At 43.7% G+C, this 57,671-nt stretch carries 41 protein-coding genes (1 of these 41 running past the window's edge); 21 read left to right on the top strand and 20 right to left on the bottom strand.

From position 1 onward, the window contains the following. The 3 genes in view from F597_RS0108575 to F597_RS0108565 are tightly spaced (at most 52 nt apart) and all read right to left on the bottom strand, a layout consistent with a single transcriptional unit that may run on beyond the window. Nucleotides 1-202, bottom strand: the 5' end (the start) of a protein-coding gene (locus F597_RS0108575) for a hypothetical protein (RefSeq protein ID WP_157279062.1). The gene continues 668 nt to the left of window position 1, outside the view; only the first 202 of its 870 coding nucleotides appear in the window; its start codon is at nt 200-202; the stop codon falls past the left edge of the window. A 52-nt stretch (nt 203-254) separates the two neighbouring features. Beyond that, nucleotides 255-1,385 (bottom strand): TIGR04133 family radical SAM/SPASM protein, encoded by a 1,131-nt coding sequence (locus F597_RS0108570; RefSeq protein WP_019539320.1) that lies wholly within the window; start codon nt 1,383-1,385, stop codon nt 255-257. Nucleotides 1,386-1,403: 18 nt separating this feature from the next. After that, the gene (locus tag F597_RS0108565) at nt 1,404-1,913 is read right to left on the bottom strand and encodes a radical SAM-associated putative lipoprotein (protein WP_019539319.1); all 510 of its coding nucleotides are present in this window, start codon (nt 1,911-1,913) and stop codon (nt 1,404-1,406) included. Between the two features lie 400 nt (nt 1,914-2,313). On the opposite strand from F597_RS0108565, the gene F597_RS0108560 reads away from it, so the two are divergent. Continuing rightward, entirely contained in the window at nt 2,314-4,713 is a 2,400-nt protein-coding gene (locus F597_RS0108560) for a TonB-dependent receptor (RefSeq protein WP_026327285.1), read from the top strand. A 63-nt stretch (nt 4,714-4,776) separates the two neighbouring features. Here F597_RS0108560 and F597_RS0108555 read toward each other — a convergent pair whose 3' ends face one another. Together F597_RS0108555 and F597_RS0108550 are read right to left on the bottom strand one after the other, a co-directional pair. Further along, a complete protein-coding gene (locus F597_RS0108555) occupies nt 4,777-6,201 on the bottom strand; it encodes a basic amino acid/polyamine antiporter (RefSeq protein WP_019539317.1) in 1,425 nt (474 codons plus the stop codon). 1 nt (nt 6,202) lies between these two features. Beyond that, nucleotides 6,203-6,880: a DUF554 domain-containing protein gene (locus F597_RS0108550; protein WP_019539316.1), complete on the bottom strand. Its 678-nt coding sequence runs from the start codon at nt 6,878-6,880 to the stop codon at nt 6,203-6,205. A 149-nt stretch (nt 6,881-7,029) separates the two neighbouring features. On the opposite strand from F597_RS0108550, the gene F597_RS0108545 reads away from it, so the two are divergent. From F597_RS0108545 to acs, 10 genes are all read left to right on the top strand, one after another. Next, nucleotides 7,030-7,482: a DUF4494 domain-containing protein gene (locus tag F597_RS0108545; RefSeq protein WP_019539315.1), complete on the top strand. Its 453-nt coding sequence runs from the start codon at nt 7,030-7,032 to the stop codon at nt 7,480-7,482. Beyond that, nucleotides 7,479-8,141, top strand: coding sequence for a YggS family pyridoxal phosphate-dependent enzyme (locus F597_RS0108540; RefSeq protein WP_019539314.1), 663 nt, complete (start codon nt 7,479-7,481; stop codon nt 8,139-8,141). The genes F597_RS0108545 and F597_RS0108540 overlap by 4 nt, the downstream gene beginning before the upstream one ends. A gap of 109 nt (nt 8,142-8,250) precedes the next feature. Continuing rightward, nucleotides 8,251-9,225 (top strand): dihydroorotate dehydrogenase-like protein, encoded by a 975-nt coding sequence (locus F597_RS0108535; protein ID WP_019539313.1) that lies wholly within the window; start codon nt 8,251-8,253, stop codon nt 9,223-9,225. Between the two features lie 9 nt (nt 9,226-9,234). Continuing rightward, nucleotides 9,235-10,179 (top strand): hydrogen peroxide-inducible genes activator, encoded by a 945-nt coding sequence (locus tag F597_RS0108530; protein WP_019539312.1) that lies wholly within the window; start codon nt 9,235-9,237, stop codon nt 10,177-10,179. 108 nt (nt 10,180-10,287) lie between these two features. Next, nucleotides 10,288-10,674: a hypothetical protein gene (locus F597_RS22340; protein WP_139224203.1), complete on the top strand. Its 387-nt coding sequence runs from the start codon at nt 10,288-10,290 to the stop codon at nt 10,672-10,674. Nucleotides 10,675-11,019: 345 nt separating this feature from the next. Next, nucleotides 11,020-13,446, top strand: coding sequence for a TonB-dependent receptor (locus tag F597_RS0108520; protein ID WP_019539310.1), 2,427 nt, complete (start codon nt 11,020-11,022; stop codon nt 13,444-13,446). A gap of 197 nt (nt 13,447-13,643) precedes the next feature. Beyond that, nucleotides 13,644-14,180, top strand: coding sequence for an HD domain-containing protein (locus F597_RS0108515; protein ID WP_026327284.1), 537 nt, complete (start codon nt 13,644-13,646; stop codon nt 14,178-14,180). Nucleotides 14,181-14,399: 219 nt separating this feature from the next. After that, nucleotides 14,400-15,005 carry a nucleotide exchange factor GrpE gene (locus F597_RS0108510; RefSeq protein WP_019539308.1) on the top strand — a complete coding sequence of 202 codons (606 nt, stop codon included), beginning with the start codon at nt 14,400-14,402 and terminating at the stop codon, nt 15,003-15,005. A 1-nt stretch (nt 15,006) separates the two neighbouring features. Next, nucleotides 15,007-16,164 carry a molecular chaperone DnaJ gene (gene dnaJ / locus F597_RS0108505; RefSeq protein ID WP_019539307.1) on the top strand — a complete coding sequence of 386 codons (1,158 nt, stop codon included), beginning with the start codon at nt 15,007-15,009 and terminating at the stop codon, nt 16,162-16,164. 198 nt (nt 16,165-16,362) lie between these two features. Continuing rightward, nucleotides 16,363-18,270 carry an acetate--CoA ligase gene (gene acs, locus F597_RS0108500; RefSeq protein ID WP_019539306.1) on the top strand — a complete coding sequence of 636 codons (1,908 nt, stop codon included), beginning with the start codon at nt 16,363-16,365 and terminating at the stop codon, nt 18,268-18,270. On the opposite strand, the gene F597_RS0108495 is transcribed toward acs, so the two are convergent. After that, the gene (locus F597_RS0108495) at nt 18,251-19,885 is read right to left on the bottom strand and encodes a sialidase family protein (RefSeq protein WP_019539305.1); all 1,635 of its coding nucleotides are present in this window, start codon (nt 19,883-19,885) and stop codon (nt 18,251-18,253) included. The two genes, acs and F597_RS0108495, sit on opposite strands and share 20 nt — an antisense overlap. 821 nt (nt 19,886-20,706) lie before the next feature. Between F597_RS0108495 and F597_RS0108490 the strand changes: the two genes are divergently transcribed. The 9 genes from F597_RS0108490 (at nt 20,707) to F597_RS0108450 (ending at nt 33,525) form a co-directional block, all read left to right on the top strand. After that, complete coding sequence (locus F597_RS0108490) at nt 20,707-20,931, top strand: carboxypeptidase-like regulatory domain-containing protein (protein ID WP_019539304.1); 225 nt, start codon at nt 20,707-20,709, stop codon at nt 20,929-20,931. A gap of 19 nt (nt 20,932-20,950) precedes the next feature. After that, entirely contained in the window at nt 20,951-22,270 is a 1,320-nt protein-coding gene (locus tag F597_RS0108485; RefSeq protein WP_026327282.1) for an IPT/TIG domain-containing protein, read from the top strand. A gap of 26 nt (nt 22,271-22,296) precedes the next feature. Beyond that, on the top strand, nt 22,297-25,443 hold the full coding sequence (locus tag F597_RS0108480) for a SusC/RagA family TonB-linked outer membrane protein (RefSeq protein WP_044060169.1): 3,147 nt from the start codon (nt 22,297-22,299) through the stop codon (nt 25,441-25,443). Nucleotides 25,444-25,456: 13 nt separating this feature from the next. Continuing rightward, complete coding sequence (locus F597_RS0108475; RefSeq protein ID WP_026327280.1) at nt 25,457-27,439, top strand: RagB/SusD family nutrient uptake outer membrane protein; 1,983 nt, start codon at nt 25,457-25,459, stop codon at nt 27,437-27,439. A gap of 23 nt (nt 27,440-27,462) precedes the next feature. Continuing rightward, nucleotides 27,463-28,395 carry a BT_3987 domain-containing protein gene (locus F597_RS0108470; protein WP_019539300.1) on the top strand — a complete coding sequence of 311 codons (933 nt, stop codon included), beginning with the start codon at nt 27,463-27,465 and terminating at the stop codon, nt 28,393-28,395. 33 nt (nt 28,396-28,428) lie between these two features. Next, complete coding sequence (locus F597_RS20425) at nt 28,429-29,751, top strand: Ig-like domain-containing protein (protein ID WP_020700412.1); 1,323 nt, start codon at nt 28,429-28,431, stop codon at nt 29,749-29,751. 88 nt (nt 29,752-29,839) lie between these two features. Continuing rightward, on the top strand, nt 29,840-31,180 hold the full coding sequence (locus F597_RS0108460; protein WP_019539299.1) for a Gfo/Idh/MocA family protein: 1,341 nt from the start codon (nt 29,840-29,842) through the stop codon (nt 31,178-31,180). Nucleotides 31,181-31,185: 5 nt separating this feature from the next. Continuing rightward, entirely contained in the window at nt 31,186-31,905 is a 720-nt protein-coding gene (locus tag F597_RS0108455) for a 3-keto-disaccharide hydrolase (RefSeq protein ID WP_245542012.1), read from the top strand. A 429-nt stretch (nt 31,906-32,334) separates the two neighbouring features. Further along, nucleotides 32,335-33,525: an ATP-binding protein gene (locus tag F597_RS0108450; RefSeq protein WP_245542011.1), complete on the top strand. Its 1,191-nt coding sequence runs from the start codon at nt 32,335-32,337 to the stop codon at nt 33,523-33,525. A gap of 130 nt (nt 33,526-33,655) precedes the next feature. Here the strand turns inward: F597_RS0108450 and F597_RS20420 are convergent, their stop codons facing one another. The 8 genes from F597_RS20420 to F597_RS0108410 all read right to left on the bottom strand — a co-directional run bounded on the left by F597_RS20420 (nt 33,656) and on the right by F597_RS0108410 (nt 44,060). Beyond that, on the bottom strand, nt 33,656-34,489 hold the full coding sequence (locus F597_RS20420; protein WP_019539296.1) for a DUF4377 domain-containing protein: 834 nt from the start codon (nt 34,487-34,489) through the stop codon (nt 33,656-33,658). Nucleotides 34,490-34,611: 122 nt separating this feature from the next. Next, the gene (locus tag F597_RS0108440) at nt 34,612-36,015 is read right to left on the bottom strand and encodes a sugar porter family MFS transporter (RefSeq protein WP_019539295.1); all 1,404 of its coding nucleotides are present in this window, start codon (nt 36,013-36,015) and stop codon (nt 34,612-34,614) included. Nucleotides 36,016-36,090: 75 nt separating this feature from the next. Next, nucleotides 36,091-37,203, bottom strand: a complete 1,113-nt coding sequence (locus F597_RS0108435) for a DUF4434 domain-containing protein (RefSeq protein ID WP_019539294.1) — start codon at nt 37,201-37,203, stop codon at nt 36,091-36,093. 18 nt (nt 37,204-37,221) lie between these two features. Further along, nucleotides 37,222-38,301, bottom strand: a complete 1,080-nt coding sequence (locus tag F597_RS0108430; RefSeq protein ID WP_026327279.1) for an SGNH/GDSL hydrolase family protein — start codon at nt 38,299-38,301, stop codon at nt 37,222-37,224. Between the two features lie 36 nt (nt 38,302-38,337). Continuing rightward, nucleotides 38,338-39,384, bottom strand: a complete 1,047-nt coding sequence (locus F597_RS0108425; protein WP_026327278.1) for a DUF4434 domain-containing protein — start codon at nt 39,382-39,384, stop codon at nt 38,338-38,340. Nucleotides 39,385-39,457: 73 nt separating this feature from the next. Further along, on the bottom strand, nt 39,458-41,338 hold the full coding sequence (locus F597_RS0108420; protein WP_052319812.1) for an FAD-dependent oxidoreductase: 1,881 nt from the start codon (nt 41,336-41,338) through the stop codon (nt 39,458-39,460). A gap of 38 nt (nt 41,339-41,376) precedes the next feature. Further along, nucleotides 41,377-43,092, bottom strand: a complete 1,716-nt coding sequence (locus tag F597_RS0108415; protein ID WP_019539290.1) for an FAD-dependent oxidoreductase — start codon at nt 43,090-43,092, stop codon at nt 41,377-41,379. Nucleotides 43,093-43,205: 113 nt separating this feature from the next. Beyond that, complete coding sequence (locus tag F597_RS0108410) at nt 43,206-44,060, bottom strand: sugar phosphate isomerase/epimerase family protein (protein ID WP_019539289.1); 855 nt, start codon at nt 44,058-44,060, stop codon at nt 43,206-43,208. Nucleotides 44,061-44,169: 109 nt separating this feature from the next. On the opposite strand from F597_RS0108410, the gene F597_RS0108405 reads away from it, so the two are divergent. Continuing rightward, entirely contained in the window at nt 44,170-45,411 is a 1,242-nt protein-coding gene (locus F597_RS0108405; RefSeq protein WP_019539288.1) for an ATP-binding protein, read from the top strand. A 132-nt stretch (nt 45,412-45,543) separates the two neighbouring features. Here the strand turns inward: F597_RS0108405 and F597_RS0108400 are convergent, their stop codons facing one another. The 6 genes from F597_RS0108400 to F597_RS0108375 form a co-directional block, all read right to left on the bottom strand. Continuing rightward, on the bottom strand, nt 45,544-47,058 hold the full coding sequence (locus F597_RS0108400) for a Gfo/Idh/MocA family protein (RefSeq protein ID WP_026327275.1): 1,515 nt from the start codon (nt 47,056-47,058) through the stop codon (nt 45,544-45,546). Between the two features lie 7 nt (nt 47,059-47,065). After that, the gene (locus F597_RS0108395; RefSeq protein WP_019539286.1) at nt 47,066-48,727 is read right to left on the bottom strand and encodes a RagB/SusD family nutrient uptake outer membrane protein; all 1,662 of its coding nucleotides are present in this window, start codon (nt 48,725-48,727) and stop codon (nt 47,066-47,068) included. 23 nt (nt 48,728-48,750) lie between these two features. Further along, a complete protein-coding gene (locus tag F597_RS0108390) occupies nt 48,751-51,924 on the bottom strand; it encodes a SusC/RagA family TonB-linked outer membrane protein (RefSeq protein WP_019539285.1) in 3,174 nt (1,057 codons plus the stop codon). 99 nt (nt 51,925-52,023) lie between these two features. After that, nucleotides 52,024-53,787, bottom strand: a complete 1,764-nt coding sequence (locus tag F597_RS0108385; RefSeq protein ID WP_026327274.1) for a RagB/SusD family nutrient uptake outer membrane protein — start codon at nt 53,785-53,787, stop codon at nt 52,024-52,026. 11 nt (nt 53,788-53,798) lie between these two features. Further along, nucleotides 53,799-56,882, bottom strand: coding sequence for a SusC/RagA family TonB-linked outer membrane protein (locus tag F597_RS0108380; RefSeq protein ID WP_019539283.1), 3,084 nt, complete (start codon nt 56,880-56,882; stop codon nt 53,799-53,801). Between the two features lie 78 nt (nt 56,883-56,960). Then, nucleotides 56,961-57,671, bottom strand: a 711-nt coding sequence (locus F597_RS0108375; RefSeq protein ID WP_019539282.1) for an AGE family epimerase/isomerase, incomplete at its 5' end; no start/stop codon positions are given.

Here is a 57,671-nt window from a genome sequence, read left to right as displayed (position 1 = left end):
GACTATCCGATAGATCGGATTCTCTATATTCATCTTTGGGCATAATGGCGATATTGGCAGAAATCATTTTGTCTCCCTTTTTCTCCAAAAAAGCAGGAGCATGAGCCGACGGCGAATTAAAATATCGCGGATTGTGGATGCGGCACGAAGAAGTATACATCATAATCGCGCCTAAGCAGATAAAAAGAAATAGCTTGTTCATGTGAAAAAATGTATTGTCGCAGCTAAAAGATTTGTTTGTTCTGTTGTGTAATTTAAAAGACGGCTGTTTTGTTTATTAAGTTCTTGTTATTGACTAACCTTTTTTGCGTACACGGGTTGATGCCCATCATCTCCAGATGGCATTGTAACAGTTCTCCGGTTTTTTCGTCCCGAAGATGGAGACCGTTCCCCTGGCAATACTTATACGATTTACAGGACGCACATTTCCCTGTTTTTGTCCATGAGCGGTCGCGCATAATCTGGTAGCGGGTGTTCCAGACAGTCCAGAAATCATCCCGGTAGATATTACCCTGCACATAATCGCCCCTGAGGCTCGGACAGGCACTGATATCGCCATTGGCAAGCACTGATGCAATATGAATACCCGCCTGACAGAAGAAAGGAGTATCGCGCACCTCCATCTCATAATCAGACAGATATCCTTCGCAACCGTAGGATAGGCTAATTTTTCCTTGCCGACGAGTGTCACGAATAAAATTCATCATTTGTAAAAACTCTCCGCTAGAGAGTTTTAGGAGGGGATTGTCTTTGGCGCGCCCTTTCGGAAAAACAGTGAAAAGCCGCCAGTGGGTGACGTCCAGGGAAATGAGCAAATCACGGAGTTTTGGCAGGTCAGTTATGTTTCTTTTGTTGACACAAGTTACCACATCATACACCAGGCCGGGTGTTGATGCAACTCCTGATATGGCATTGAGGGCACGTAGCCAGGAGCCTTTCTTCCCTCTGAACCAGTCGTGCAATTCTTCTGTGTAACCATCAAGACTGACTGTCACAGAGCGTAATCCTGAGTCAAGGAGAGACTGTAATCTTTTTTCATTCAATCCCCAACCGTTGGTCACGAATCCCCATGGATAACCCATATCGTACATTGCCTGCCCGCACTCTGCCATATCCCTGCGTACCAATGGTTCGCCACCTGTAAGTACAACCATGGTTTTATGCGGATTTACATGTGGACGGATATCCTCAAGAACTTTCAGAAAATCTTCCTTTGGCATATCGGGTACGGCTGCCTGTCTGGTACAATCGCTTCCGCAATGTATGCAATCGAAATTACAACGTAAAGTGCACTCCCAGAAAAGGTATGATAGTTTATGCAGTTTGGTTTGCGTAGCCTTATGCTGCTGGTAAAGAGAAAGAATGAATTTCTTTTTCGGATCCATACAACTTTGTTTGAGTTTTTATTCTTCTTCTCCTTCTATTTCTTTGTATTCTGCAGAACGTATTCCGTACATAGGTACCGGGCCGGGTTCTCTATTAAGCGAAAAATCAGCTTTACCTTCAAATTTACCGTTATACCAATTTTTATCTCTTTTTTTAATTTGCTTTAGTTCATGTGCTTTTATCTGTATAGTATCGGACTGGTATTTCCCATCCCCGATATCCGAAGTGTAAACTGTGATATCTTCCGGGCCGAAAGCGACTTCCGTGAATTCCAATTCGTAATTTCCGTCTGCATCGGTTCTTACAGTATCATTCCCGTAAGGTGCCATACGGGATTTGCGAATGACAGCCATATCCTCAATTGGTTGCATGTTATGTGCGTCATTGATATTTCCCCTGACTATGAAGTCTGCGGTGGGTGTGCCATACTCCGCAGGAGATATGATATCGCAGGAGGTGTAAAGCCCTAAAGCAGTTAAGATCCAGGCGATAACTTTTCCATAGGTTTTTAAGACAAATCTTCTCATAGGTTATTATTGAGATCCATACAAAGTTATACTTATATAGTAGTATAGATGAAAAAAAGAGGAAAACGTTGCATCAAAAGACCTGTTTTTTTACAAATATCCTTTTTGAAGAAAAAAATCACTAATTGTGGTGATTGACTGGTATGCCATTTTGCCGTTCCTTTGTCCCCGAACATTTCCGTTAAGCTAAAATAACGGTTGAACGAGAGCAATGTCTATCTTGCTTGGGACATGCCGGGCAATAGTTATTTATCAAAATAAGCAAAGGACAAGTTTGCCTGAACTTTGCCATAGCGGGGAATTGAAAATCGAGGAGTGAAGGCGACTCAAATATCTACTTTTGTGAATATTTTGAATATCAAAGGTTCCATATACCGAAATAAAACAATAAAATAATCATATGAAAAAGTTATTTTTACTAATATTTATTTTGTGTAGTACTCTTTTTGTGTTTGCAGATGATAATGATCGGGCTAAGGAGACTAATCCCAATGATACACTAAAAGTATACTACCTTAATGAGGTAGTGGTAAGCAGTTCCGTAAAAGAGACCAATGAATTGAGGAATCTGCCTACGGCTGTATCGGTGGTATCTCCCCAGCAATTGCAGGATGCCCGTATTGAGTCGTTGCCCGGGCTGAGTGCTTTTATTCCTAACTTTTTTATCCCTTCCTACGGAGCGAAGGTCTCTACGCCAATCTATATCCGTGGTGTAGGTGCCCGCCTCGGGGCACAGACGGTAAGCCTCTATGTGGATAATGTGCCCAGTTTCAATCCGTCAGCATTCGATTTTGAATTTCAGGATATCCAGCGGATTGAGGTGCTTCGGGGGGCACAGGGTACCCTTTACGGACGAAACGCTATCGGCGGTATTGTGAATATGTACACCCTTTCCCCTCTCTCTTTTCAGGGTACTAAAGTGATGGTGAGCGGCGGTAATTATGGGCAGTTCTCGGTAAAAGCATCGGACTACAGAAAGCTTTCCGACCATTTCGGCCTTTCCGTAGCCGGTTATTACAAACGTGACGACGGTTATTTTATGAATAGTCATACCGGAAAAAAAGTAGATGCTTCTGAAAATGCAGGAGGAAGAGTCAAACTGGAGTGGCAGGTTACCCCTTCGTTGAAAGCGCTGCTTTTCGGGAACTACGACTATGTCTCCGGCGGAGCTTTTCCCTATATGCATGTGGACTCTACAGGCGCCAGTTTCAATGAGCCGTCGTCGTATGATCGTCACCTGATGACTAACGGGTTGTCGCTTGATTATACAGGAAACGGTTATAGTATTCACTCCACTACCGGTTTTCAATACCTGAAGGATGATATGAAAATGGATCAGGATTATTCTCCTAAATCGGTATTTTCTATTAACCAGAAACAGCAGCAACATTCCCTAAGCCAGGAAGTGACTGTGAAATCGGATACGCAGGGAAACTACCGCTGGGTAGCAGGCGTTTTCGGATTTGTAGATAATCGGGAGATCGATACGCCGGTAGCACTTAAGGAGGATGCAGTGGCAGCGATGCAGGGCCAACTGGATGCTTTTACAGCCAATGCTCCATTGACCATTTCTTATGCGCATGACCGGATCGATCTACCGGGTATCTATACCAAACCATCACGGGGAGCCGCACTCTTTCACCAATCGACTTTACATAACCTCTTCGGCCTGGAGGGACTGTCTGCGACTGCAGGTGTCCGGTTCGACTATGAGCATACCGGTATTGATTTTTCTACCGAGAGTGATGGAGGCGATGTGAATCTCAACTTCCAGATTCCCAACCGGCCGATGCCTCCGATGTTTGTTGAAGGTGATACATTGTTGGAAGGTAGTTATAGTAAAGATTTCTGGGAAATACTTCCCAAGTTCGCGTTGAAGTATCAGTTTTCACCCACTTCACAGGTGTATCTTTCTGCATCAAAAGGGTATAAATCCGGAGGTTATAATGAGCAATCATTCTCTAAGATATTGCAAAATGCTTTGCAGGCATCGCTTATGGGGAGACTCGCGGAGATGATGCCTCCCAATATGCCCGGAGGCCCTCCTGCAGATTCTGATGACGATATACCGAAGCCGACGCTCGAGGAGCAACTCTCCTATGATGCGGAAACCAGCTGGACTTATGAGTTGGGCGGACGTTATGAGATGCTGGACAGAAGACTTTCACTGACTTATGCCCTTTTTTATACACATGTCGATAACTTGCAACTTACTAAATTAGAGGATCAAGGCACGTCGGGTCGTACTATCAACAACGCAGGAAAATCGGAAAGTAAAGGTTTTGAGTTGAGCTTGAAATATGTACCGGTTGATAACGTTGCACTCTATGCTGAATATGGTTTTGCAGATGCACGTTTTGTAGGCTCTGACGCAGATGAACAGGGAGATGATGATAATTCGGAAGTGAACTATTCCGGTAACCATATCCCTTTTGCTCCCCGGCATACGTTAGGTCTGGGAGCCAGCTATGTACACCATCTTCCCTATGGTTCATTCATCGACCGCTTAGTGGGAAACATACAGTATCAGGGGGTAGGGAAGATCTACTGGACAGAATCGAATCAAGACCATAAAGGAGCAGCACTATATCAGCCTTTTTACGGGATCACGAATGCCAGTATTTCGGCAGAGAAAGGGGCTTTCGGTTTAGAATGCTGGGTGGAGAATCTTTTCAATACGAAATATAACTCATTCCTCTTCGAGGCATCCGATATGACAACTGAACAGGTAAATGTATTTGTGCAGCGTGGATATCCCACCCGCTTCGGGGCTACGTTGCGTTATACCTTTAACAGGTAATTCCGTAATCAATTAAATGTACAGAGAGGAGGTTGCCCAAGGCGGTCTCCTTTTTTAGTCCCATTAAAGATCGATCTTCCCGGTCAGGATTTGTACGACAATCAGCAGTGTACCGGCAAGTAACAGGATAATGACCGCCCATTCCCACTGTTTGGGCTGTTCTTTTTTTTCTTTTTTAGCCTTGATAAAAAGCAGAGAACCAATGCCGTAGAAGAGTACCGAAAGGAACAGGTATTTGATTCCTACTGCATAGATCACATAGGTAGAATAGAATGTGCCTAGCAGGGCAATGATCAGGTTCCGCACTGTTTTTTCTTCTTTTCTGTAATGGATTGCAGTCTTTACAGCATAGAGTGATGAGAGGAGGTAGGGTATCAGGACGAGGGTGGTGGCAATGGTGATAGCGGCAAGGTAGGTCTCGTTTAGTCTGGGCGACAGGATGGCAAGGAGAAAGACCTGCGTGAAGCACTGTGTGAGCAACAGTGCATTGACCGGTGTGCCTTTGCTGTTCACTTTGGCAAGGCGGCGGGGCATCACACCGTCGCGGGCGGCAGCATACATGGTCTCCACCGAGAGTAATATCCACGACAGGCTGGCTCCCAATACCGAAACCATAATGCCTAACTTTATAATGATACCGCCGGGTGCGCCTATGATGGTCCGCTCGAGTACCAGGGCGAGGGGAGTCTCCGACGAAGCCAGCTCTCCGGCGGGAATAGAGGACATCGCTATCAGTGTGATAAGCATATATATACCCAGGACAAACAAAGTAGAGATGATCGTTGCTGTACGTACGGTTTTCTGCTTCTTTGCCCTGCCCGACAGGACAGAGGCGGCTTCTATCCCTACAAAACACCAAAGGACGACTGCCATTGCATTTCCTACTTGTTGTATGGGAGTTGTTGCCGCTCCGGTGGCTGCGAGTTTCCATTGCCAATCGGGTATATGAAAGAGGTCACGGTCAAAAAGCGCCGGTGCGAGCAGGATAATCAGTATAATGGGAATCAGCTTGGCGACTGTCACTATAAAGTTGAGAATGGCACCTTCCTTTACACCTGCCATCAGAATGACATAATAAGACCATAGGATAGCTGACCCGATAAAGAAAGATTGCAATGGAGAAAGGGCATGTTCACCCAACAGGTCGTTCAACGTTTTGAAAAAGAGTGCCAGATAACTTATATTGCCTAACCAGCCGACTGACCAGTATCCCCAGGCGGAGTTGAACCCCATATAGTCACCAAATCCGTCCCGTGCGTAAGCGTAGACCCCACTTTTGAGTTCGGGCTTTCGTCCCGCCAGATAGACAAATACCAGTGCCAGCATCAATGCCCCCATACCTCCGATGATCCAGGTAAGCATGGTGCCCTGTGGATTGGCTACCTGGATAAGGTCTTTCGGGGAATTAAAGATTCCAGACCCGATCATGGAGCCGAGTGCCACGAAAACCAGCAGCCATAATCCTAATTTTTCATCTCTCTTTTGCATCTTAACTGAATATCCAGATCAGCAATACCACGATAACCAGTGAGGGTAGCATATTCATAATGCGGAGTTTTTTGATCCCCAGTATATTGATGCCGAGTCCGATCAGTAAAATACCACCGGTGGAGGTAAGGCCGAGGATGATATCGTCGGTAAAGAGGGTAGCAGCATATTTGGCCAATAAAGTGAGAGAGGCCTGGAAGATGAAAAGCGGAATAGCGGATATAACAACACCCACACCAAAAGCGGAGGTCAGCAGTATGGCAGAGAAAAAGTCCATCAGCGACTTGGTGAAAAGCAGGTCGGGTGAACCACCTGTCCCTTCCTGAATGGTGCCGATGATGGTGAGGGAACCTACGCAGAACAGAAGAAACGCAGTAACCAACCCTTCCGAAAATTTCTCACTGCCGATTCGGAAGCGGTGCTTCAGATAATCGCTCATCCGCTCTGCGCCTTTTTCGAGATCGGCCCACTCTCCCAGCAGAGAGCCGATGGCAAGGCTGCTGACTACAATAAGTATTTTCTCCATCCCGATGGCCATGGACGCACCAATGGCCAGTGTGAACAGGCCGATGGCTTGGAAATAGATGGTGGTGACACGTTCGGGCATCCGTTTTTTTAGGAGCAGGCCGATCATACCACCACCCACTACCGCTGCTGTATTTACAAGGGTTCCAATCATTTTTATCCGATAATCTGCAAAAGTATCAATTTTTTGTGATAAATAGTTCTCTGTACTTACCGCATGATATATTATTTTTCATTTTTGAGGGAAAGTCATAACTTTGCACTTCGTTGCGAAAGGATGCGACCGACAAATAACAAAAATATATGTACAATTGGTTTGAGTGTAAGATAAGATACGATAAGATGCTGGAGACCGGCATGCAGAAAACAGTAACTGAACCCTATCTGGTAGATGCGTTGTCGTTCACCGAGGCGGAAGCAAGGATTATAGAGGAGATCAAACCTTTTATATCGGGTGAATTTTCAGTATCCGATATCAAGCGGGTAAAATATACGGAATCGTTTTTCAATGAAACGGGTGATCGTTACTATAAGGCGAAACTCTATTTCATTACCCTTGATGAAAAGAGCGGTTCGGAAAAGAAAACGGCGGTCAATATGCTGGTGCAGGCATCCACGCTGAAAGAGGCCGTGGAAATTGTGGAGGGGGAAATGAAAAAAACCATGATCGACTATGCCATTGCTTCGGTAACGGAGACCGCCATTATGGATGTGTTCCCTTATGGGGAGGAGAAGAATAAAAAGGAGGAAGAGTGACCATACAATCCCATATCAATGCTTTGCGGGAGACCGTTCCGTCCGGAGTGAGGCTGGTGGCGGTTTCCAAGTTTCATCCTGCTGAGATGATCCGGGAGGCCTATGATGCGGGGCTTCGGATCTTCGGGGAGAGTAGGGTGCAGGAACTGATTGTCAAGAAAGATCAACTCCCCGGGGATATAGAATGGCATTTTATCGGTAATCTGCAACGGAATAAAGTGAAGCAGATAGCTCCTTTTATTTCCCTCATACATAGCCTCGACAATGAACGGTTGATGCTGGAGATCGAAAAGCAGGGGGCGGCCAACGGAAGGATTATACCCTGCCTGCTGCAGATCCATATTGCCGAAGAGGAAACCAAATCGGGTTTCTCATCCGACGAATGTCGCCGTTTTCTTGAAGAAGGCAAGTGGAAAGCATGTCCTCATGTGCGGATTGCCGGAGTAATGGGGATGGCTACTTTTACCGACGATGAAAATCAGGTACGTAAAGAGTTCCGGCAATTGAAATCACTGTTCGACGAATTCAAAACCGGTTTTTTCCGACACGACACCACATTCAAAGAAATCTCCATGGGAATGACGGGCGATTATCAGGTCGCAATTGAAGAAGGAAGCACCATGATACGAATTGGAACGCTGATCTTTGGTGACCGTTAAGCTCCTCATCCTGCCAGTCTATAATTTATTTCCGATATAAGGTATTGATTTTATCGATAAAATGCCTATTTTTGTTGATTATAAAATTTTTGAAAAACATCGTAAGTTCATGGTTAATTTAGAAACAACCTTTGCAGGGTTACGGTTAAAGAATCCGTTGATAGCGGGGAGCAGTGGTCTTACCAATTCGGTGAAGAAAATTAAAGAACTGGAAAATGCCGGTATCGGGGCAATTGTATTGAAATCTTTATTCGAGGAACAGATCGAGAATCATTCCGAAAAACTTTCCCAGATCGCTGATTATCCGGAGGCGGCAGATTATATCAATACATATATTGAGATGAATCATATGGAGAAGTACCTCGACCTGATCCGTTCGGCAAAAAAGGAGTGTGATATTCCCATTATTGCCAGTATCAATTGTTATAAACTGAGCCGGTGGATTGAATTTGCCAAAATTATTCAGGATGCCGGAGCCGATGCGATTGAACTGAACTTGTTTGTGTTGAATGCGGGAGAATTGGGAGATACCTATCTGGAAGACTCTTATGTGAATATCGTAAGGGAATTGAGAAAGATAATACGTATTCCCGTTGTGATAAAAATGGCAAAGAATATCAGTAACCTGCCGGGACTGGTAGGGAAGTTGAAAGCGTTGGGTGCAGGCGGAGTAGTACTCTTTAACCGTTTTTATCAACTCGATATTGATATTAAAAATCTGGAGATCACTTCCGGACCGGTATTCAGTAATCCTTCCGATTTCACTGAAACATTGCGCTGGACGGCCATCGTTTCGGGGCGCGTGCCCGATTTCGACATTGCCTGCTCCTACGGAGTACATTCCTGGGAAGACGCTATCAAGGGGATTTTGGCCGGGGCGGGGGCTATTCAACTTTGCAGCCTGCTTTACGAACAAGGGTCCGACGTAATAGGAGATACTCTTATGTGTATGGAAGAATGGATGCTCCAAAGCAACTATGAGCGGATAGATGATTTTAAGGGTAAGTTGAACTATGCGAACATCAAAAGCCCTGCACTCTACGAACGGGTACAGTTCATGAAATATTTCTCCAGTTATAAGTAAGATAATAAGATGAACATTCAACAATTAGAATACATAATCGCGGTAGATAATTACCGTCATTTTTCCAAAGCCGCCGAAGCCTCTTTTGTGACTCAGCCTACATTGAGTATGATGATTCAGAAACTGGAGGAAGAATTGGGCGTGAAAATATTTGATCGCTCCCAATTGCCGGTGCAACCTACCGATATCGGTGAACGGATCATCACTCAGGCCCGTATCGCGGTAGCTCAGGTAAATCAGATCAAAGAGATCATCCAGGAGGAAAGAGGTATTGTGAAAGGTGTCTTCCGTTTGGGAATTATCCCCACCGTGTCTCCCTATCTGCTGCCGAAACTGATGCAGGTTCACCGTGAAAACAAGCATGATGTGCGTATTGTTATTTCTGAACTGACTACCGACCAGATACTGAAGGGACTTTCCAATGATTCATTGGATGGAGGTATCCTTGCTACACCTCTGAAAGAACCCTCCATCAAAGAATATCCTATCTATTACGAACGGTTCTTTGCTTATGTTTCCCCGCAGGAGAAGGCATTGTTCGCCAAAACGGCGCTCGACGAAAGTGACCTGAATTCCTCCGCACTGTGGTTATTGGATGAAGTGCACTGTTTCAGGACACAAATACTGCACCTGTGTAACCTGAAGAAAAAGCGTGGTACGAATAACTCCATTTTTTCCTATGAAGCCGGCAGTATCGACACACTTATCAATATAGTGGACCAGAACGAAGGGCTTACTGTTATCCCGGAGATGGCACTTGCCAATATGAGCGAGAAGCAGAAAAAGAATGTACGTCCTTTCAAAAACTCCACGCCGGTACGTGAGATCAGCCTGGTCACCCGTCAGGAATTCTTGCGTGAGCGCCTGATCGGTATTATTATCGACGAAGTGAAATCAGCAGTTCCCAAATCGTTCCAGGATACGGCAATGAAGAAATACGTTGTGCCGTTGTAATGTCCATTGGCTATAAGGAAGTAGAAAAAGAAATGTTCTTCTCGGACGGAAAAATTTGTTAGATTAGTCTAAATTTGTACTTTTGTAATTCATGAGTGGTAAAGCAAGATGAAATTGACATTCAGAAACAGCATATCAAAACAGATCGCCCGGTTGTTAATCGTGGTGCTCGGTCTGTTTATCCTGAATAATGCCGTTTTTTTGCATGCCCACCGGTTGCCCGATGGACAAGTCATCTTGCATGCTCACCCGTATAAAAAGAGCCAGGATCCTGCCCCTCTTAAAACACACCATCATACGGCAGCGGAACTGTTTGTTTTGGCTCAACTTCAGTTTCTGTTCTTTGTTTTAGTTACGCTGTCCGCTACTGTCCTCAGAATTAGCTACAAAAGGGTTTTCTCTTATATTTACCCGTCACTACATCTTAAATGCTTTGCAAAATCAAGAGGGCGTTCCCCACCCACTCTACCCGGGATGGATTTGCAGCCTTTGTAAATTTTCTTTCTCTCATTAGAAACGGTCATGGGCCGTGTCAGGCTCGTGTTTTCTAAGCTACGGGAGGGGATTGTTTTACACTATACATGTGGTCTGGCTTTGTGTTTATCGTTTGCGATGAAACTCAAACATCCCTTATCTTTGGTTCTTTATATTTAACTATGTTGATTTTCGGTTATCAATCGACGTGGTTCATTAAAATTAGACCATTTCTTTCAGGCTTTTTTAATTTATTCTGCTATTTCCATTGGGGCTATTTGAGTCGCTTGCTACTCGATTATTAGTTCTCTCTATGGCATAATGCGGGCAGGTTTATACTTTATTTTAAAAGACAACAATAATCATATGAAAAAAATTATATTAATTACAATAATCCTTTTTATTACTGTGGTTGCGGGAAAGGCGCAAGCACATGCAGGCACGGATGCCAATATTGTAGGTGACGTGCAGTGCGGAGGGGAACATGTTCCCTATGTGACTGTATCAATAGATGGAACGACCATCGGTACTTCGACCGATGCTACCGGACACTTCCAGTTAATAGACCTGCCCATAGGAGAATTGACCGTACGTGTCAGCGGAATCGGCTACAAGAGCGTAACTCGGAAAGTAACTACCAAAGCCAACACTACCGAGGAGATTAAATTTGTGATTGAAGAGGATCGCCTGCAATTGGAAACTGTTGTGGTTACCGCCGACCGTAACCAGACCAACCGTGCCGAGGCGCCGGTTGTTGTCTCGTCTATCTCTCCGGAGTTAATGGTGCGTACCCAGTCGGTGAATATCGCCGAGGGACTCTCTTTTACACCGGGGCTTCGTACGGAGACCAACTGTCAGAATTGCGGTTTCACCCAACTGCGGATGAACGGGTTGGAGGGTCCCTACACCCAGATACTGTTAAACAGCCGGCCGGTATTCAGCGGACTGGCTGGTGTATATGGGCTGGAACTGATCCCTACCAATATGGTGGAGCGGATGGAAGTAGTGCGCGGCGGCGGATCAGCCCTCTTCGGGGGTAATGCTATTGCCGGAACGGTCAACATCATCACGAGGGAACCGGCCAGGAATTCATTCAGTGTTGAAAGCCGACTCGGAGCGATCAACGTGGGTGGGCGTGAAGGCTCTAATACGAAGGCAGACGCGCAGTTGAACGTCAATGCATCTGTAATCAGCGACGACCGGAAAACGGGAGGCTATATCTACACCATGTTGCGTAACCGGGGGGCGTATGATGCCAATGGTGACGGCTTCAGCGAAATGGTGGAGATGGAAAACACAACGTTTGGGTTCAATGCATTCCATAAACCGAGCAGCAAGAGTAAGATCTCTCTCGACGGCTACCGGATCAGCGAATACCGCCGGGGTGGTAATATGCTTGATCATCTCCCTCATGAGGCCGATGTAGCAGAACAGCTCGAACACCTTATCTCGGGAGGAAGCCTCTCTTATGATCTTTTTACCAATAACAAGTATGACAAGCTAAACCTGTATGTGTCGGCACAACATGTTGCCCGTGCCTCCTATTATGGTGCAGAGCAGGATCCTAACGCTTATGGAGATACAAAGGGGTTGACTTCTTCGGTAGGGGCACAGTATAACCTGAATAGCGACTGGTTTTTGTTCGCACCCTCTACTACCGTCTTCGGGATCGATAATACCAATGACAATCTGCATGACGTGAAGTTGGGCGCAGAAGGAGAGGAGAACACCAAACTCGCCGACCAGACCGTGAACACGTTGGGAACTTTCGTGCAGCAGGATTGGAAATCTGAGAAAGTAAACCTTTCTCTGGGTCTTCGTTATGACTACTATCGGATTAAAGATACGGAAAGTGTAAGCGATGACCCCAAAGGTGGAGTATTGGTACCCCGTGTGGGCTTACTCTATAAGCTGACACCCGATTTGCGTTTCCGGGTAGGGTACGCCAGAGGTTATCGTGCCCCGCAGATCTTCAATGAAGACCTTCATATCGACCTGGTAAATGCCACACGGGTGGAAACCCGTAATTCTCCCGATCTGAAACAAGAGACCTCCAATGCTTTTACTGCCTCTTTCAACTCTGTATTCGATTGGGGAGGGACCTATCACGATTTCCTGGCAGAAGGGTTTTATACGCTGTTGAATGACCCGTTCGCCAATGAGTATGCGCTGATTGACGAGGATGATGAGTCGCGTGGTTTTTACTACGAGCGGGTGAATGCCGAAGATGGCGCTTATGTTTCCGGGATCAATCTCGAATTGAAGTCGCTTTTTTCCACCCAGATAGAAACGCAACTCGGATTTACTTTCCAGTCCAGCCGCTATAAAACAGCACAAGCCTGGGGTGACGGGGACGAAAGTGTTTCACGAAATTTTATGAGAACTCCTAACCAGTATGGTTACGCGACTTTTATCTGGAAACCGACACATCACCTCAATGCATCCTTCTCACTCAACTATACCGGCCCAATGGATGTGCCGCATTTCGGCCTTTCTGCCGATGATTTTGAGGGTGCTGAACGGGAGAGAGTCGAGACTGCTATTAACAATGGTTATATCATCGAAGGTGAGAGGTTAGAGAGAACCCGCCGTTTTCTCGTGGCGGATCTGTTACTCTCCTATGATTTTCACTTGGGCAAAGAAACAACGTTGGAGTTCTTTGCCGGTGTGAAGAATATTTTCAACCAGATACAGAACGACTACGACCGGGGAGTGTACCGTGATGCCGCTTATATTTACGGCCCTTCGCAGCCGCGTACCATCAATGTTGGTTTCCGGTTCGGTAATTTGTAGGTTTGTTATGCCTTCCGGTTATTTGCCGGTAATAGGTCTGCTTTATCCGGGTTTTTCTCCCTTTTACTGAGAGGATCCCGGATAAATTTTATATACTCTTATCGTTTCACCTTTTTATATTACTTTTGCAAAAAAGAGCAGGCATGTTCAGGTTTTTCGGAAAATCCTGCGGCGGTGGCAATTTGTTGGCTTATTTTATGGATATACAGACAATTATCAATAAATATTATAAAGCGGGGACAAAACTCTATGATATTTACATGTCGCATGTGACGGATGTGACAAATAAATCTCTCTCGATTGCCCACAAACATCCTGAATTGGCAGTCGATGTCCGGTTTATTGAGGAGGCAGGAATGCTTCATGATATCGGTATTTTCCTGACAAAAGCGCCACATATTGCCTGTGAAGGCGGTTATCCCTATATTTGCCACGGTTATCTGGGACGTGAATTGCTTACAGAAGAAGGTTATCCCAAACACGGATTGGTGTGTGAAAGGCATACTGGTACCGGATTAAGTCTGGAGACCATTATCAACCGGAAATTACCGATCCCCCACAGGGATATGCGGCCTCAGAGTCTGGAGGAGAAAATTATTTGTTTTGCCGATAAATTTTTCTCCAAATCACAGTTAGGAAAAGAAAAGCCATTAAAAAAGATCAGACAGAACCTTGCCGGTCATGGCTGGCATCAGGTGGAGATATTCGATGAATGGTGTGAACTTTTTCTTTAGTCCGAATAGTTTATCCGAAACAGACTGGTTTTTCGATCCAGGCTGATTGTTTATTTTTAAACTCGCTTCTGTTCACTTTTATTTTTGGCAAACTATTTGCAGTGTTAGAAGTGAAAAGGTGAGAAAGTGCCCGGGTATCTGGGTGCCTAAGTGGTTAAGTGTCCGGGTACTTAAGTTGTCACTTTTAATTATATGAACGAAATCAAATAGAACAACTATATGGGTAATAACAATCAATCGAATAAAGATCCCGAAGAGATCAACGAAAAGGAGTTCTACGACCGGGGCGAGTCTGTCAACGGTGAAGGCGGAGACAAAATGTCAGATGAAGCCGAAGAGGTAAATGCGGCAGAAGATACGGTAGAACAACCGGAAACGGACGAGAATGATCTTCAGCATAAATATGATGAACTGAACGACAGCTATCTTCGTCTGAATGCCGAATTCGACAATTTCCGGAAACGTACGCTGAAGGAGAAGGCTGACCTGATCAAAAGCGGCGGGGAGCGCGTCTTGCTTGATATTATAACTCTGGTGGACGATTTTGATCGTGCACTTGAATCATTACATAAGACGGAAGACAGAGAAGCCATGTTGGAAGGGATGGATCTTATCTATACAAAATTTATCGCTTTCCTGAAGCAACACGGAGTGAATGAGATCGAAGCCATCGGACAGCCTTTCGATGCCGACAGTTTTGAGGCGATAACTACTATTCCGGCGCCGGAAGCGTCACAGAAGGGAATAGTGGTGGATTGTATCCAGAAAGGATACCGGCTGAACGATAAGATTATCCGATTTCCGAAAGTAATTGTGGGAGAATAAGATGGCGGCAAAGAGAGATTTTTATGAAGTGCTGGGAGTATCCAAAACAGCGACTGCCGATGAGATAAAAAAAGCTTATCGTAAGAAAGCCATTCAGTATCACCCCGATAAAAATCCCGGGGATAAGGAAGCGGAAGAGAAGTTTAAAGAAGCGGCAGAGGCATATGAGGTGCTGAGCGATGAGCAGAAGCGTGCGCGGTACGACCAGTTCGGTCATGCCGGCGTAGGTGGAGCTGCTTCGGGTGGTTTCGGCGGCGGAGGTATGTCGATGGAAGATATCTTCTCTCAATTCGGAGATATCTTTGGCGGTCATTTTGGCGGCTTCGGCGGTTTTGGCGGCTTCGGTGGTTCCCAACGGGGCAGGAGAGTCAACAGAGGATCTGATCTTCGGGTAAAGGTGAAACTGAACCTGAAAGAGATACTTAACGGCGTGGAGAAAAAGATCAAGGTGAAGAAATATGTCTCCTGCTCACATTGTAACGGTAACGGCTCTGAAAACGGGAATTCGACCTCTACCTGTAGTACCTGTAACGGTTCGGGAGTAGTGACACGTGTGACAAACACAATTCTCGGCCAGATGCAAACGTCTTCCACCTGTCCTACCTGTAACGGAGAGGGTACGACCATTACTAAAAAATGTTCCTATTGCAACGGCGAGGGGATCGTACGTGATGAAGAGATACTCTCTATCAGGATACCTGCCGGTGTAGCCGAAGGAATGCAGCTGTCCATGTCGGGGAAAGGGAATGCTGCCCGGAGAGGAGGTATCAACGGTGACTTGTTGATCGTCGTGGAAGAAGAGCAGGATCCCAACCTGATCCGTGACGAGAACGATGTGATATATAATCTGTTCCTCAGTTTTCCTATGGCTGCCCTTGGAGGAACGGTGGAAGTGCCTACCATCGACGGGGTTGCAAAAGTGAAGATAGAGCCGGGGACACAACCGGGGAAAGTATTGCGTTTAAGAAATAAAGGGCTTCCCTCTGTGAATGGATTCGGCAAAGGTGATGAATTGATCAACGTGAACGTATATGTTCCGGAAAATCTGAGCGACAAGGAGCAGAAGTGGCTCCAGGAGATGGATAAGTCGGAGAATTTCATCCCGTCTAAGACGGAGCGGAGAAAAGTATTCGATAAATTCAAAAGAATGTTCGATTAATAGATCCGTTAGCAAACATTATAAGGGAAAGACGACTTACTCCATGAGTAGGTCGTCTTTTTACGTTATATTACCAGAGGAACCGATCATTTCCTTAAATAATATTAAATTGAAGAATAAATAGGCGAAAATATTATAGAATGAAAGTTTGGATGGATTTTTTTTATTTATTTGCAACTATTAAAAATCCAGCATAATATGAGTAGTTATTCAATTAAATCCTTAGAGCAATATTTTAAGGTTTACCGTAAATCGATCCGTAAGCCTAAGAAATTCTGGGCAAAAATAGCAGAAAATAATTTCACATGGTACCGGAAATGGGATAAAGTGGTGGAGTTTGATATGGAGCAGGCAGAATTCACCTGGTTCAAAAATGCCAAACTCAATATCACCAAGAATTGCATCGACCGGCATCTGGCAAACAGGGGAGATGAGAATGCCATTATTTTTGAGCCCAACAATCCTGAAGAACCGGCTCGTTATTATACCTATAGCCAGCTGTATGCCGAGGTGTCCAGAATGGCCAATGTGCTTCGGGATCAGGGAGTCCAAAAAGGTGACAGGGTATGTATTTATCTGCCCATGATCCCTGAACTGGCTTTCAGTGTACTGGCCTGCGCACGTATCGGTGCAATTCACTCCGTGGTATTTGCCGGCTTTTCTTCTAACGCATTGGCTACACGTATTAACGACTGCACCTGTAAACTTCTTATTACTGCGGATGGTGGGTTCCGGGGAGCCAAGACCATCGATCTGAAACGTATTGTAGACGAAGCGCTTGTGAAATCCCCTTCGATAGAAAAAGTACTGGTCGTAAGACGTACCGGTCAGGAGATCGACATGAAAGAAGGACGTGATCTCTGGTTGCAACCGCTTCTGGATGAAGCGCCCGCTACCAGCAAGGCAGAGGTGATGGATGCCGAAGACCCCCTGTTTATTCTCTATACTTCCGGCTCTACCGGAAAACCGAAGGGAATGCTGCATACTACGGCGGGATATATGGTTTATACGGCATATACCTTTAAAAATGTATTCAATTACATGCCGGGCGATATCTATTGGTGTACGGCTGATATCGGGTGGATCACCGGGCACTCTTATACCATTTACGGCCCGCTGCTCAATGGTGCTACTACCGTTATTTTTGAGGGAATCCCTTCTTATCCTACCCATAGCCGTTTCTGGGAAGTGATCCAAAAGCACCGGATCAATCAGTTCTACACGGCACCCACAGCAATCCGTTCACTGGCAAAGGAAAAAATTGAATATGTCCGGGATTACCGTCTTGACTCCCTCAAAGTAATCGGCTCTGTGGGTGAACCTATCAACGAAGAGGCCTGGCACTGGTATAACGATCATGTGGGGAACAAGCGATGTCCCTTGGTGGATACCTGGTGGCAGACCGAGACCGGCGGTATTGTGATATCAGCCATTCCTTTTGTTACGCCGACCAAACCTACTTACGCTTCTCTGCCCCTTCCCGGTATCAAGCCGGTATTGATGGATGAGTTGCGGAATGAAATTGAAGGTAATCAGCAGATCGGCAATCTTTGTATTGAGTATCCCTGGCCGGGCATCGCAAGGACTATCTGGGGGGATCACCAGCGCTTTATCGATACCTATTTTAAAACATTTCCGGGTAAATATTTCTCAGGTGATGGCGCTTTGCGGGATGAAGTCGGTTATTATCGGATTACAGGGAGGGTAGACGATGTCATTATCGTCTCTGGCCATAACCTGGGGACTGCCCCTATTGAAGATGTAATTAACGAACATCAAACAGTAGCCGAAAGTGCCATTGTAGGATATCCGCATGATATCAAAGGGAATGCCTTGTACGGATTCGTGGTGCTGAAAGAGACCGGCTTATGGCGCGACCGGCAGAACCTGGCAAAAGAGATCAATCAACTTATCTCCGACCAGATCGGTGCCATTGCTAAGTTAGACAAGATTCAATTCGTGACAGGATTGCCAAAGACCCGTTCCGGGAAAATTATGCGGCGTATCCTCCGTAAAATTGCCGAAGGAGAGCACTCTGACTTCGGAGATATCACCACACTGGTCAATCCCGAAATCGTGGAGGAGATCAGCCGGGAGAGGGTATAATATCTGTTAGTCTTATGGCCTGAAATGTCATGTGAGCCACACTGCTTTCATAAATGATGCCGACAGTTTCTCTGTCGATCATCGTCAGGCACGAATATCCCCATCCGTGATCCTCATCGAGAAGTAATTGATATTCATCAGGGAAAGAGATACCGCCATCCAGACTGATTTTAATCGTAATCTTATTTCGTTCCTTTGTAGAGTTTGGGTTGGAAAACAGTAAAATGTCTTTATTCAGGATATTATCTTTGGCATCTACCTGTAAAAGACTACCCATACAAACAGGTTCAGGCAATGCTTTTCGGGATGAGGGATGCTCCGTCCATGTTCGTCCCAGATCTTTGGTGATTGAAACGGCACGGCTACCACCCCTGTTATCCCGCATATTCAGCATAAGTACCCCTGGTGCTGTTTCAGCTACCTGTGCTTCTGTCGTATTTGATCGTGCGGGATTATGGATTTGCCATGTTTCACCGCTGTCCTTGCTATACATGATGCCGGCAAAGGGAACCGAAGTCGAGTCAATGAATTGTATCGGAAAGACCAGTATTCCGTCCTGCATAGTGATGCCTCTTCCGGGTCCTTGCAACAAAAGCTTCCACGATGGATCTTTTACCTGTTGGGTGATATTGATGGGATCAGACCAGGTCTTGCCGTCATCAGTACTTTTTGTAAGTACCAGTTGTCCTGTTTCATTGATCTTCATTCCGCTTTGCGAGTTGTGCCATGCACGTCTGTTCCCCATACCGTGTGTCCATAGTGCAATGATCCAGATTGTGCCGCTTTTTGTGTCCACTAATATCGCAGGATCACCTACACCATTCTGTGCTTTCGGTAATCCTCCATATTCGCCAAAGCGCAAAGGAATACGCATCTCCTCCCATGATTGGCCCTTATCGGTACTTCTGCTCAATCCTACATCTATATATTCCTGCAGGTCGACACTGTTGTTATAGCGGATATCGTACACGGCCAGTAATGAGCCATCATTGCTTGTGGCTAATCCCGGGATACGATAAGCGGCAGCCCCATCGTCGCCGGCATGACGTACCCCAATACCCATACGATGGATAGCCGGTTTATCCTGCCTTGTTACAGGAGCCTGCTTCCCGTCGAGTTTCACCGAGACAAAATCTACCTCGACTGTAGAAAGCAAAGATGTATTCGGCTTCATCTGTAAGCTTATCCAGAAATAGTTAATACCTGGAAACAGGCTATATACCGGCTTAAAAACCACTTCACCGGATAGTGGTTGCTTCTCGTTTACTTTGATAGAATAGGACGGGATGGCCTCACGTGTATTCCCTTGTATGTTATGACTCGAAATGTACTGCACCGGTGCATAGTGGATATCCCCTAACCGTTCCGGTGCTTCAGTACCCCCATAATATAGCTTCAGGGATGCTATTTCGTTCAGATTGGTATTTCCGGTAAATCGGAGTCTTATCTCATCCAGTATTTTTGAATTTTGCGCGTCTATCCGAATGTAGAACAATACATTATCCAGTCTGTCTATTAAAACCGGAACTCTTGTTTGTTTTACATATATCGTATCGGCTGCCTGGATGGAGAAAATGAAACAGGAAAGTAAGAAACTTAAAATAATTCTTTTCATTAGAGAATGCTTTCTTCTACAGTATAAGTAATCATTTAACAAAGCTACTGTAAAAATTCTATAAGTAGAAATTATTTTTCAATACACCGGTTATTTCTTTTTTAGCCAGAATCGTTCGATATCTTGGAGTGATTTACCGGCGGTATCAGGTATCAGTTTTCTTATAATAGGTTTTGGAAAACATGAATTTATGAAATAAAACCCTCTTTTAATGAATTTTTACGTAGAATTATCTTCAAATGGCGCAAAATAAATAATTTATAAGAGATAATATGATTTTAATTTATATAAAAATCCCCTATATTTGTTTTTTATTTAAAAATATAGTTATCTTTGCCCAATATTTTTGATTTTCCCCGTTAATCTGATAAAATAAATATATAAATACATGAACTTGAGAAATACATATATGTTAGTTTTTTCTCTTTTGTTAATTAACGTTAACGGGGGGGGGGGGGCAATTCCGTATAATTCTTTCCCTCTTCAGTTACAGCAGCTTCCGTTTCTCCGCTCTTTCCTGGTCTTATTGGAAATTAATCGATTCAGTAATTCTTTTCTTTTCATTTATCTCACTTTTGGTAAGGGAGGAGAGAACCCTTGTGTTGACAATCCAAACGGGTCATATAAACTATATTGTCCACGTAGATCGTGTGGACTGCCAGATTCCTGCTGATGTATTACAGGATATGAAGTCACTATATCTGCGCTCAGGAAGACAATCCGTATCATGATTTATATGAGACGAAAAAACGGGAAACACTTGAACCAAGAGAACAAAAATAAGCCAATTACTAATAAGTTATTTTTTAATTTAAAATGAAATGAAAAGAGAAATTAAATTTTTTTTCTTATTTATTTTTCTTCTTTTTCCTGTATTTCTAGTTGCACAGCAAGAAATACAGGTAAGGGGAAAGGTTATTGAGGCAGAGACAAACGAACCTTTGCCGGATGTTAGCATCTTGATTGAGAATTCTACAAGAGGAGTGCCTACGGATATGGACGGAACTTTTGAAATAAGAGTTAATCCGTCGGATAAATTAAACTAATTCATATATTTTATTTAACATGAAAAAACAAAAGCAATTAAGTGTTATTTATTTTGTCATGACCATTATTCTTTTTTGGTCATGCGAAAGCAACAAGCCTGATAATTTCGGGCGGGAAAATTACGATCCATCAAAACCGGTCGAAATCACCAGCTTTGAACCGGATTCAGGAGGGATGTCCACTAAAGTATTTATTACAGGAAGTAACTTTGGCTCGGATGTATCCAAAATCAAGGTCTATTTCAACGATGTACCCGCGCCGGTTATCGGCTCCGACGGGAGGCATATTTACACGATTACTCCACGACAGCCGGGCAGGGAAAACGTCATATCTGTTGTAGTGAATGGCGATTCCACTGCTTTTACCAAAAAGAAATACTTGTACCGTACAATGTATGTCATTCAAACCATTGCCGGAAGAAAGGGTACTACCGAGTTCAAGGGGGGACGGTTGTCGGAGGCTGAATTTCAATATCCTTCCACCATCACAGTGGACAATGAAGGTAACATCTTTATTTCTCATTGGCGCGTTCCATATAGTTTTCTTCGGATCAACGAGGCGGAGGACATTGTAGAAGCTGTATTGCCCGGAAGTTCCACAGATGCCACGTATGCGTTGGGTGCGCCAACAGTCGATGCCGATGGCGTGGTTTCTGCGATTTCCGATGGAGGTAGAATATTTTTTACTTTCGATCCTGCTGAAGCCTGGACGCCAAGACAACGCTCCATTCTACCGGCAGGAGCAGGAGGAGTTCCCTTTACATTCAGTACGGCGCACAGTCTTGCGGCTCATCCGGTGACAGGAGAGCTATATACCCGTTATTACTCCTCAGGGCATCTCATCAAGGTCGATCCTAACACAAGGGAGGGTTCATTAGTCGCAGAAACGTTAACTTCATCCGATTCTTACCTCGTTTTTGATCCTGTTAATCCCAATATTATTTACATTTCCTATTCATCCCTGCATTGTATCGGCAAATATGACCTCGAAAAGAAAGAGCATACTATTTTTGCCGGCAGAAACGGTGAGGCCGGATGGCAAGACGGGCCATTATCGGAAGCCAGGTTTAATGTTCCCAACCAGTTGATCGTTGCCCCCAATGGCAACCTGTATCTGGCAGACAGGGGTAACCATTGCATCCGCATGATTACCCTTGACGATAATGGCGGTGGTGTGGTATCGACCGTTATCGGCAAAGGAGGCGTTGCCGGTTATCAGGACGGCAATCCCGAGGATGCCCTTTTTAATAATCCAAGAGGAGTGGCAGTAACACCCGATGGCAACATTTATATTACAGACTACGAGAACAATGTTGTCCGAAAGTTAACTATAGAGTAATTATCATTCATAATTCAACATTTATTATGCAATTTAATTATAAAAATATTCTGGTTATTTGTTTACTGTGTTTGTTGCCATCATTCGCCGCAGCACAGACGTATAATATGGCAGGTACCGTTTATGACGAAAAAGGAGAGACCCTTCCGGGAGTCAGCATTTTTCTGAAGGCGCAAGCCATGGTTGGCACGGCGACCGATATCAACGGCAAGTTTAAGATCAAGGCTGCCAAAGGAGATATACTTGTGTTTTCATATATAGGATATGAAAATCAGGAATATCTTGTTGACGCTGAAAATGATAATATTACCGTCACCATGACGCCAAGTGCCATTGAAATGGAAGAGGTAGTTGTTACCGCCTTGGGAACCCAACGTAAAATTAGTGTTGTAGGCGCTGTTACATCTGTAAATGTAGAAGAACTTCAAACACCTGCTACAAGCATTACAAACATGCTTGGCGGGCGTGTGGCCGGTATGATTACGCAATTAGGCAGCGGCGAACCGGGCAAAAACATTTCGGAGTTCTGGGTGCGAGGTATTGGCACATTCGGCGCGAGTAGTTCGGCGTTGGTATTGATAGACGGATTGGAGGGCAATATAAACTCCATCGACCCTGCTGACATCGAATCATTCTCCATACTGAAAGACGCTTCTGCAACGGCTGTTTACGGAGTTCGTGGTGCCAATGGTGTGGTGCTGATCACGACCAAGCGCGGACAAAGCGGCAAAATGCAAATTAAGGCAAGAGCCAATTATACGCTGTCGTACCTGAAACGGATGCCCGAATATCTGAGAGCCTACGATTATGCCGTTTTAGCCAATGAAGCAAGGGCGGTACGTAACGAAGAGATTCTTTATGACAATATGGAGCTGAAACTCATCAAGAACCATTTGGATGATGATCTTTATCCTGACATCAGTTGGCAGGATGAGATCATGAAACGAAACGGTTTCCAGCAGACTTATTATGTAAGTGCGCAGGGCGGCGGCGATGCAGCGCGTTACTTTATCAGTTTGGGTACCTCGATGGAAGACGCCGCCTACAAAGTCGCTCCTGAAAACACCATTCGCTCCGGTGTTGGCTACAACACTTATAATTACCGTATCAATCTGGATATTGACCTAAACAAGAGCACCACTTTGTATTTTGGTACAGACGGTTTCATGTCGCTGAGGACACAACCCGGCTTTACCAATACAGATGACTTGTGGGCAGCCCAGTCGATGCTTACGCCTATTACTGTTCCAATCAGATATTCGACAGGAGAGTTGCCGGCTTTCAGTTCAGAATATGGCTTTGCAGGCATATCGCCATATGTATTAATGAATTACACAGGAAAGCAAACCAACCAGCAATATATAGGTAAGGCAACGCTGGCGTTATCACATGATTTCTCTTATCTGGTCAAAGATCTGAAATTGAGAATGCAAGGAGCCTATGACAACATTTCATGGAAAGACGAAATCCGATATGTAATTCCCGAATTGTATCTGGCGAGCGGGCGTACTACCTGGGGCGAATTACAAAGGGCAAAGAGTGTTGACGCAGTTAGTCCCCAATACTCGAACTATCAGCGTCAGTCCCGGAAATATCATTTTGAAAGTACGTTATCATGGGATAGACTCATTGCAGAGGATCATCGCGCAAGCGCACTTGTTTATTATTATATGAGCGACGAGCAAGACACAAGAGATGCTGATGTCGCCGGTGCGGGTCGTCGAGCCCTGGAAGCCCTACCTAAAAGGTATCAGGGACTTTCCAGTCGGCTTACATACGGATTCAAAAATACTTACATGATCGATTTTAATTTCGGCTACACGGGTTCGGAAAATTTTGAGCCCGGAAAACAATTTGGTTTCTTCCCTTCGCTGGCGCTCGGTTGGGTGCCTACCAGTTATCAATGGGTAATGGATCATATGAGTTGGCTTAACTATTTTAAAATACGGGCTTCTTACGGATCGGTAGGTAGTGACCGTATTGCCGATTTCAGGTTCCCGTTCATGACCATTATTGGAGAAAACCAGCCTGTAGGCTGGGGTAGTACGCTCAACGGCGTGAGCGAATTGCAATTCGGGGCCAACAACCTGATGTGGGAAAAAGCGTTGAAAGCCAATGTTGGTGTCGAAGCCAATCTGTTGGATGATCGATTGTCATTTGTGGTGGACTTTTTTAACGATAAACGCGAAAATATTTTCCAACGCAGGGAAACGATTCCTGGTTACGTCGGATTGGTCTATTCCGCGCGTCCGTATGGTAATGTAGGGAGTATGCGCAGTTACGGTACGGACGGCAACATTTCCTATACGCACGAAATCCGTAAGGACTGGAGTTTTACAATACGGGGAAATTATACCTATTCGGCAAACGAAATCATCAACTGGGAACAACCGCCTACCAGATATCCATACCAACCCTATAACGGATATCCTTTATCAGCGATACGCGGCTATATTGCCACAGGTCTGTTCGCAGACGAAGATGACATTGAATTTAGTGCTACCCAGTCTTTCGGAGGCTTCAAAGTCATGCCCGGCGATATCAAATACAAAGATATCAACGGTGACGGCGTGATCAATACCGATGACATGGTGTTCTTGTCTGATCCTACTTACCCGCGATTAATGTATGGCTTCGGCGGGGAGATGAAATACAAAGACTTCACGTTGGGCATATTGTTCAAAGGAACAGGTAAAACCGACTTTTATCATGTGGGTTATTATCATGCAGATTATGGCACCAATGGACCGGGTTACGTACCTTTCAATAATGGGAGAATCGGGAATGTGCTGACTATGGTCAATGACCCTGCCAACCGTTGGATCCCGATGGATTATGCTTTGGCAAACGGGATTGACCCGGCTCTGGCGGAAAATCCCAATGCCCGCTTTCCAAGACTCTCATACGGATACAATGCCAATAATTCGCAGTTGTCCACCTTTTGGAAGAGTGATTCCCGTTACTTGCGCCTGCAGGAAGTAACGCTCAATTACCATCTCAGAGCGGAATTTCTCAGACGGTTTGGCTTGACATCTGCTGATATACAGTTAGTCGGGAATAATCTTTATGTTTGGGACAAGGTGAAAGACTGGGATCCGGAACAGGGATTTAGAAACGGACGCGCTTATCCGATACCATCGAGATACACGCTGCAACTTTACCTTAACTTTTAAAATATAGAAACGGATGAAAAATATATTTAAGCATACAATAGTTTGTGCCTGCTTGGCAATCATGACGATGTCATCCTGCAATTACCTGGATGTGGCCGATAATTTTGAAGAGGCGTTTAAATATGATTCAATTTTTGTAAATAAAACAAATCTGGAACGTTACGTATGGAATATAGCGTCTCTGTTTCCTGATGAAGGTTACAAATTCGACAAACTGGGTTCGTTTGCCACCGATGAGGCTTTTTCGATTATGATTTCCGACTATGCCTCATTGGATTTTGTACAGGGGAACATAACTCCTACTAATCTCAGGTCGTTTGATATTTGGAACAGCATGTATATCATTGTTCGTAAAGTCAATACGGTTTTTGCCAACATAGACAAGGCAACCGACCTGACCGGAAGGGAAAAGAATGAGCTAATGGGCTATCTTTATTTCATGCGCGCCTATGCCTATTACAGATTGATCATGTATTATGGTCCCATTGTGATATTAGGCGACGACGTGATGGAAACAAATGAAACGGAAGATTACTACGACCGTCCAAGAGCGACATTCGACGAATCGGTGGATTATGTTTGCAGTGAATTGGAACGATCGGCAGAGCTTATGCCGGACGTTGTCACACCCAGTTATTTCGGACGTCCTTCCGCCGGATCTGCACTGGGATTGAGCGCCCGTCTGCGGCTGATTCAGGCAAGTCCGCTCTGGAATGGTGGATCAGCCGCCCGTAGAACGTATGGAACGTGGAAAAGGTCAACGGATGGAGTAAATTATGTTTCACAGACATACGACGAACGTAAATGGGCTGAAGCAGCTGCGGTTTGCAAGCGTATTATAGACATGAACATCTTTGCTTTACACACCGTAAAAAAAATGCCGGATACTGCTCCTCTGCCCGATAATGTACCGCAACATAGTTTTCCATTGGGAGCGGGAGATATTGATCCTTTCCGGTCATATTCCGATATGTTTACCGGAGAGTCGCCATTTGCGCGTAATCCTGAATATCTGTGGGCGCAGCGATCATCCGGTTTAGTAAATTATTCGAGACATGCTTTTCCTTATGAATTATATAATGGGTACGCCACTGTATCGGTACCCCAAAAAGTGATTGATGCCTATCGGATGGCAGACGGACGTACCATCGAAAATTCAAGCGATGAATATCCCTATTTAACCGATGGTATATGGAATAATGGAACTGATCTGACATTTTCCGGCTATACGTTAAAAGGGAATGTCCATAAAATGTATGTAAACCGTGAATTGAGGTTCTATGCCAGTATCGGCTTCAGCGGAGCACTCTGGCCTATGCTTTCCACTTCAAACTTAAGCAAGAGGAATATCCAGTTTTGGTATAACCTGAATGGTAACGCCGGTAAAAATTCAAACCGGAATTTACCCTACAACGTGAATACAACGGGCTATTCGTTGAGAAAATTCGTCCACCCTGAAGATTCATGGGGAGCTCCCGGTCAAGGTGAGGGGTACGAAAATTCCCGGCGGTTAGAAAAAGCATATCCCATTATCCGGTATGCGGAAATCCTGCTTGCATATGTGGAAGCTTTAAATAATCTAACCTCCACACATACCATCCAGGATTATCCACTATCAAGGAATATAGACGAAATGCGTTATTATTTCAATATGATTCGTTTCAGAGCCGGATTACCGGGACTGACTGATGCTGAACTTGCTTCACAAGAAACCATGCAGAGTCTGATAGAACGCGAACGAATGGTGGAATTGCTTCACGAAAACGCGCGTTTCTGGGATGTGCGGCGCTGGGGCAAGTACGAAATCACGGAAAGAGAACCCATTCAGGGTATGGATATGGATGCAGACGGATTGGCGTTTTACAATATTGTTCCTGTCAATCAAACAGTAGCCAGAAACAGAGTAGTGGATAAAAAACTGATTCTTGTACCCATTGAATTGAACGAGATAAGGAAATCTCCTTCGATGGATCAGAACCCGGGATACCAATATTAATTGAAAGTAAAAATAGAAATTATATGAAAATATCATTAAAAATATTCATTGTGTGCGTCGTGGCGCTTCGTCTTATCGGTTGCAACACCGATTCCATTTATGAGGATGAGCAATATAAAACTTTGGTTTATTTGCTAAGTGGCTCGGAAAATGTTTTTGCCACATCCTATACGCTCAATGAAGAGGAACCTGTCAGGTATGTTTCCATTGGATGCGGCGGTTCAAATAGCAATGAACAGGAGATCACGGTAACGCTTGAGCCGAACCCGGCTATGTTAGACGAGTTCAATAGTTTGAACTATAATTACCAAAGCGAGTATGCCAAATTGTTACCTGCCGACAGGTACGAGATTGCGTCATATACGGTAACGTTACCCGCCAATTCGGGTTATCATTACGTAAGAATGCCTGTGAAAGTACGCCCGTTGGGTTTGTCTCCGGATTCGATCTATTTCATTCCTTTGAAAATCAAAAGTGTATCGCGTTATGATGTGAATGAGGACAAAAGTGATGTGCTCTTCCGTGTAGCCATTGAAAATGATTATGCCGAACAATTAGTACCCACCTATTATGCAAAAAGCGGGACGATGACCAATCCGATTACCGTGTTGAGTGGCACAAAATTAGTGCAACCGCTGGAAAAAGACAAGGTGAGGATGTTTATTGGCAACGAAACTTATGGAAATACAACCACTGTTGCCGATATTGAAAGACTATCCGTTGTGGTGCAGATATTAGAGGATAATACACTCGTGGTTACTCCTTACGGTGACTCTATGGAGGTGGAAATGCTTGATAATGTAAACGGTTATAACAGATATGTCCCTGAACTTTTGCAAGGAACAACCAGGCAGCGCGTATTCTACTTAAACTACCGTTTTCGACTCAAGAAAAGCGATGGCACCTTTAACGTATGGAGAGAAGTAGAGGAGAGGTTGATACGAATAGAAGATTGATGACAAATTAAGAACTGATAAAAATTAAAAAACATGAATAGATTTTTACATCGGGCATCATTCATTTTCGCCGGTTTGTTGTTGCTCACAGCTTGCAGCGATGGTCCGGAAAGAAATGTAGAATATACAATTTATTCCACCCATTCTTCAATAGAATTGTTAGAAGGCGAGGAATTTCAAATTACGGCGAGCCCAACGACACAAACGTTTACATGGGAAACTACCGACGCTTCAGTGGCCACGGTCAGTTCAACGGGGTTGGTTCGTGCAATCAGCGATGGTACATGCTTTATCAATATAACAAGCAGCGAAGGTCTGAGAAGGTCGATACCTGTAGATGTAGAGAAGCTTCTGCTGCTTGAAGGGATTGAAGTATTCAATAAAGCAAATCTTGCATCTGTTGACCATATTCCCCTATTAATGGGTAAAACCACGGAATTGGCCGCAAGCGCAATACCGTCAAATTACAATGAAAAAATTCCTTTCAACATCATTTGGGAATCGTCTGATAAAGACATTGTAACAATTGATGAGAGTGGAATAGTAACACCCGTTTATTTCGGTAATGCTGAAATCACGGTCAGTGTGGCAGATAAACCATCTGTAAAGAAGGTTATTCCCGTTGAAGTTTTGGAGAATCCTATAACAGCCATTCAGGTGGAGAGCGATTTGATTTTGACGCTGAATAATAAACACACTGTGATCCCCGTACTGTTGCCGTCAGACTACGGAGTTAGAGATCCTTCTCTCGTTTGGAAGTCTTCCGATGAATCCGTTGTGAAAGTGACGGATGGCGAAATCGAACCGGTTGGCACAGGTTCAGCTGTTGTTACTGTTTCACTCAACAGTAATCCTTCTGTAAATGCGGAGATAGCTATAATCGTTGCATTAAATCCCGGTATTCTCAACCGCACAGATTGGGAAATTATTGATTGGAATTCATGTATCTGCGAAGAACCTCAATATGAATTTCTTAACCGTATACCGGAGAATATGCTCGACGGGAATGTGGCCACTTTCTGGGGATCGAAATGGGATGAACCCAAACCACTTCCCTATTATTTTATCTTCGACATGAAGAAAGAGTATAAGATTTACAGGATTAGTTTTACTAAACCGAACGACGATTGGAGGGGGAACCTTAAAAACGGCTATTTTGAGATCAGTGCGGATAATGTCACATGGACAAAGTTGTCCGATTGGAGTGTTAGCAGCAATGCGCCGCGTGAACATACTTTCAACCAGGATGGCTCTTCGGCTCGATATCTCAGGTTTGTGATCAGTGACGTTTTTGCGTATTACAAAAGCGGTGCGCAATGCGACATAGCCGAATTTAATGTGTTTGGGGAAGAATAGATTGACATTGCATGAAAGATGTTTGGAAGAGACCTCTTTTCCAAACATCTTCTTTTCATAAAAACTAACTTCAGTTAACTAAACAAATATGCAAAACAGACGCGAATTTCTAAAAAAAATGGCGATAAGTGCCGCAGCGCTCAATTCGGCTTCTTCATTGCTTTCCGTCGCCGGTGAGAAAATGGTTAAAGACGTGAAAACGTCAATATCTCCCAACTCTTTCATCAATATAGCCCTGATAGGCAAAGGAGGTATGGGAACAGCCAATACCAACACGGCCCTGACGGTTGAGGGTGTGCGGTTGGTGGGCGTGTGCGACCTGTATGACAAACGTTTGAAGGATGCCAAGGCACAATGGGGAAATGAAATTTTCGCTACAAAAGATTATAGGGAAATTCTTTTACGGAAAGATATTGATGCGGTAATAATCGCTACTCCCGACCATTGGCATCAACCGATAGCCATTGAGGCAATGAACGCCGGTAAACATGTGTATTGCGAAAAACCGGTCATCCATAAATTGGGTGAGGGAAAAACCCTGATTGAAGCGCAGAAAAAGAGCGGAGTACTGTTTCAGGTGGGCAGTCAGGGTATGGCTTCATTAGGAAATAGGGCGGCCAGGTTATTGGTACAACAGGGGATTATCGGCCCTGTCAATTTTGTTGATGGGCAGTTTACTGCGGCTCCGGGCAGGTTAAATGCCTTTACCGCCCCCGATGATGCCTCCGAAGAAACTATCTGGTGGAACCGTTTTCTGGGGAATGCACCTAAAATACCCTTTACTCCACAGCATTTCTTTGCATGGAGAAACTGGAAGGATTATGGTACGGGCATAGCCGGAGACCTGTTTGTGCATGTCCTCTCCAGTATTCATTATATCATGGATGCAACAGGTCCGGAGAAGGTGTATACTACCGGAGGAATACGGTACTATACGGATGGGTTACGTGATACTCCCGATGTTATGTTGGGATATTTCGATTATCCGGATAGAAATAATTCGGGAGCTTTTACGGTGCAGTTAGGAGCCAATTATGTGGATGGCGTATCCAGGAAATGGGGAAGTATGGATTTCAGGATTGTTGGTTCGAAAGGTTCGTTGGATGTCGGTTGGGATAAAGTCGTCCTGAAAACAATGGAAGATGTAAATATGAAGGATCTTGAAGTCGTAAAACAATTGGGGCAAGGAATGGATATTCCTGAAAAAGTGTCTCCCCGTGAGATTGTTTTCCATGCGGAAAAAGGATACAGAGGTGGGCATTATGATCACCATTTGAACTTTATCAACGGAATAAGGAATAATACGCCTTTAACGGCAGATGTCCTTTTTGCCGTCAGAACGGCTGCACCTGCTCTGCTCAGTTATGAAAGCTATTTACGCAATAAAGCAATTGAATGGGATGCTCAGAAACTCAAAATAAAAAAATAATGAAGATGAAACATGTAAAGATTATTTTTGCCTTTTTACTGGCTTTTTTCACGGCTGTCTCTTGTCATGTATCGAGGGACAGCGGTTCTCAACAACCTGCTCCCGGTAAAGGAGCCACATTCCGCCTGTCAAAAGAAGAAAAGAAAGAGGGGTATAAGGTCCTTTTTGACGGCACATCTATGTCACAATGGACAAGTAATACCAATGAATATGTTCTGGAAAACGGTTACATTGTCATGTACCCGAAAACCGGCCATGGAAATTTGTACACAAAACAAGAGTTTGACGACTTTATTTTACGTTTTGAATTTTTACTTACTCCTGAAGCGAATAGCGGATTGGGATTACGGCATAAAATGATAACTGCACAAAGCGGATACGATGGAATGGAATTGCAGATACTGGATAATGAAGCACCTATCTATAAAGATTTAAAGCCTTATCAGTACCACGGATCGGTATATGGCTGGATACCTGCAAAACGGGGCTTCCTGAAACCCGCGGGAGAGTGGAATTATCAGGAGGTGGTTGCAGACGGCAATCATATCAAAGTCATTCTGAACGGAACGGTAATTGTTGACGGTAATTTAAGGGAAGCCACAAAAGGAACTCCTGCAGATAAAATTCCGGCTACGTTATTTTACGAAAAGGGACATATCGCTTTTTTAGGGCATAATTCTGTTGTTAAATTCAGAAATATCCGGATAAAGGAATTGAAAAAATAAGCTTGCTCCTCCTTATTTATCCAGAAGCGATCGATATCTTCGAGTGATTTACCGACGGTTTCGGGCATCAGTTTCCATACGATTCAGGCCATCATTTGCCAGATAATATATGTTTTTGTCTCCTGGAAAAGATAAGGAAGGTATCGTTGAAAATCGCAGACGCCACTTCGGAAGGGTGACAATCCGCGCGGCAGCATGTCGTACGAGCGAGTGGGTGGTCAGAAGGCCTATTTTTTTCTTCCGGTTATTCTAATTATACTTAGAATATTTATTTATTTATACGAAGTATGTTTCGTGTAAATAAAAATAACTAACTTTGAACTCTAATCGTAAATACATCATTCTATGGAAGAAACACTTATTCGATTGAACAGGCATTGGGAGGGGCGGCCATATCTTTCACTGTATAGAAGGGAGCTGTTAAATCAATTGCTTAAGAAAAAAGATTTACCCCATATCCAGGTGCTTACCGGTATTCGTCGTAGCGGTAAATCAACCATTTTTGAATTGATAATCAGTGATTTGATTGTATCCGGTGTAGATCCAAGATCTATTTTACGCTTGAATTTGGACGAACCTGTTTTTACTTCCTTGTGGAATAATCCTTCTGAACTGTATTCGATTATAGAAAAGGCGGAAGTGCTCACGGGTATCAAATCCCTCTATCTCTTTTTGGATGAGGTGCAGCAGGTGAAAAACTGGGAACTTTTTGCAAAAGGTGCGTATGACACACGCCGCTTTCGAAAGATTTATATTACCGGCTCTACTTCCGATTTGCTGGATAAACAATTTTCCACCCTGCTTTCGGGACGATATTTCAGCAATGTTGTGCGTCCGTTCTCCGTGAAAGAACTGTTTGCCGTACATGGTTTCAACGACAATCTTTCGATATTGGCACGTAAAACGGAAGCTTTGCGGCTGATCGATCGGTATATGCTATGGGGCTCCTTTCCAGAAATTGTGTTACATGAACTGTCAGATGACATAAAAACAGAATTGTTGCAGAGTTATTACGAGTCTATCGTCCTGAAAGATTGTATCACCCGTAACCGTGTAAGAGACATAGACTTATTTTACCGGTTAATGCACTACTTGCTGACAAATACCGGATCGCTCTTTAATTACAACAGTTTAGCCCAGGCTTTGGACAGTAACGAAAATACAGTCAAGAGCTATTTGTCTTTCGCGGTCCGCAGTTATATACTGGTGGATGCTACAAACTTTGCTTTTTCCGTAAAACCGGGTGCGCGTCCCGATCATAAATCTTATTGTATAGATAACGGATTGATGAATGCCGTGAGTTTCCGCTTCTCAGAGCAAAAAGGAAAGATGCTGGAAAATGCTGTTTATAACGAATTGGTAAATAAGGGATATAATAATATTTCTTTTGTTCGTAGAAACGGAGAATGTGATTTTATCGCTCAGAAGGACAATGCTTTCCATGCCTTTCAGGTCTGTTACGAACTGACAGCCGTCAACAGGAAGCGTAAAGCCGAAGGATTCTACGGTCTCAATAAACAAGTTAACCTTGTTTCCCGCAGCATTATCACATATAATCAGGAAGGAGAGGAGGACAGCGTACAGATCAGACCTTTCTACCGGTGGTGCCTTGAAGATTGAATTTTTCCATATCAACCGTTTACTTTTTACGATACCATGAATTTATAGAGTTTATTATGTGGGTCTCCACCTTTCGCACTGCATAGGCGCTTTTTCGAAGATTCCTTTAACCTATATGAGCGGCGGACCATTAAATTTTTTTTAGATTAAAACTGACGGTTTGCAGCCCAAGTCCCTGTGCATTAATAAGTACAAGCCTATAAGAGAATGAATCTCCAGTTTTAGCTTGATTTTTGATAGAGTCAAATTCTTCTTGAGGAATAACGTCTTTGAGCAATGGGCCTCCATAGCTTTCATTATGAATCTTGATTATTTTCTCGGATAGGGGTGAAATCACGTATGCTCCGGTTGTCATATACATCAATTGATTGTAAAACTTATCTCCGTATTTGAGGGTATAAGTTAGATGCACGCGTGTCCATTCATAAGACGTCCTATGATTGCCTGTGAGTATGTTGCCATCTTTGTCCACAGTTATTTCGGGATCCATTACATCATAGATGTTGGTAGGACAACCTTCCTTAAAAGGTATGTCTTCTTCGGTATTGACAATAACTTCAACGGGAGTTTCTGGCTCTTTAATTTTTTTCTTATGTAGAACCGTCAGAAGCTCATACGTATATAAGTTCCCATCGGCGGGAGGATTGCCCAAAGTGGTCTTCTTAACTCTTAACTCATATTCATAGCCTTTTTCATAGTCAAACCCCTGGATTGTGCCAAATGCCATTGTATTCCATTCCCCATTTCCCCCCTCTTCGGTCACCAGCATGCATTCCATTGGGAAAATACCTGTTTCATCAAAAATATTATACATCACCCCGGTATCTGACGAGATAGACATATTTATAACTTTTGACTTGTCTTTTAGCTCGTCGTCATCTCTACATGAGTATAAACAAAGAGCAATTGCCGCTAAAAGCAACCATAAGACAAAGTGTTTTGCATTAATATTTATTGTGGTCATAATTATTTGAATTAATTAATCAACTCATATTCCTTGCCATATTCGTAACATGTTTATTATTAGCATAACAAATATACTACAAAGTTCTTATAAGTAAAAAAATATTTTTTCCGATACACCGGTTATTTCTTTCTTAACCAGAACCGCTCGATATCTTCAAGTGATTTACCGGCGGTTTCAGGCATCAGTCTCCATACGATAAGCATATAGGGGATGCACATAAATGCGAACAGGAAGAACGTGCCGGCAGGGGTAGCGTTTTCAAGCATCCACGGAGTGAGCTGTCCTATAAGGTAAGTGCCGACCCACAGGGAAAATCCCGCGATAGACATGGCCAATCCCCTTATCCTGGTAGGGTACATCTCGGAAAGGAATACGAAGATTACCGCGCTGATGGATCCTGCCGTAAAGAAAATATAAGCAAGGAAACAGCCCAGCAAAAATATACTCGACATGCCCAACGATTCACCTTTCAGGAAATAAATCCCGATAAGGATCAAAGATACGATCATACCCGAAACGCCGATATAAACCAGTTTTTTCCTGCCTACCTTGTCTATGATAAGGAGGGCAAGTACCGTGGTCCCCATATTGACAAGGCCTATCAATGATTGATAGAACAGGGAATCACCGCTTGAAAGCCCGCTTGTCTCGAAGATGGACGGGCCATAGTACAACACGGCATTGACACCCATAAATTGTCCCAGGATGGCGATGGCACAACCGATCAGTACCGCACGGAAGATACCTGGCGTGAGAAGTAGTTTCCAATCCGATTTTACATCCGATTCCAACATCTGTTTGGTCTCATTGATCTGGAAAGAGACTTCCGATGCTTTGGTGTAAATCTTAGAGAGTATTCCCGATGCGGTTTCGTCTTTCCCTTTCACGATCAACCAGCGGGGGCTTTCGGGAATGAAAAAGATAATAATAAAGAACATCATGGCCGGAATGGTTTCGACACCGAGCATTCCACGCCAGATCTCTGTCCCGAAGATTTGATGCAATATCGAGTTTGATGAGGTAAATCCTGCAGAGAAATTTAGCAGATAGTAATTTGCCAGGTAGGCGCCCAGAAAACCTACTGTGACCGCAAGTTGGTAGAGGGAAACCATTCTGCCGCGATGGGAAGCGGGGGAAATCTCCGAGATATAGAGCGGACAAACAATCGATACAATACCGATACCTATCCCTCCTACAATTCGCCAAATGACCAGTTGGTTAAAGTCGGGGGCAACGGCGCATCCCAATGCCGAGGTAGTAAATAATACCGCTGATAGTAGCATTGTCTTTTTACGCCCGAAATAATCACTCAAAGCTCCGGCAAAGAGAACCCCACTGATTGAGCCTATCAGTGCGCAACCGACATACCAACCGCTTTGGAGCGTTGTCAAACCAAACTGACTTGTCACCTGGGACACTGTTCCCGAAATCACGGCGGTATCATACCCGAAAAGGAAACCGCCTAATGCCGCTATAACGGAAAGAAAGATCACATAACTGCTAATATTCTCTGCTTTCTGCATCTTTAGTTATAAATTAATATTCTATGTATATTACACTGTTGTTTCTCTTGAACCCGGGTGGTCTTTCCCCCTTTATTACAGATTAAAATATTCCTTATACCGGTTGTATAGATTCCCGGCCTGGCTATAGGCCGACTGCGGACTCATAAAATGGGAAAACTCAAAGGTGATTGCCCTGTCGTAACCACATCGTTTGGCTGCCTCCAGCTTCATCCGGAGTTTATCAAATTTGATGGGTAGAAACTTGATCGGCATGTCGCGGTCGAACGACTCGGCGTTTGTCCAGCATTGCATCCCGTATTTGTCGGCCAGCTTTTTATTTACAGTGAAAAAAGCGTCCAACTCATCGTAATCGATATGTCCGTCCTGGAATGCCACAGCATCTACCACCTCGTGAATCCCGGCAAATATCTCATCCCACTCTTTCTCATGTTGCTGCACAGATACCGCTTCCTCTTTGCTTAGAGCTTCCCCGCTTGCAGCAACTGCTTTTTTACCGTCGATCCAGGGTGAGATAAATGTGGGCAGTCCCCCGGATACATCTTTACATTGCTTGCCCATGGCGTAGAAAGCGCCGATTGCCCCTTTGGTGGCACGGCTTATTTCACCGCTCACATACCATCCTCCGAAACTTTTGTATTTTTCACCGTAGTTTTTCCACACTTCATCGATCACATACTTGTTGTCTTCAATTTCATGGGTCATGTCGCCCGTTGTCCAATAATGACCGGAGTCGTACAGGCCGAAATAGAACTTCATGCCGTATTTCTCTGCCAGGCGCAGGTACATATCCACCAGGTCGACCGACGGCATGAAACATCCTTTGTTCAATAAATATTCCGACGGGTAGGTAATGAATTTCCTGTATCCGGAGCGGATCATGATCACAGTGTCAATACCGATGGCTTTCATATACTGGAAGTCCAGGTCCCATTCCGCCTCTCCCCAGTTCTGATGGGGAATATCGTGGGATATCTCATCCAGGAATGTACCGGTTATTTGTATTCCGTTATTCCCGGGAACAATAAGTTGGCTTTTCAATTCATTGTCCTTGTATATGTTGGATCGATTATCATTTGCTGAGGACGACTTCCCTGCGCCCTCGCAGGCAGATAATGCGGGAATAGCCGCTACCGAAGCACCCGCAAGAGCCGCTTTTCTGATAAAGTCTCTTCTGTTGTTCTGCATCGTTTTTCTGTTTAATAGTTATTGAATATTTATATGTTGGATAGTATTATATAATTTATCGGCAAAACGCAGAAATCCCAAATCGGTGAAATGGATACCGTCGACAGTGCCTTCTCCGTCATTACCGATCAGGTCATCATTTGCCAGATAATATACGTTTTTGTCTCCTTCGTGCTTGATCTTTTCATATTCTTTGCGCAACAACCTGTTCTTTTCCGTTATGGTTTCATAGATGTTTTTATCATAAAAAGAATGGGGAAAAATAACTGTCTCTACAAATAGAATTGGCGTACCAGGATTGGCTTTTCGTATTATATCGAAAAAAGGTCTGGTTTTCTCCGTCAACTGTGTAGCATTGACATTGGGAATAAAATCGAGAACAAACAGGGATGCATCCCGGCGGGTTGACATCAATTCCGCAATCTCATAATCGAGCTGCCCGTTTCCGCTGAATCCCAGGTTGATCACCTCCCTGTTTAACCGGCGGGCAAGAATATTGGTATATGACATTCCCGGTCTCGTGGCACATCCACCCTGAGTGATGCTGGTTCCATAGACGAGAATAGGATGGGTGGTGTCAGGGTAGGGAAGTGCCGGTTTTTTAATATAGGCTGTAGAATCTATTCCTATCGAAAGGGAAACCACTCCGTCATAAAGCGGGAGGAACATCATATATTCCCGTTCCTGCGGTGTCATATCCGAGATAATGGTTCGTTCGTTCACTTTTCCGGAAGGGAGCCCGGCTTTCACGGGCTGCCAGTGACCCTCTTCCCATGCATACAGGTCGACACCCTTGATCCCCGTTTCGGTCATATGATTCATCCGGTTGTCGCCTGATACTTCCCATTTTGCGGAAATAGCAGTACTGTTTGTCCTGAAACGGATTGCCAGTCCCGATGTATTTTTTCCCAGGTTCCATACCGGCGGTCGGCATACCTCTTTCAGGTATGCAGGGAGGCGCTCGTACCTGGTTTCGGTCTCGTCCGACGTTTTTCCGACCAACGGGAATTGGTCCGCGTCATAATACACTGTTTGTGCATGGAGCTGCAAAGCAAGCATATATAAAACAGATGCTAAGAATAGATTTGCTTTTTTCATTTCTCGTTTCTTAATAAATTACTTTTGAACTGCTTTTTAGCTATTGATTGCTTTATGTTTTGCCAGTTCTTCATACAATATCAGGGAATCAGGATGACCGGCGAAAGCCAAACTTCCCGGTTTATTCAATAATCCCGTATATTGGTAGATGAATATCTTTTCCACAAACGGTGAAACGGCTTCCAGTTGCCGGATAACCCTTTCAGCCGGAGCAGGCAGCAATGCGCTTTGGTATACTGTTCCTTCAAACCGGAACACCTCTACATCGGCCCATAGGCTGGATCTGGACGCTTTCTTATGAAGCCGGTGCAATTGCTCGAAATATCCTGCACTTTCATCCACTCTGGTCTTTTCCACTCCGATTTCATCCTGATAAGCGATATAATCGACATTCAGCGACTCTAACTGGCGTGCGTATTTGTCATCGGCCTTTACGTTCCTTGTGCCGTAAGGTGCGATCAGTGTTTTTGTGCCGGGAGTTAGTTTTGCCGCTTCGGCAGAAGATGCGTTTACATAATTGATAAAGAAATCTTCGTAATGTCCCGATATTCCCGTTTCATTCGGAAAATACCATCCGTAGAAGCTTTTATGATGCGCGTATTTTTCAGCGATCTCGTTCATGGCTGTCAACCGTAATTTATTGATTCCGGGATCTGTCATCAGAAAATAAGGATTTGTCCAGTCGCCAAAAAAATCGTTGCTGATGAAAAACTTTATTCCGTATTTGTCGGCAGTGTTTAATACAGTCTCGAGCGGATCTTCACAACCCATATCGTGTTGAGGAAGTAATACGGATGGGTAGAACGTTTTATCATATATAGCTACGTTGAGCAATACCAGATAGCGGATACCACTATCTGCAATTTCTTTTACCTTTGCATCCCATTGTGCTGCGGAGAATGTTTTCAGGGTTTCATTCCAGTATTTTCCTTCGGCAAGGTTATGGTGCTGGAATTCAAACCAGGACCCTTCAATGGATTTTATTTTTTCCGAATTGTGTCGGATAGCGGCCTGGATTTCATGGGAAACACTTCCTATCATAAGTGTTACTCCGCAAGATCGTAAAAAATCGCGTCGTTTCATTGAGTAAATATAATCTGTTTTACGGGATATTTTTGTCTATATAATATAATTTATCCATAATAAGACTGAGTTATTATATATAATTTCCTTGTATGTCCACATCTTTTTCAAAAGGATTTAGAAGAATGTCAATCAATACTGCGGCTTCTGCACGGGTAAGTTGTTTATTCGGTTCATATCCGGTGAAGTCAAATCCTGTAAATACCTCTTTAACAATAGATGATATATCACTGTCATAAGAAAGTTTTTCTTTATCGCTAATCATGACGATCAGTTCAAGCAATTCATTCAGTGTGACGGGAGTATCCAGGTCAGAAATTTCAAGATAGGGATACATCTCTTTCATACCGCCCAGCTCAGACCATAAAACCGGATCATCCGCTCTGAACCAGGTTTCGTTCGACCAGCCTTCGTTTTTTCCGATACCCTGTAAAATACCGGTAATTCCGATACGTTGTAAAGGCAGGAAAAGCGGGTGCTCTTTTTCCACATCGAGATATGGCAAAAGGTAACCTCCCTGCGACAGGAGTATTTGCTGGACTTCGCGCACAGATACTTTATCGATATCAGTCCTGTTTTTCACACTTAGTGCCGCCAATACTCCCGCAGCCTGGCCGATTTGCAATACAACCGGTTGTAAGCGGGTTGTACCATTGACAATATTGGATACGGAAATAGACTTCTCGGCTACGATAAGCCCTTTTGTATCCTGAGGGATCATCACTCCCAGCGGAAGTCCGTATGAAGGAATAGAGTGAAAGTAGAGGTGAGGGAGTATTTCCACTTCAGGATACCTTCCGTGGTGATGATCCACCGGATAATCTCCCACGGCAATGCTGGTGCGATATAACTTCTCGTCCTGCGTATAGGGATCCACGATATGATTAAGCGTGAAACGGACCAAACCGTGAATGCGTAATGATTCGCGATGGTAAGGAATCAACGGCATTTTGTCCGGAGTGGGAAATTCATCGTCTGCCAGTCCGAGTGTATTCATTCCCAATTCCTTCTGGATGAAATAAACGAAACAAAGCGTATGGTTCTTTGCTTTTTCCAGGGCTTCTTCACGTTCCTTCTCACTTTTACCGATTAAGTTTATGAAATAGTCGTTGCCTTCAACAGGCCAGTTAATCATATACTTGTTATTCGGCAGTTTGCCGTAAGTAATCATTTGTTCTTTCGGCCACAATACGTTTTTCGGGTTGGGATTACTGCAGGACGGATTATCACACGAGCAGGCAAACCGGCTTGAGTCGTAACCGTCAGGCATAGGAATCGTCACATCTTTGCCATAATCTTTCAGAATAGCCACATAGGTTAAATCCTGTATCACATCGTTGGCTGTTTCAGGTGCGATCTCTTCTTTTGTCACTTCACGGCTTTCCATCCCTACATCATACTTTACACCGCATCGGAGTGCAACATCGCCCAACTCGGTAGCGTCGATGACGATTTTCGGATAAAGCATAACTGTTTTCTCCGGTGTTTCAATAGTCACAATCCATTGATCTTTTTCCTTTACAATTGATTTCAGCCTGCTTTTGAAATGGATCTTCAAATCCTTTTCCTTTGATGCGATCTGTTGCAGGATTTTATTTCCAACCGATGGTTCGAACAGCACATTGCTTACCCATCCGGTTTTCAGCGCTTCGGCGCTACCGTAATAATTTATCAGCGAATCTTTCAGTTCTCCCCAGAAACCGCCCGGCAGACGATAATTTCCGTCTACTGCGCTTACACCGGCGCTTGTAAGCATCCCGCCCAACCATTCCGATTCTTCTATAATCATTGTTTGCACTCCCATTCGTGCCGAAGCTATGCCGGCACTGACCCCGCTTGTTCCTCCTCCGATAATAAGCACATCGGGTAATGGTGTGTTGTTCTTACAACTCTGTGAAACAGATACTATTGAGAAGAGAACAAAGAGTTGAAAGGATATTTTTAGTTTGCACATAGATCGAATCTGTTTTTAATTCATGATGAACAGGATCATCACTCCGGCCATTTTGTTTCTATTCCCTGACGTTCAATTTCCTTCTGAAAATCAGACAGAAGGTTCTTGTCCGCTCTGACGGCGCGGAACGGCACTTTTTTTCTACCGGCAAAGGCGATCAGGCATCCCACTGCTTCACCAATGCTCCATTCCACCGGATGCAAACGGTAACAACCGTTAGTAATGTGAGTTGTTCCTATATTTTTATTCGCAGGAAGGAGATTGTTTACTCTTTTCGGAAGAAGCGCTCCCAGCGGTATCTGGAAAGGAAGTGAAGAGAAATCAATATAATTATTACCGCGCGAACTGGGATGAAGATCGATATGATAGTAGCCTGTTCCTATACTGTCATAGAAATCCGCAGCACGCTTACCTGCAATATTGCCGGCAACCAGTTCCCGGTTTTCCGCTCCCACATGTTCTTCAAGAACAGTGAATTCAGCTTTGATTCTTCTGGCTTCTCTAATATAAGGATATTTAGCCATTCCATCTTCTGTACCCATAATATCGCCGCGCAGCCTTAACCCGCGCCAGCCGGGTTTTCCATCCGGGCGGGGGGCTTCTGTCTGGAGCCAATAAAAGAGTGAATGACTCAATTGTTTAGCTCTGTCAACATTCTTCTGAAACTCTTTTTCAGGAACATCAATCAGATTCCCGGGGAAGAAATCATTTTGAGGCCAGTTTACGATAGTGATATCACCATCATAGGTTCCTTCAGTAAAATTCTTTCGATTGATAATTCGTCTGTAATTCCACAGATTGAGTACACCTTCCAGATCTTTACCTGTGGGATCAAACCCCAGTTTTTTGGGTTTCAGTGTACGTGGATCGGAGTAGGAGAGATCCAGTAATCGTCCTGACCAGGGTGGAGTCATCTCAGGTATATAGTTTTTCCAGAAATCGTATTCCTTAGGGGGATCCTGTACATTGTCTTTTCCGGGTTGATAATCCATAGCAAAACAGACTGTAAAAGCCTGATTGTTCATTGGATCTGCTTTCTCCGGAGCATGCAGTTCCCCTGTATCCTGTTTCGATTCAGTACCGGTGACATATTCAGTGCCTGTTAACGGAAGCAAATCGCCACACTCTGTCGCATCGATAAAGGAGTTGCCTGTGAGAATTACCTTGTTGCCTGAATAAAAATGTACTGCTTCTACATTCGTAACCCGGTCACCATTCACGACGGCGCTCTTTGCCTTATAGTTGAGCAGTAACTGCAGTTTCCCGGTGCTCAGGTAAGGTGAAAGCATATCTATCAATACCGATACCGCTACTCTCGGTTCATGACACAATCTGGAAACGCTTCCATCACCGGGATTGAGATATTCCCGGGCACGGGCAGAGTCTGTTAACGGATAGTTATGACGATAATATTCCCGTATCCTGTTTCTGAAATCCCGATACGACTGCGGTGCGCCGTGTGTCTCTATCCATTGATGTTCATCAGGGGGAACACCCTGTTGGGATACCTGACCGCCGATCCAGTCGGTCTCCTCAGTCATGATCACACTTAGTCCGTTGCGACAGCAGGCAAGAGCCGCAGCACAACCACCCATCCCTCCTCCGATAATGATGACATCTGCATACATTTCACGCGCCCTGGAATTTTCACGTCTTCCGGCACGTTTTCCAGATGTAACAAAACCCTGATTTCCCTGCAGCGCAACAGAACCTCCCAAGAGGGAAGCATAGGTGATAAAACTTCTTCTATTCATAAGTATATTTTTTTATTTACTTAATAATCAGTTATTCCTCAGTTAGAACAGGCAGTTCCTGCGACAGATAATTATCTTGTCACAATAGAGGCATCGGCATTTTCAAAGAGACTTTATAGTATCTCTTCTGTCACCTGATTGAAATAATCGATCGATTGTTTTATCTGAGGCAGGTTGTTCTCCCAGTCCGCTTCATATTCGATCGTGAAATAGCCTTTGAATTTTTGTCTTTTTAATTCTTTCATCATTCCTTTCACGTCAAGGATGCCTTGTCCCCATACCACATCTTCGAGACTTTGTTCTTCTCCCTGCGGTGCAATGTCTTTGAAATGTAATGCGATGATCTTTCCCTTGAGTTGCCGCATAGAAGGAATAGGGTCCAATCCCATTCTTTTATAATGTCCTACATCCACACAGGCTCCCAGTAAACCGTCCCTGCCTCCGATGCTGGCGAGTAGTATTTCCGGCTTCCAATAGGAGTTTTCACTTGGATGGTTGTGAACGGCCACTTTGATGTTGTGTTTCTTAGCCAACTCTTCCACTACGTCCCAATCTTCACGGGCCGGTTCCACGCTGATAAATTCCATTCCCATATTTTTTGCAAATGCAAAGATAGGTTCCCATTCCTCTGTTTTGGCAGTCCATACCCCCGAGGAAATGATTTTGACACCCTTCGATGCGGCCAGAACTCTCAGCCTTTCCTGATCTTTCATACTTAGATCATAGCCGAAAACAAGATCTCCGAAATCCGTACCCATTTTCTGTCCGGGATAGATCTCGATAAAGCGGATTCCCAATTCCTCGGTTTTACGCAATGCCTCAGTTACTGTAAACAGATGGAACGTATAGGATTGCATGGATAAATGCCACTCCTGTTTCTCCGCTTTTGTTTTCGTGCTGTCTTGTGCACATCCGGCATTTAATAAAAGGCAGGACAGTGCAATAAATACCATTTTTGTTGTTTTCATATTATTTAAAAATTTATCGTACTTCGATAATTATTGGAGAGATTAATTTGCATATTCACATTTTAAATGTTAGTTTTGCGATAATATTCACATTTTAAATGTTAGTTTTATGATGAATCAATATGATTTGGACTTTGTCGTTTCTGATCAGCGGGACCTGTTTTCATCCAGATCACCAGGCATTTTTAGGCAAATCGACTTCGACCTTTACTTGAACAGCGAACAAATTGTCATTGTGTCGGGTATTCGTCGATGCGGTAAGTCTACCCTGTTGCGACAGTTTGCTGATCGTTTGGGTAATGATTTCGTCTATGTCAATTTCGATGACGAACGGCTGCTTCATTTCGAAGTGTCCGATTTTTCTACTCTACTGACCCTTTGGCACAAGCAAAACGCCAGCCGGAATGTTATTATAGACGAAATACAGAACATTCCCAAATGGGAACGTTTTGTACGCCGTATACACGACGAGGGATACACAGTATTTCTTTCCGGGTCAAACTCCAAATTGTTGAGTGGCGAATTAGGCACACACCTTACCGGACGCTACAAAGAAATAGAACTATACCCTTTCTCTTTTGCCGAATACCTCGACTTCGCAGGTATTGCCGTGAAAAAGACAACGGCATCACATGCGGCGGTAAATAAGGCTTTCGACGAGTATTTACCACATGGGGGTTTTCCGCTTTATTGCCATACGAAAGACGAAGAAATCCTTGCCACGCTCTATGAAAATATCCTTTACAAGGATATTCTTTTCCGGTATGTCATTCAGGAAAAAAAAACGTTCCGGGAACTGGCCCATTATGCTATTTCGAACATAGGAAAAGAATTCAGCTACCGGAATATCTCTCGTCTGTTGGGAATAAAGAGCGACACGTCCACCAAGAATTATATCTCATATATGGAAGCATCCTTTTTGCTTTTCCAGGTTCCCAAATACGACTATTCACTCAAAAAGCAATATGTTTCCAACAAGAAAATCTATTGTATCGACAATGGACTGAGCTCCAGAGTGGCTTTTCGTTTTTCGCAGGACCGCGGACGACTGTTGGAAAACATGGTGTTTATCGAACTGCGCCGGCGAGGTTATCAGGTTTACTTTCATAAAAAGATGAAAGAGTGTGATTTCGTCTGTCTGCAACACAATCAAATTATAAGTGTGATACAAGTGTGCGAATTTCTGACGCCGGAGAACTATACACGGGAAACGGAAGGTCTGCTGGAAGCTATGGATACTTACCATTTGTCCGAAGGGACTATCCTTACCAGGGGAAAATCGGAGATTATTCCCCTGCCCGGGCCGGAACAAAGCATCTGCGTGGTCAATATTATAGACTGGTTACTGTAAGTTTTTCTCTCCAATATGTCAAAGAACTCTTTTTTTTATTTTATTGTTTACCGAACCTTTTTGTATTTATCCATTATGTAAATTATTCAAAGTTCACTAAAAGACACTGTTCTCCTTCTGGTTTACCCTTTCTTACCGGGGCATATCCGGCAAGGTAAACCCGTTTTCATAGGTATGCCTGATCCATTCATTTGCCATTTCGGAGGCGTTGAACTCCGCAAACCTTCTGTCGAATTTCGGATCCCCGTCAATCACCGCATATTCATCATGTGTAACGATGCTGATCTTATCGGACGGAGATATGTTGGTAAATTGCATATTCTCCCCGTCCCACTGCAGTTCGCGGTGCAGTCCCTGCAAACCGGAAAGGCGTACGGCCAATACCCCCATTACTACCATTTCATTGAAAGGTCCGGAAAAGCGAAAATTCGACGAAGCTTCGGTCCTGTTTTCCGGAGACTCCTTACATGCCCTGATCCAGTCCTGTTCATGTGCGTTGGTATCCCAGATATTGCCATTTCCTCCTTTGATGCGGGGTATAGTAGGCTCGGGCTGTTTGAAATCTGCCATCCTGGATGTGGGAAGTAATGTAGGATTCATCCCGTAGCAGCCGGTCATGATTTTCCCTTTGGTGCCTACCAGTATGATACCTCCATTGGAGTCACCCATCATTTCCCCGTCTTTCAGTTCCTGCGGTCTGTCCGGAAGTAATCCGCCATCGTACCAGTGTACCGTCAGTTCCGGCATATTGACGTTTCCCTTTGCCGGACGTGCCGGGAATTTGTAGGTTACTTTCTGTGCCTGGGGTGGGGAATAGAGATTTGCCAATGTCGAACTGGCCGAGACACTTACCGGATACTTCAGGTCCAATGCCCAGTATAGCGGATCCATAATATGGCATGCCATGTCGCCCAATGCACCTGTCCCAAAGTCCCAGAATCCGCGCCAGTTCCAGGGAGTATATGCGGGATCATAAGGGCGTTTTTTTGCAGGGCCGATAAACAGATCCCAGTCCAGCGTGGAGGGAACGGGCATGCCTCCTTTGGGTTCACCCAACCCCTGTGGCCAGATGGGACGGTCTGTCCAGCAATGCGCTTCGTATACATCGCCGATCACGCCCGATTGTACCCACTCGGCTATCTGCCGGCACCAGTCGAACGAATTTCCCTGATTTCCCATTTGGGTCGCCACCCTGTATTTTTCGGTGAGTCTGGTAAGCAGTCTGGATTCATAGACGGAATGAGTTAATGGTTTTTGTACATAAGCATGTTTTCCCAGGGTAATGGCATGGGCGGCTACCCCGGCATGGGTATGGTCGGGGGTTGCCACCATAATAGCGTCGATGGATTTACCCATCTGGTCGAACATGGCTCTCCAGTCCTTAAACTGTTTGGCTTTAGGATAATCGTTGAAAGTTTTGGCGGCATATTTCCAGTCGACATCGCAAAGCGCAACGATATTCTCTGTTTTCATGTTCGCCAGGTTGCGACGTCCCATTCCTCCCACCCCGATACCGGCGATATTCAGTTTGTCGCTTGGAGAAGTATATCCCCTTACTTTCCCAAGTACCGTATTGGGAACTATGGTAAGACCGGCGGCTCCCATGGCCGCGGTCTTTAAGAACTTTCTGCGTGAATAAGTTGTCATAATAAATTTATTTATAATTATCATTTTGAGTCAATACTCCGTTTGAACGGTCTATTTCCGCTTGAGGTATCGGGAATGGCCAGCTTTTTTCGGAGGCTTCGCTTCCTTTTCCTGCATATTGATATTTAGAAGAAAATGCCTGCATTGTTGTGACATAATCTCCCCAACGGATTAAATCGTACAATCGTAATCCTTCCAAAGCAAATTCAGCTCTACGTTCATCTTTAATGACCTGTTCTAAATCGTCACTTGCTTTTATGGCATATTCAGTTAAAAATGTTGATGCATCAATATCCTCCAATGTTTCTTCAAATTTTCTTTGGAATGCAAAACTATCTTTTTTGGAAGTGGAGACATAGGCTCTATATTTAACCATATTAATATATGTGGCAACTTCTTCTTTGCTCCCGGCTGTTTTCAAGACTGCCTCCGCATAGATCAACAGTGTTTCGGCATATCTTATCCAGTAGGGAGCCCATTTGCTTCGCTGTAGATTACCATCTTCCCTGTAATCATACGGGACAAATGCTTTGCGACTTTGTTGCAGACTGAAATTATAATATCCTTTGTAATTATGGACTTCTTCTTCCCCACCTCTTTTGAAAATATCTCCATCGCTGATAATAGTAAATAATTTTCTTGGATCTCTCTCATCATAAAACTCAGCCAGGTCAGAAGTGGGAACATTTCCTCCCCATCCTCCAACATTATTTCTACCAACGTTCATAATGGCATAAGAGTCTGTAAGGTATCCTGTCTCCGGCACATATTTGCTCAAGCAGGTAAATATGCATTCCGGCGAAGAAAGTCCTTTATCATAGTCTCCTCCGTATAGATCCTGAAAATCAGGAGTCAGCGATAGCCCTCCTTGCATTATTACTGCAGATGCTGCATTTTTTGCTATTTCGTATTCTTCCTGGGCATTTCCCTGCATTTTGTTTTGTTCCATTAATCCCGCAAAAAATAACGCGATACGTCCTTTAAAGGTATATGCTGCATCTTTTGAGACTCTGCCCAACTCGGTTGACAGATTCATCTCTTTTTTCCAGGGCAGGTTCGGATCATTGATGGCATCATCGAGGTCCTTATATAATTGGGTTCTCATTTCTTCCAGTGATGCTTTCTCAAGCCTTGTATCCGGCAATTGAACTTCGCTAAGCAAAGGAACACCTCCAAACGTATTGACCAAATCGAAATAGTACCATGCGCGAAGAAATTTCATTTCTGAAATATATCTCGACACGGTTTCCTTACTGACCGGTTGTCCGCCACTCGTTAAAGACAGATCTTCCTTGCTTAATTGTTCTATACCGACATTACAACGCCCAATTCCTGTATAACGATGGGTCCATGCTTCTTGCAACAAGGGATTACTGGAAAGAGGATATCCTTTACCCAATTCTGTGGTTTGGGGACGGTCACCGGCATCCGATCCACCTCCGTCGGCATCATCCACACTTTCACTGCCAATAGCTACTCTGTTGATAGAGTAGGCAAAACCATCGTGTAAAGGTTGATAGCACGATGTTACAAGTTTGAAAGCGGCATCATCTGTTTTCATGTAGGCAGATTCATCCAGTCTACCCTTAGGATTTCTTTCAAGAAAAGAGTCACTACATGAGAATAATACAGAGATACTCCATATGAATAATATATAATATCTTTTCATTGTATCTTGATTTTTACGAATTATTAGAAAGTCATGTTTATCCCCATCATATAAGTGGCTGATTGTGGGTAATAACCGTCATCAACCCCATTGTTAAGAGGATTGCTATTGCCAATTTCAGGATCCAGCCCCGTGTATTTGGTGAAAGTCAATAAATTATATGCCCCTACCCATACTCTTATACCCGAGATATTGTAATGAGTCAATATATTTTGCGGCAATGAATATCCGAGTTGGATATTTTTCAACCTCAAATAAGAACCATCCTCTACCAACCAGTCGGAAACCTGAAGATTGTTCGTGTTGTCGGCATTTATTTGAAATTGTTCATTGGTAGGATTTGTGGGAGACCAGGCTTTCTCCATCAGGTCTTTGGGGGCATTGTACCATCCGACTCCTGAATACATATCAATTTTCTTGGCATTCATGATTTTATTCCCATAAGTCCCCTGAAATAACATTTGAAGATCAAAGCCTTTATAATCGGCGGCAAGATTAAATCCAAAGCTTACTTTTGGAAACGGATTACCGATGTTTGTCCTGTCATTTGCATTGATAACACCATCTCCGTTTATATCTAAAAACTTAAGATCACCAGGACGCGCAGTGGGTTGGATAAGCCCTCCCTCTTTGTTTTTATAAGCATTCACTTCGTCCTGGCTTTGGAAAATACCATCGGTTTTTAATCCATAGAAATAACCTATAGGTTTTCCTTCTTCGGTTTTGGTCGTGGTAACTGTTATCCAGCCGCCACCATAGAGAGGCTCTCCACCACCTAAGCTTGTCACTTTATTACTGAAAGTGAATAGGTTTGCGCCAATAGAATAGTTGAAATCTTCAAGTGAGTTCCTGTATTTTACATCTATTTCCCATCCTTTGTTTAAAATACTTCCGGCATTTACCCAGGGATTATTGGGAAACCCTAAATAGGAAGGAAGCGGTACTTTCAAAAGCATATCTTTCGTTCTCTTTTGAAAATAGTCAATATTCAGGTTTAATGTGTTTTTGAAAAATCCCAGATCAACACCGATATCGAACTGTTCTGTGGTTTCCCATTTTACGTTTGGATTACCCATCAGATTATTTCCTCCCATTAGCTGGGAATTGAAATTGCTGCCAAACAGATAGTACCCCCAATTCCCGGTGAAAGCCGACTGATAAGCGCCCCCTCTGTTACTAGCATCATTTATGTCGTAGATAGCCTGATTACCTATTTGTCCCCAGCTTACACGTAATTTCCCGTTTGAAAGGTATTTTGAATTACTCAGGAAGTCTTCTTCAGAAAAATTCCAGCCTGCCGAAAAAGAGGGAAAAGTTCCCCATTTATATCCCGGGCCGAAATTGGACGAACCGTCTCTACGGATGTTGGCAGTGAATAAATACCTGTTTTTATATGAATAGAAGATACGTGTAAACAATGATTGTAATGCGGACTCCGATTTCCAGCCGCTTGCGCCCGGATTTTTTGAAGCGGCATCCAATATCCTCTGGTCTTCACTGTTGCTCACCAATCCCTGACGTGAAGCAGAGGTCGCTTCCGATTTTGTTTCTTCGGCAGAAGTCCCGATCATAGCCAATACATTATGATCGCCAAAGGTCTTGTTAAATGTGAGCGTATTTTCCCAAACCCAGTAATCGGAATTTGAATAATATTTGCTTACGGTAGCATCATTACTGAACTGGTCTCCATCTAAATAATATTTTGGATTAAATCCGTCCGATCCCCCTCTGTATAAATCAACCCCGAAATTTGTTCTGAACTTCAGCCATGATGTTATGTCTGCATCGAAATTTAATCCTCCTTTTAGTGACAGATCATTCCAGACATTATCCTTCCGGATATCTGTTTGAGCAACAGGATTTTCTTTGTTGGTCAGTAGAATAGGTGAGTACCAGGAATAACGGTCATTAGGATCAACCTGATCCATAAAAAAACCTGATTCCAGAAAATCGGGAATATCTTTTAGGTCTTTTCTGTATACTGGAGATATAGGGTCAGCCGTGAAAGCAATAAAGGATGTGTTGAATCCGGGAGAATTCTCTACTACATTTCGTCTTGACTGTTTTATTACACCTACATTTCCAGACATTTTTAACCATTTATACAATTGATGGTCAATGTTTGTCAGCCATGATACTCTGTCGAAGTCAGATCCGTTTATGATGCCGTCTTGCTTCATATACCCCAGGTTAGTATGATATGCTAATCCGTTTGCGCTTCCGGAGAGGGATACATCATAGTTTTGGACAGGAGCATTTTTATGGTTGATCTCTTTCCACCAGTTTGTTCCTTCTTCACTGCCCGTATTCTCCTTTAGAAACTGTAATATCTGATTTTTCTGATTCTCAGTATAAAAAGCTGCATTTCCCGCATTTGTATTAGCCAGATTCTTATAGTCAATAAATTCGGATGCCCCCATCACTTCATAAATTTTGATCGGGTTTTGTATCCCGTAATAGGCATCAAAAGTTACTCTGGTTTTGTTTTCCTGACCGCTTCCTCTAATCGTGGATATAATGATCACTCCATTGGCAGCCCTTGATCCGTATATGGCGGTTGCCGATGCATCTTTCAGAATTTCCATTGAAGCAATGTTGTTGGGATTGAGCCATCCTATATCCGTTTGAGGTAATCCATCTACAATATAGAGAGGATTATTGTTATTGACGGTGCCAATTCCACGGATCCTGACTGTGGGAGGTGTTCCGGGGCTTCCTCCGGTGGAGGTGATAGTGACTCCTGCGGTTTTTCCCTGTAATGCATCTGCTACACTTCTGACAGGTAAGTTCTTTAGTTCTTCGCCTGATACCTGACTTAAAGCACCAGTCAGATCACTTTTTTTCATTGTACCATAACCTACAACCACTACTTCTTCCAGTAATTCGGTATCTTCCTCCATTATTACCTCAATAGATGTTCTTCCAACCAGTTCAACAACCTGCGGATGCATACCCACATAGGAAATTTCCAATGTGGCATTGGATGGTACGTTTAAAAGAGTGAATTTACCCTCTATATCAGTAATTGTGCCGATGGTTGTTCCCCGTACCTGTACGGTTACTCCGATCAGGGGTTCACTTTTAGTGTCCGTAACAGTACCTTGTACAGTAATGTTCTGGGCAAATATACATAAGGAAAATGTCCACAGCAAGGCGAACAAAAATCCTTTCCATAGTTTCACAATCTTTCTTTTCATCTCATTTTGTGTTTGTTTAGGTGATTGATAAGTCTATTTTCCGGGTATATTTTTTTCTTTACCCGGAAAACAGTTACGGGACAATTTTAAATAGTTCTATTAGTACCCCTCATTTTGTGTGAGATTTGGGTTGCGGTCTATTTCCACTTGCGGAATCGGCCACAGATTAAATTTCTTATCCCAGAATCTGTTCCTGTCACGGACTTTGAGTTTATCCTTATATGAGTCATATGTGGCTATATTATTCAAATCATGACGTTCAGACTTTTTGAAATCCGGAATATCGGTGCTTGTCATACCTTCATAACGAATGGTTGGAATCGGAAGACCATAGCTGGGTTGTCCATTTTCAAGGTCTCCTATATCCCATCTTCTCATATCTACCTGATGTAATCCTTCAAGAGCGAATTCCACTTTTCTTTCATTACGGACAAGCTGCCTCATTCTGTTTTGATTTCCAATCCTGTCTTCCGAAACATTGGGCATACCGGCACGATTTCTTACCTGATTGATCGCACTATAGACCGATTCATCCAATTCTTTTAATTCTATTTTCGCTTCTGCATATGTCAGGAGAACCTCAGCATACCGCATGACAGGTACATTACAGGATTGTGCGCTGATGTTTTCTGCCACTTCGTTGCTGAATTTTGCCCAAATATAACCTGAGCCTGCATTGCAGAAACTAGCCCATGCCGCCGCACTGTTAATGTCTGCGTTATTTTGTAAAGTCCATTGGCCGGAAGAAAAATCATAGAACGGTGTTTCGATGTCATAAGCGTTTAAGATATGGCGTATAACTGATCCATTATTTACGGTAACCGTATCACCGTGCATCCATAGTGTCGAATGGAAACGCGGATCTCTGTTTCTCTGCGGATAGTTGGGGTCATAAAGTGGAGATTCGTCTATCCGCTTTCCATCTATGCACTCAAACATATCAGCCAATAGCATGGAGGGATGTCTTCCTGTCTGGCCTGTGTTTCTGGATACCTGTCCAAAAGCAATCACATGGATTTTTTGTGTTCCCTGCTTAGTATACATTAACTCGAACAGCATTTCGTTACGTACATCTGCCTGGGCTTGCCCTGTCATATTAAATAAGTCATCAAAAGAATCGGCCAGTTCTCTTTGTCCGATTACCTGTGCGGCTGCTTCAGCTGAAATACGGAAATATTCAGTCCCTTGATTTGCATAGTCCAGACTACCTCCCAACAGGGCTGCACGCGCCTTTAACCCATAAGCGAAAGCTTTATCTACCCTTCCCCTTTCTGTAGCCGTCCAGGGTAAATGTGTAACTGATTCGTCTATCTCTTTTAAGATAAAATCAAGAATTTCCGTTTTCGATGTTCTGGCATCCTTGTATTGATCGATAGTGACAGGAGAAGTAAAAAACGGAACATCCCCGTATGTGGCAATCAGGTTATAATAGGCAAAAGCCCTTAAGACCCTTACTTCCGAAATATATTGAAGAGCTTTACCTCCTATGTCGTCTATATATTCACTGGAACCATAGATGACCGAATTGGCCCTGGCGACCAAAACATATAACATGCTCCAGAAGGATTGGACAGACGCATTATCGGGATTGAGTGCGCCTCCTGCACCAATAGTCGTATTCTCTGCCCGCTCCATCCCTAATCCTGTGAAATGATCCAGATACACGTTAAACGGGACGTTGTATCCAAGATCCATGTATAAACAATTGTATACACCGGAAGTCCCATTCAGAATTGCTGCTTCTGACTTGTAGAAACCGGAAGATGAATAGTCTGATGACTCTCTTTCCAGAAAATCGGAACAAGACACCAATGTTCCTGCTAAAAGCATGCTTGAAATTATGTAAGATAATAACTTTTTCATACGAATATTTTTTAAAAACGAAGATCGATACCAAAAGTGAAAGTCTGCATTACAGGATAAAAACTTCCATTATTTACGTAGTTTTCCGGATCATACCCTTTGTAAGCGCTGCTGAGTGTGAATAGATTTTGTCCATTGATATAAAAACGGAGGCTCTCTATCTTTAAATTATCTAATGTGTTTTTAGGCAAGCTATAGCCGAGAACTACATTTTTTAATCGTATATAGGCTCCACTTTTTATCCAGAAGTCAGAGACAATATTGTTCGGATTACTCCCTGAACCGTCAATTAAAAGAAGTGGAAACTCCGCATTTCTGTTATCCGGTGTCCATGTATCCAACTGATTCCTGAAGATAGTGCGTCCTACGTAGAAAGGACGGGCCCCCGCACCGGTATATAAAATATCCTTCTTGCCCACACCCTGGAAGAAAACAGAAAAATCAAAACCTTTCCATTCAGCTCCCATGTTTACACTGAATTCGTATCGGGGATATGGGTTCCCGATGACAGCCCGGTCCTCATCTGTGATCTCACCGTCAGGTACTCCGTCGGGTCCGCTGATATCTTTGTATTTTATATATCCTGGCTTTACATTTTCTTTATTGCCTCCATAAACGGGCGACTTATCTATTTCTTCCTGACTCTGGAAATATCCGTCTGAAACATAACCATACCACGAGTTAAGAGGTAATCCTTCTTTTGTGATTTGAGTGCCGATATATTCGTTACCATATAGATTGGTAACTTTATTTTTTACATCTGATAGATTGCCTGTGATATAATAATTCACGTTCCCTTTTCGTTCTCTCCACGTAAGAGACAGATCCCAGCCGTTATTTCTCATAGAACCGGCATTTTCCCATGGAGAAGATAATCCTACATATAAGGGAATAGGAAATTGTTGCAACATATCGTTTATATTGCGTATATAATAATCAAAGCTAAAACTTAACCGGGAATTCAGGATATCACCATCCAATCCAAAATTCAATTGAGTGGATTTCTCCCAGGATATCTTTTCGTTAGCAACCTGGGTTTGAGCCACACCCGTTCCTAAAACTTTATCAAACCAATATCCGTAGCCGGAGCTTATCGAGGCCGCATAAGGGAAATATACCGGATTATTGTTGAGTACAATATCCTGATTACCCAATGTTCCATAAGAAGCTCTGAATTTTAGATTACCGATAGTATTTTTTATGGGTTCAAAGAAGGATTCTTCAGAAATTCTCCAACCTCCTGATATTGATGGAAAGAATCCCCACCGATAATCTTTCATAAACCGGGAGGATGCATCTAATCTCCCATTCAACTCCAGAAGATATTTATCAGCAAAAACATAGTTTGCACGTGCAAAATATGATAACATAGCCCATTCCAACCGTCCGCCGGAATTTGTTGCTGTGGAAATATCCCCATTATTTAATTCTTCAAAACCCTCAAATTCATATCCTTTCCGGCTTGCACTGAAACTACGGATCAACCGTTCTTCCGTTTGCATACCTCCCAGCAGTTTGAAATAATTCCGGGATATTGTCTTTTCGTAAGACGTCTGGAGGTTGAATTGATTGGTTATGGTCTGACTCCACCCCTCATACTTCTGGGTTCCGGTAGCAGGATAGGATGTCCTGAAAACGCCATTTTCATATGTGTCGTACGGTTTAATGAAATAATCCGATTTGTATTCTACTTTCCGGCTGCTATAACTGCCCAATATCTCGAATCCTTTAAAGGGATTTATGCTGATAAATCCTTTTACACCCAACTCTGGCGTTACACCGGTGTGTACTCCACCAGCTTTTGATACTGCAATCGGATTATCTCCGTTTTGTCCGAATCCCCATGTACCATCATTGTTTTGACCAGAAAATACCGGGGTAAATGTCAATGCTTTGTTAATGGTAGATTCAGGTTCTTCCATGCTGGGACGTGTGACATTGGATTGTCTGATATTGATATCTACGCCGACTTTCATCCATTCAGAGAGTTGGGCGTCTGTATTTAAACGCAAGGTCATGCGCGAATAATCATTATTGGAAATGAGTCCCTCCTGATAATAATACCCTGCATTTGCAAAAACACGGAATGTTTCAGATCCTCCACTTAAACTTACAGAATGGTTGTGAGCCAACGTCTGATTTTTGAGCACCTTTTCACGCCAGTTTGTGTCGTAGTAGTTCAGGTTATCGGCTCCCTGGGTTTTGTAGATATTAATGATCTCCTGCGAATATTGGGGATCCATATCAGCGTTTGCCCGGGCTGTGTTTACCGCTTCCATATATTCAATGGCATTCACCGGATCAGGCATAGAGGTTGGAGTATTGAAACCTGCGTATCCATTATAAGTGATTCTGACTTTTCCTTCTTTCGCCCGTTTGGTCGTGACTAGAATTACGCCGTTGGAGGCACGGGATCCGTAAATAGATGCTGAAGCAGCATCTTTTAAGATGGATATCGACTCTATTGCATTAATATCTATATTGTTGATGTCCCCTTCAACTCCATCTATCAATATTAGCGGGCTTGTAGATGAATTGATTGAGCCTGTTCCGCGGATAGTAATCCAGGAGCCATCTCCTCCCGGTCGTCCGGATGGCTGTACCACGGAAACACCCGGAACCAAACCTTGTAATGCTGTAGAGGTGTTGGATAAACTGCGTTTTGTTAAGTCTGCACTGGTGACGTTTTGAACAGCACCTGTCAGGTTGATTTTTTTCTGTGTACCATATCCTACTACAACTACTTCTTCTAACAACTCAGAATCTTCCCTCATAATGACGTTTAAATAAGTTTGCCCATTAAGAGAAAGTTCCTGGGTCTGAAATCCTATATATGAGAATTCAATAACCGCATTTGTATTGGGAGCGGTTAAAGTGAATTCACCTTCAGTATTTGTTACAGTTCCCTGTTGGGTACCTTTCACAATTACATTTACACCAATCAGAGGCTCATTATTTGAGTCCTTTACTATCCCGCTGATATTTACTTGTGCATACATGCTTGTGCTGAATATCAGTAAAGTAAAAAAGCTCAAGACGAACAATAAATATTTTTGTTTTCTCTCTTTCAAAGAGAGGTTTCGTCCTTTTTTCATGAATTTAATTTGTTTTAGAATTAGTCATCATATTTATTCGCATTGTTTTATCAATTGGCAAGCATCTTTGCCAATTGATCATAGCTTACAATCTGCGATATTGATTGTCTCCAGTATCTTCCAGCATTGATACAATCCTCTCGGCACATGGAAACAACCCTTCCATTTGCCTCCTTTCAGATCGAGCAGTACTTCCCCACGACGATTCAGGTATGCCCACCATTCGGGATATTCAGTATCTTTGAAGTGGCTCCAGGTGTAATCGTGTACTTTTTTGAACCATTGGAGAGACTTCTCCGAGCCGGTTAATTGATACCCTTTCAGCAGCGATATCAGTGTTTCCACATGCACCCACCACAGTTTCTGGTCCCATTCCAATTCCAGTGGCGGGAACCCTTTTCTGTCCATAAAGTAGAAGATTCCGCCATACTCTTTATCCCATCCATATTCAATGGTCTTCAAGGTTGTTGCTACTGCTTTTTCAATTAATGCAGGGCGGTTGAGCCGTACTCCCAGGTCCATGATAAACCACATGGCTTCTATGCCGTGCCCCGGATTGATCAAACGTCCGTTAAAAGAGTCTGACAGGGATCCATCCTGTTTCACGTTTTCCACTATAATCCCTCCCAGTTCGGGGCGCAGAAATACCTCCATCACTTCGTGGATGCATTCTTCCATGGTTCGTTCGACGGTTTCCTTGTCGAGCAGGTGCTCGATTTCCAGCGTGAGGTTGCTCAGGATCATCGGCAGGGAGAATCCTTTGAGCGGACGGGTGCCGGGATAGGCTTT

The sequence above is a fragment of the Proteiniphilum acetatigenes DSM 18083 genome, assembly GCF_000380985.1.
Classification (GTDB): domain Bacteria; phylum Bacteroidota; class Bacteroidia; order Bacteroidales; family Dysgonomonadaceae; genus Proteiniphilum; species Proteiniphilum acetatigenes.
The sequence above is the reverse complement of the archived record's forward strand: the minus strand, read 5'-3'. Positions and strand labels throughout refer to the sequence as shown.

Bases quoted from the DNA above. Each gene is read 5' to 3' on its own strand.
- F597_RS0108570 (WP_019539320.1), bottom strand. From the start codon at position 1,385: ATGGATCCGAAAAAGAAATTCATTCTTTCTCTTTACCAGCAGCATAAG.
- F597_RS0108565 (WP_019539319.1), bottom strand. From the start codon at position 1,913: ATGAGAAGATTTGTCTTAAAAACCTATGGAAAAGTTATCGCCTGGATC.
- F597_RS0108560 (WP_026327285.1), top strand. From the start codon at position 2,314: ATGAAAAAGTTATTTTTACTAATATTTATTTTGTGTAGTACTCTTTTT.
- F597_RS0108555 (WP_019539317.1), bottom strand. From the start codon at position 6,201: ATGCAAAAGAGAGATGAAAAATTAGGATTATGGCTGCTGGTTTTCGTG.
- F597_RS0108550 (WP_019539316.1), bottom strand. From the start codon at position 6,880: ATGATTGGAACCCTTGTAAATACAGCAGCGGTAGTGGGTGGTGGTATG.
- F597_RS0108545 (WP_019539315.1), top strand. From the start codon at position 7,030: ATGTACAATTGGTTTGAGTGTAAGATAAGATACGATAAGATGCTGGAG.
- F597_RS0108535 (WP_019539313.1), top strand. From the start codon at position 8,251: ATGGTTAATTTAGAAACAACCTTTGCAGGGTTACGGTTAAAGAATCCG.
- F597_RS0108530 (WP_019539312.1), top strand. From the start codon at position 9,235: ATGAACATTCAACAATTAGAATACATAATCGCGGTAGATAATTACCGT.
- F597_RS22340 (WP_139224203.1), top strand. From the start codon at position 10,288: ATGAAATTGACATTCAGAAACAGCATATCAAAACAGATCGCCCGGTTG.
- F597_RS0108520 (WP_019539310.1), top strand. From the start codon at position 11,020: ATGAAAAAAATTATATTAATTACAATAATCCTTTTTATTACTGTGGTT.
- F597_RS0108515 (WP_026327284.1), top strand. From the start codon at position 13,644: ATGGATATACAGACAATTATCAATAAATATTATAAAGCGGGGACAAAA.
- F597_RS0108510 (WP_019539308.1), top strand. From the start codon at position 14,400: ATGGGTAATAACAATCAATCGAATAAAGATCCCGAAGAGATCAACGAA.
- dnaJ (WP_019539307.1), top strand. From the start codon at position 15,007: ATGGCGGCAAAGAGAGATTTTTATGAAGTGCTGGGAGTATCCAAAACA.
- acs (WP_019539306.1), top strand. From the start codon at position 16,363: ATGAGTAGTTATTCAATTAAATCCTTAGAGCAATATTTTAAGGTTTAC.
- F597_RS0108495 (WP_019539305.1), bottom strand. From the start codon at position 19,885: ATGAAAAGAATTATTTTAAGTTTCTTACTTTCCTGTTTCATTTTCTCC.
- F597_RS0108490 (WP_019539304.1), top strand. From the start codon at position 20,707: ATGAAAAGAGAAATTAAATTTTTTTTCTTATTTATTTTTCTTCTTTTT.
- F597_RS0108485 (WP_026327282.1), top strand. From the start codon at position 20,951: ATGAAAAAACAAAAGCAATTAAGTGTTATTTATTTTGTCATGACCATT.
- F597_RS0108480 (WP_044060169.1), top strand. From the start codon at position 22,297: ATGCAATTTAATTATAAAAATATTCTGGTTATTTGTTTACTGTGTTTG.
- F597_RS0108475 (WP_026327280.1), top strand. From the start codon at position 25,457: ATGAAAAATATATTTAAGCATACAATAGTTTGTGCCTGCTTGGCAATC.
- F597_RS0108470 (WP_019539300.1), top strand. From the start codon at position 27,463: ATGAAAATATCATTAAAAATATTCATTGTGTGCGTCGTGGCGCTTCGT.
- F597_RS20425 (WP_020700412.1), top strand. From the start codon at position 28,429: ATGAATAGATTTTTACATCGGGCATCATTCATTTTCGCCGGTTTGTTG.
- F597_RS0108460 (WP_019539299.1), top strand. From the start codon at position 29,840: ATGCAAAACAGACGCGAATTTCTAAAAAAAATGGCGATAAGTGCCGCA.
- F597_RS0108455 (WP_245542012.1), top strand. From the start codon at position 31,186: ATGAAACATGTAAAGATTATTTTTGCCTTTTTACTGGCTTTTTTCACG.
- F597_RS20420 (WP_019539296.1), bottom strand. From the start codon at position 34,489: ATGACCACAATAAATATTAATGCAAAACACTTTGTCTTATGGTTGCTT.
- F597_RS0108440 (WP_019539295.1), bottom strand. From the start codon at position 36,015: ATGCAGAAAGCAGAGAATATTAGCAGTTATGTGATCTTTCTTTCCGTT.
- F597_RS0108435 (WP_019539294.1), bottom strand. From the start codon at position 37,203: ATGCAGAACAACAGAAGAGACTTTATCAGAAAAGCGGCTCTTGCGGGT.
- F597_RS0108430 (WP_026327279.1), bottom strand. From the start codon at position 38,301: ATGAAAAAAGCAAATCTATTCTTAGCATCTGTTTTATATATGCTTGCT.
- F597_RS0108425 (WP_026327278.1), bottom strand. From the start codon at position 39,384: ATGAAACGACGCGATTTTTTACGATCTTGCGGAGTAACACTTATGATA.
- F597_RS0108420 (WP_052319812.1), bottom strand. From the start codon at position 41,338: ATGTGCAAACTAAAAATATCCTTTCAACTCTTTGTTCTCTTCTCAATA.
- F597_RS0108415 (WP_019539290.1), bottom strand. From the start codon at position 43,092: ATGAATAGAAGAAGTTTTATCACCTATGCTTCCCTCTTGGGAGGTTCT.
- F597_RS0108410 (WP_019539289.1), bottom strand. From the start codon at position 44,060: ATGAAAACAACAAAAATGGTATTTATTGCACTGTCCTGCCTTTTATTA.
- F597_RS0108405 (WP_019539288.1), top strand. From the start codon at position 44,170: ATGATGAATCAATATGATTTGGACTTTGTCGTTTCTGATCAGCGGGAC.
- F597_RS0108400 (WP_026327275.1), bottom strand. From the start codon at position 47,058: ATGACAACTTATTCACGCAGAAAGTTCTTAAAGACCGCGGCCATGGGA.
- F597_RS0108395 (WP_019539286.1), bottom strand. From the start codon at position 48,727: ATGAAAAGATATTATATATTATTCATATGGAGTATCTCTGTATTATTC.
- F597_RS0108390 (WP_019539285.1), bottom strand. From the start codon at position 51,924: ATGAAAAGAAAGATTGTGAAACTATGGAAAGGATTTTTGTTCGCCTTG.
- F597_RS0108385 (WP_026327274.1), bottom strand. From the start codon at position 53,787: ATGAAAAAGTTATTATCTTACATAATTTCAAGCATGCTTTTAGCAGGA.
- F597_RS0108380 (WP_019539283.1), bottom strand. From the start codon at position 56,882: ATGAAAAAAGGACGAAACCTCTCTTTGAAAGAGAGAAAACAAAAATAT.